We start from the raw sequence: 52,500 nt of genomic DNA on the forward strand, positions 1-52,500 counted from the left end.
AGTCGGGACCTAAGCCGAGGCTGAAAAGCGTAGGCGATGGACAACAGGTTGATATTCCTGTACCACCAAAATCCGTTTGAACGATGGGGGGACGCAGGAGGATAGGGTAAGCGCGCTGCTGGATTAGCGCGTCCAAGCAGTTAGGCTGTCAGCGAGGAAAATCCCGTTGACGTGAAGGCTGAGCTGTGATGGCGAGGGAAATATAGTACCGAAGTTCCTGATTCCACACTGCCAAGAAAAGCCTCTAGTGAGGATTAGGTGCCCGTACCGCAAACCGACACAGGTAGGCGAGGAGAGAATCCTAAGGTGAGCGAGAGAACTCTCGTTAAGGAACTCGGCAAAATGACCCCGTAACTTCGGGAGAAGGGGTGCTTTTTAGGGTGAATAGCCCTGAAAAGCCGCAGTGAATAGGCCCAGGCGACTGTTTAGCAAAAACACAGGTCTCTGCGAAGCCGCAAGGCGAAGTATAGGGGCTGACGCCTGCCCGGTGCTGGAAGGTTAAGAGGAGAGGTTAGCGTAAGCGAAGCTTTGAATTGAAGCCCCAGTAAACGGCGGCCGTAACTATAACGGTCCTAAGGTAGCGAAATTCCTTGTCGGGTAAGTTCCGACCCGCACGAAAGGCGTAACGATCTGGGCACTGTCTCAACGAGAGACTCGGTGAAATTATAGTACCTGTGAAGATGCAGGTTACCCGCGACAGGACGGAAAGACCCCGTGGAGCTTTACTGTAGCCTGATATTGAATTTTGGTACAGCTTGTACAGGATAGGTAGGAGCCTGAGAAGCCGGAGCGCCAGCTTCGGTGGAGGCGTCGGTGGGATACTACCCTGGCTGTATTGACATTCTAACCCGCACCCCTGATCGGGGTGGGAGACAGTGTCAGGTGGGCAGTTTGACTGGGGCGGTCGCCTCCTAAAAAGTAACGGAGGCGCCCAAAGGTTCCCTCAGAATGGTTGGAAATCATTCGTAGAGTGTAAAGGCACAAGGGAGCTTGACTGCGAGACCTACAAGTCGAGCAGGGACGAAAGTCGGGCTTAGTGATCCGGTGGTTCCGCATGGAAGGGCCATCGCTCAACGGATAAAAGCTACCCCGGGGATAACAGGCTTATCTCCCCCAAGAGTCCACATCGACGGGGAGGTTTGGCACCTCGATGTCGGCTCATCGCATCCTGGGGCTGTAGTCGGTCCCAAGGGTTGGGCTGTTCGCCCATTAAAGCGGTACGCGAGCTGGGTTCAGAACGTCGTGAGACAGTTCGGTCCCTATCCGTCGTGGGCGTAGGAAATTTGAGAGGAGCTGTCCTTAGTACGAGAGGACCGGGATGGACGCACCGCTGGTGTACCAGTTGTTCTGCCAAGAGCATCGCTGGGTAGCTATGTGCGGAAGGGATAAGTGCTGAAAGCATCTAAGCATGAAGCCCCCTCGAGATGAGATTTCCCATAGCGTTAAGCTAGTAAGACCCCTGAAAGATGATCAGGTTGATAGGTTTGGGGTGGAAGCGTGGTGACACGTGGAGCTGACAAATACTAATCGGTCGAGGACTTAACCTAATATTGATTACTTATTTTTTCTTCAGCATTATCTAGTTTTGAGGGAACAATTCCTCAAACCAAATAGTTTGGTGACGATAGCGAGAAGGTTACACCCGTTCCCATCCCGAACACGGAAGTTAAGCTTCTCAGCGCCGATGGTAGTTGGGGCCTTGCCCCTGTGAGAGTAGGACGTCGCCAAGCAAGGGAGTATCCAATCGGGTACTCTTTTTTTGTCTTTGTGTAATTACACATAATAAACGCTGAATAATGTTTTAGATTATGTAAAGTGATTAGAAGTATATATTAAAAGCACAAAGCTTCTTCATCCTATATAAAAAAGAGCATCTAAATCAGGTGCCCTTTTTTGTTAGGAAAAAATCTCTGGTGTAGTAATTTTTTTTAGTTTTTTTAAGTAATATTTATACTTTGGGTCGTTCGTATCAGTGGTAATAATATCCTTTTCGCAATCCATACAAATAAATGATGTGTATAAATGGATGCCCTTTCTCTTTTGTTCCTCACAAATCACACATTTTTCTCCCATTTGCTCTCTTGCTAATGAATCCAATACACTCACCTCCATATCAGTATCCTGCCCAGATTATCTTAGTTGTATACAAAATTAGGAAAATTCTTTCACGTAGATTAACTGATTAATATTGTATGTAAACTGTATCAATTGTTTGTATGTCTTATTGAATCTTTTCAAACCAAACTTGATAAAATGCTCAAACACTGAGAATTAACCTGATTGAACTTCCACTTTAGAAGCTCTGTATGGTTTGGTACAATAAATAGGAAATGCAGGATTTAAGTCTATAAAATGCATAATATACTAAGTATTAAATATTTATAGTTGAGAGTATGGTGAAAAATGGACCAATCAAAAACTCCTTTATATGATCAACTCATTCTACATAATGAAAACCATCCTATTTCCCTTCATGTTCCGGGACATAAATATGGTGCCGTTTTTTCTGAGTCTAAAAAGTCCTATTTTCGTGAACTACTAAAATTAGATGCTACTGAACTAGCAGGACTTGATGATCTCCATTCTCCAGAAGGAGTCATTTTGGAGGCAGAGAATCTGCTTTCCCATTTATATCGTGTAGAAAAAAGTTATTTTTTAGTGAATGGTTCAACAGTTGGAAATTTGGCCATGATTATGGCAGCGTTAAAAGAAAATGATACGGTCCTTGTCCAACGGAATTGTCATAAATCGATTTTGAATGGGATTGAATTATCCGGTGCAAGAGCAGTATTTCTCGGCCCTGATTTTCATCAGGGCTGGGGTGTTTCAGGTGGAGTATCAGTAGAAATCATGAAAAAGGGATTGGAGTCCTATCCTGATACCAAAGCCGTCATCCTAACCTATCCAAACTATTATGGTATGGTAAATGAATTGGGGGAAATTATCAGGCTTGCCCATAAAAGGGATATTCCCGTGCTGGTAGATGAAGCACACGGAGCCCATTTTATCAGCGGCGGCAGCTTTCCAAAGTCAGCGGTACAGCTGGGAGCTGATATTGTCGTGCAATCCGCCCATAAAACACTCCCTGCCATGACAATGGGGTCTTTCCTTCATGTTAATAGCAAAAGGATTGCAATCGATTTACTTGAAAAATATCTTCATATCCTCCAGTCAAGCAGCCCATCCTATCCCATTATGGCTTCTCTCGATCTTGCTAGGAGCTACTTAGGAACCTATTCAACTGAAGACCATTGTTATCTCATCGAGCAGGTCCGTACATTTAAAGAGAGCCTAAAGCAACTAGACGGGATCAAGGTTTTGGAATATGATGGCGAGGGTGACCTATTAAAAGTTACACTGCAAACGGCTAGTCAATTCAACGGTTTTGAATTACAGACGTCTTTCGAGCAGGAAGGAATTTATACGGAGCTGGCCGATCCATACAATGTATTGCTTGTATTACCACTATTAAAAGATGGCAATTATTTTCCCTTTCAACCAATCGTGGACGGTATAAAGCGTTCATTGAAGGATGTACGAGATACCAATAGAGAGGAAAACGTGGTAGACTATACTCCGGTTATCTCCACACCTGTAATATCGAATAAGGAAATGGAGCATTTTGAGGTTAGAAGGGTATCTATCGATGATGCGGTCGGAGAAATTTGCGCAGAAAAAATTATTCCGTATCCTCCAGGAATTCCGTTAATATTTCCTGGTGAGATCATTACCAAAAGAATGGTTGACCAAATAGAAACATTAGTTGGCTTGGGGGCGAGATTCCAGGGCACAAAACATATATACGATCGTTACATTACAATTTTTACAAAGAAGTAGTCAAAGGTTGGAGGATTATGGTGAAAAAAGGTGTATTTATTACAATAGAGGGTCCTGAGGGAGCCGGCAAAACGACAATCATAGAATTGCTAATGGAAAAGTTGAATTCAGAAGGATACCCAGCTATAAGTACAAGAGAGCCCGGGGGTATCGAAATTGCGGAAAAAATCAGGAGTGTCATTTTAGATAAAGAAAATAAAGCAATGGATGCGAGAACGGAGGCGCTCCTTTATGCCGCTGCTCGGAGACAGCATCTTGTCGAAAGGGTATTACCCGCTATCAACAATGGGTATATTGTGATATGTGATCGGTTTATTGACAGTTCTCTTGCCTATCAGGGCTATGCTAGAGGCTTAGGAATTGATGAAGTATATGCCATTAACCAATTTGCGATTGAAGAGATGATGCCGGACGTAACCCTTTATTTTGATATTGATCCAAAGATCGGTTTGGAGCGGATTAATCAGGATAAGGGAAGGGAGATTAACCGCCTTGACCTTGAGAGTTTTGAATTTCATCGTAAAGTTCGCGAGGGCTATCATTTATTATGCAAGAGATTTCCAAACCGAATTATTGAAATAGATGCCTCTCAGTCGATCGAGGCTGTATATGAACACGTAGCAAACGAGGTATTACGTGTTATATAATAGACTTTAGATTCTATTAATATTTATATGTTAGTGAGTGATCGCTTTGGCAAAAACGTGGCAAGAGCTTGAAGAAATTCAACCAGTTGTATTAAAAATGATTAAAAATAGTATAGAAAAAAAGCGGCTTGCCCATGCCTATTTATTTGAAGGCATGAAAGGGACAGGAAAACGGGAAACAGGAATTCTATTGGCAAAGAGTCTATTTTGTATGTCACCAATTGAGGGAGTCATCCCCTGTGAGGAATGCAATAATTGTAAAAGAATTAATCATGGCAACCATCCTGACATTCATATTGTGGAGCCTGACGGGCTGTCTATTAAAAAACAACAGATTCAGCAGCTGCAAGAGGAGTTCTCAAAAACGGGTGTCGAATCAAAGCAAAAATTATATATGATTATTCATGCTGATCGGATGACCGTAAATGCAGCTAATAGTTTATTGAAATTTTTAGAAGAGCCCTATCAACAGACCTACGCTATTTTAATGACTGAGCAGGTTCAAAGAATGCTGCCAACCATTCTATCCCGTTGTCAAACCTTATCTTTTAGACCGTTATCGAGTGAACATATGATCCACAAGTTGGTGGAGCTAGGTGTGAAAGAGCACCGGGCGCCCATACTATCCCAGCTAACGAATAATTTGGATGAAGCTTTAGAACTAAACAATGATGAATGGTTTGCACAAGCACAAAAGATAGTGGTAAAATTATATGAAGTGCTTAGGAAGAATTCCCTTGAAGCAATGGTGTATCTTCAAGAGGAATGGTTCTTGCATTTTAAGGATAAAGAACAAATTGATCGTGGATTAGATCTTTTACTTCTTATTTTTAAGGATTTACTATATATACAATTTGGGAAGCAGGGGCAGACTGTTTTTGTGAGTGAGGCGAACAAACTAGAGCAGTTTGCCTTACAAACTTCAGGACGGCGTCTGGCGGATCAAATGTCAATCATATTGGAGGCAAAGAAAAAGCTGCAGGCAAATATGAATCCACAGTTATTAATGGAGGAGCTTGTGCTTAGATTGCAGGAGGGATCGTCAGTTGTATGAGGTAGTTGGCGTACGCTTTAAAAAAGCGGGTAAAATATATTATTTTGATCCCGGCGATCTGCCAATTCTAAAGAATAATTTCGTTATCGTTGAGACTGTAAGGGGCGTTGAGTATGGACAGGTAGTCATTGGCCCTAAACAAGTGGATGAGAATGATGTTGTTCTTCCTTTAAAAAAGGTACTGAGAATTGCGGATCAAAAGGATCGTTTGATAGTTGAGGAAAATCGGGCGGCTGCAAAAGAAGCATATGACGTTTGCAATGAAAAAGTATCAATCCATCAACTGGATATGAAGCTGGTTGATGTTGAATATACCTTTGATCGTAATAAAATCATTTTTTATTTTACAGCCGATGGCAGGGTAGACTTCCGTGAACTTGTAAAGGATTTAGCAGCTATCTTCCGGACGAGAATTGAGCTTCGTCAAATCGGTGTCAGGGATGAAGCAAAGATGCTGGGTGGGATTGGCCCATGCGGCAGGATGCTTTGCTGCTCTACTTTTTTAGGTGATTTTGAACCTGTTTCTATTAAAATGGCAAAAGATCAAAATCTATCGCTAAATCCAACGAAAATCTCCGGATTATGTGGAAGACTGATGTGCTGTTTAAAATATGAAAATGATGAATACGAATCTGCAAAGGAATTACTGCCTGATCTTGGACAATGGATTGAAACACCGGCAGGATCAGGAAAAGTAGTGGGTCTTAACATCCTTGAAAAAGTGCTTCAAGTCGAAATTCCAAAGCTTGAGCGCGTGTTAGAATATACGTTGGATGAAGTTATTAAAGAAGGTGCTGTACCGGTACAATCCACAGACTGATGAGGTGGAACCAGTGGATAAAAAAGAAATATTTGATTCAGTAAGTAATATGGAAAAGCAAATTGGACATTTGTACCAACAGCTTGGTGAGTTAAAGCAGCACTTAGCGGAAGTCCTCGAAGAAAATAACTCTTTGAAGCTGGAAAACGAACATATTAGACGCCGCCTGGAAGAAATTTCAGAAAATGCGAAGTCAATTAAGAGCAATAAAAGGGACGAGAAAAAGACTGAGTCCACTGATCATGGAGTTGTGGATATTGGAGAAGGATACGATAACCTTGCCCGTCTTTATCAGGAGGGATTTCATATTTGTAATCTCCAATTTGGAAGTCCTCGGACAGAGGGAGATTGTATCTTCTGCTTATCCTTTTTAAATAAAAAATAATGGACAGCCTTCCTAGCTTTTTGGGAAGGCTATTTTTTAAGAGTATATAAGGGGGATTCACTTTTGGTTGAATTGATTGGGGATGAAAGACTTGATTATTTACTGGCTGAAAAAATGAAAATCATTCAAAGTCCTTCTGTATTTTCCTTTTCGCTTGATGCTGTTTTGCTGGCAAAATTCACATATGTTCCCATTCAAAAGGGAAAATTGCTTGATTTATGCAGCGGTAATGGAGTGATCCCTTTATTTTTAAGTTTGAGATCAAAGGGCACAATTACAGGGGTGGAAATCCAGGAGCGCCTCTACAATATGGCCGTTCGCAGTATTGAATATAATGGACTTAGTGATAGATTACATATGATTCATGGTGACATCAAGGAAATGCCAAAACAGCTGGGATATGGTAAGTTTGATGTTGTGACCTGTAATCCACCATATTTTATTACTCCCTCACAAGAGGAGATCAATGAAAATGAGCATTTAGCCATTGCCCGCCATGAAATCCTGTGCACATTGGAGGATGCTGTTTATGCTGCAAGCCAGCTTGTCAGACAAGGGGGAAAGGTTTCCTTTGTTCACCGGTCAGGGCGTCTGATTGATATTATTACGCTTATGAGAAAATATAAACTAGAACCAAAGCGGCTTCAATTTGTTTACCCAAAGGCTGGAAAGGAAGCTAATACGTTATTAATTGAAGCGATTAAGAATGGCAAACCGGATCTCAAGATCTTACCTCCGTTAATTGTTTATCAGGATGATAACGAATATACATCTGAGATGAGGAAGATTCTATATGGAGAATGAGGAACATTATTTTTATGTACTGTCCTGTAAGGACGGCAGCCTTTATGCTGGCTATACAAATGATTTAAAGCGAAGAGTAAAACTCCATAATGAGGGAAAGGGAGCAAAATATACAAGAGGCAGAGGACCATTAAAGCTGATTCATTTCAAACACTTTTTGACGAAAAGCGAAGCATTAAAGGCTGAATATGCTTTTAAACAATTGGATCGCAAGAAGAAACTACAATATATGATAAAAGAGGGTACTTATGTGGCAGCAAAAGAGCTTTGATCAAGAGGATACGAAGGGAATCTTATATCTTGTCCCAACGCCGATCGGTAATTTGGAGGACATGAGCTATCGGGCAATCAGGATATTAAAAGAAGCGGACTATATCGCTGCTGAGGATACACGTAATTCAAAAAAGCTATGTCATTACTTTGAGATTGATACTCCGCTTATGAGCTATCACGAGCATAACAAAGAGACTGGCGGACGGAAAATTATCAATTTACTTAAGGAAGGTTCAAAGGTTGCTCTTATCAGCGATGCTGGTTTACCTACTATATCTGACCCAGGCTATGAGTTAGTGGTTGAAGCAGTGCAAGAGCAGCTGACAGTTGTTCCGCTTCCGGGGGCAAATGCTGCTTTGACAGCATTAATTGCATCAGGACTTTCAACGAAATCGTTTTACTTTTTTGGCTTTCTAGACCGACAAAAAAAGGAAAAGCGTAAGCAGCTCGACCAATTGCTGCATATACCGGCAACGATCATCCTTTATGAAGCACCGCATCGTTTAAAGGAAACGCTTGGCTTAATTCAGGAAGTGCTGGGAAATCGAAAAATGGCCATCTGCCGTGAGCTGACAAAAAGATATGAGGAATTTATTCGCGGGACAGTCTCAGAAATAATGGAATGGGCAGCAAAGGAAGAGATTCGTGGGGAGTTTTGTTTAATTCTTGAAGCGGGGGAACCGGCAGCTGATCAAGAAACAACACTCTGGTGGGAGGAACTGTCTGTTGAGGAGCATGTACGCCATTATATGGAAGTAAAAGAATTAAGCTCAAAAGAAGCCATTAAGCAGACAGCAAAAGATCGAAATATGAATAAACGCGATGTATACCATATGTATCATATCGGGGAAGAATAAAAGGAAATCAACTACTCCGTTTAATATACAAAAAAAGGCTTCTCGTATTGAGAAGCTTTTTCAATGAAGAGTATTATTTATTAACCAGGTCAAAGTTTTCCTGGATTTCCTTAATTAGCTTTTCAGCGCCTTCACGGCTTAAGATCAGCTTACCTCCGGCTAATTGCAGATTGTCGTCTGATACTTCACCAGTAATTTGACAAGTCATATTTGGTTTATACTTTTTAAGGATGATGCGGTCATCATCAACATAAATTTCTAATGCATCCTTTTCTGCAATACCAAGTGTACGTCTTAATTCTATAGGAATGACTACGCGTCCAAGTTCATCAACTTTACGAACAATACCTGTAGATTTCATTATTCTCTCTCCACTCCAATCTAGTAATTTATTTATCTATTTTTTGTTTTTTCGTCAAAATTCGACAATTCTATTGCTTTTTCATCATAGCAACTATTCCAAAAAACGTCAATTACTTTATTTCCCTATAATATTGTAATTTTTTCCATTGGTAATTTGGCTTTTGTTAGGTTTGATTATAACAATTCTAATATTATTTTACAAAAAATAACTGCTATAATTCCACTACCAATTTATACCGTAAATAACTTTTAATTATTGTTATCTGTTTGTAAAAGAAGAAGGTTAGTTTAGCGGCTTGGTGTCAATACTTTTAAAATATATATGTATTCATTCTGAAAATATTTTGCGGGTGCCGATTAAAGAGATATAATGAAAGATGGTATATTTGACAGAGCAGATAGCAAAGGAGGCAAAAAGAATGGGAGAACAGAGAAAAACCTTTTATCTAACAACTCCTATCTATTATCCAAGTGGAAATCTACATATAGGGCATGCATATACAACAGTTGCCGGTGATGCGATGGCAAGGTATAAGCGCCTGCGTGGTTATGATGTTATGTATTTGACAGGAACCGATGAGCATGGCCAAAAAATACAGCAAAAGGCACAAGAAAAAGGAATCACTCCACAGCAGTATGTGGATGAGATTGTATCAGGGATAAAGGATCTTTGGAGAAAACTGGATATTTCTTATGATGATTTTATCCGGACGACAGAAGAGCGTCATACGAAAGTAGTTGCTGATATCTTTGAAAAACTTTTAGCACAAGGCGATATTTATTTAGGGGAATATGAAGGCTCCTATTGTACACCTTGTGAATCCTATTTTACAGAAAGGCAATTAACGGAAGAAGGAAATTGCCCTGACTGCGGCAGACCTGTCCAAAAGGTAAAGGAAGAGTCTTATTTCTTTAAAGTAAGTAAATATGCAGACCGTCTGCTAGCATACTATGAAGAAAACCCTGAGTTTATTCAGCCGGAGTCACGAAAAAATGAAATGATTAATAACTTTATTAAGCCTGGCCTAGAGGATTTGGCTGTATCGCGGACTACGTTTGATTGGGGAATTAAAATCCCAAGTAATCCAAAGCATGTTATTTATGTATGGATCGATGCGCTGACAAATTATATTACGGCACTTGGTTATGGTTCAAAGGATGAAACGAAATATAACAAATATTGGCCGGCAGATGTTCATTTAGTAGGGAAGGAAATTGTCCGTTTCCATACGATCTATTGGCCAATTATGTTAATGGCGTTAGATCTTCCACTACCGAAAAAGGTGTTTGCTCATGGATGGCTGTTAATGAAAGACGGCAAAATGTCGAAGTCAAAGGGAAATGTTGTTGATCCGGTTACTTTAATTGACCGGTACGGACTTGATGCATTACGCTACTATCTATTAAGAGAAGTACCTTTTGGAGCAGATGGTGTGTTTACTCCTGAAGGCTTTGTAGAGCGTTTGAATTTTGACCTTGCAAACGATTTAGGAAACCTTCTCAATCGTACAGTAGCGATGATCAATAAGTATTTTGATGGTGTCATTCCAGCGTACAATGGCTCCACAGGTAATTATGAGAATGCACTCTTTGAGTCAAATCAAGCAACTGTTGCGAAATATGAAGAAGCAATGGAAAAAATGGAATTCTCCGTGGCCTTGACTGCTATTTGGCAATTAGTCAGCCGTACGAATAAATATATTGATGAAACACAGCCTTGGCAGCTGGCAAAGGTTGAAGAGAATCAGTCCAAGCTTGCAGATGTTATGGTCCATCTAGCTGAGTCATTGAGAAGAATAGCTATTATGCTGCAGCCGTTCTTAACAGAAGCACCAAAACAAATTTTTGCCCAACTTGGCATGAATAATGAAGGATTTACAACGTGGGATAGTCTTGCTCAATTTGGCCAAATTGGAGAAGGCATCAAGGTTATGAAGGGTGATCCGATTTTCCCTCGTCTAGATATTGAAGAGGAAGTAAGCTACATCAAAATGAAAATGCAGGGAACAGAGACGAATGCAGAAGTAAAGAAAGAGGAAAAGGCAGAAGCTGTACCTGAAGTAGATGAGATCACGATTGATGACTTCATGAAGGTAGATCTGCGTGTTGCGGAAGTAATGGAAGCCGAACCTGTCAAAAAGGCTGATAAGCTATTGAAATTACAGCTGAACCTTGGCTATGAAACACGCCAGGTTGTTTCAGGGATTGCCCAATACTATAAACCGGAAGAACTCGTTGGTCAAAGAGTGATTTGTGTGACAAACCTAAAGCCGGTTAAGCTAAGAGGCGAATTATCGCAAGGAATGATTTTAGCCGGCAGCAAAGATGGAAAATTAGCGTTAGCTACCGTTCCACAAACCTTACCGCTCGGTTCAAAGGTGAAATAGAATATACGTACAAGCGGGGGCTGTTATCCCCCGCTGTTGTTTTTTTATCACGTATTAAGTAATGAAACTGTATCACTTGTAAACCTATGGTAATATTGTCGAAATTTGTTTCACGTGGAACATTATGTGTTGTACTTTTATATTGAAATTATCAATCAATTAATGAAGTTTTAATAAGGAATGATTATTGATTCTCCTTTATTTTTATATGAATAGAGATTGTCTATACAAGTTTCTTCTATTATATAGATACACATTTGATATAAATGTAATGAAAAATTAATAATACTCTTGGAAGGAGATTGTCATGCTTTTTGATACACATGTCCATTTAAATGCGGAGCAATTTGAAGAAGATCTGACGGAAGTAATTGAGAGGGCAAGGCAGGCTGGCGTGGAACGCATGCTAGTTGTCGGGTTTGACCGCCCAACGATTCAAAAGGCAATGGAACTGATTGAAGCTTATGATTTTTTATATGCAAGTGTCGGTTGGCACCCGGTTGATGCCATTGACATGACAGATGAAGATCTGTTATGGATTGAGGAATTATCAGCACATCCGAAAGTAGTCGCACTTGGTGAGATGGGTTTAGATTATCATTGGGATAAATCACCAAAGGATGTGCAACAGGAGGTCTTTAGAAGACAAATTCGTTTGGCGAAAAAGGTAAAGCTGCCAATTGTTATTCATAATCGTGAAGCAACTGCAGATATTATGACCATTTTGAAGGAAGAAGGTGCCGAAGAGGTCGGCGGCATTATGCACTGTTTCAGCGGAAGTGCTGAAACTGCAATGGAATGCATTAAATTGAATTTCCTTATTTCTCTTGGCGGACCGGTTACATTTAAAAATGCAAAAAAACCAAAAGAGGTTGCCAAGGAGGTTCCGCTTGATAAGCTTCTGATCGAAACAGACTGTCCGTATTTAGCACCACATCCATATAGGGGGAAACGAAATGAACCTGCTTATGTGCGGCTGGTAGCGGAACAAATAGCTGAATTGAAGGAAATTCCGGTAGATGAGGTTGAAAGAATCACAACTGAAAATGCAAAAAAAATATTCGACATAAACTGATGCGTTTTGCTGTCGATTCAGGTGAATATTTGTCCAATTTTTACTAATTTCTTTCTAGTTCTACACGTCTCCTTAGCTTCGTTGGATAACCGTGTCGATAACTCACGCTTTACTTTTTTAGCATGTACTCAGCATAATAGGAACTAACCTTGGGGAAAGTGGAGGGGTTGACAGCAGGTAGGATTGTTTATATAATCACTCGAAGAGAAAAGGAGGCGTTTTTCATCGGGAGTCAAAACGTGAAAAACCTGTTTTCCAAGCTAGTTAACACCAAAAAATGGTCTATTATAATTGCGAGTTTCATAGTTTTGCTGTTTTCAGCGGGCTTTGTTACATATGAAACCTCGAAGAAGTCAGTGACTCTATCCCTTGATGGGAAAGAAAGAGTCATAAAAACACATGCAGAAACCGTTCAAGAGGTACTTGAAGAAGCAGATATATCATTGCAATCTAAAGACTATTTGTTACCATCGAAGGATACAAGGGTAACGGACAATTTGAAAGTTGTTTGGAAATCGGCAAAACAGGTTCAACTATCAACCATAAACGAAGAGAAAGCGATTTGGACGACAGCTCTAACTGTTGAGGAATTTTTAAAGGAACAAAACATTGAAATAAATGAGTTTGATCAAGTAAAGCCCAGGCCCAGTACAGTATTGCAAAAAGGCATGAATGTAGTATTCAATAAAGCATTCCCTCTTACTCTTAATGATGGTGGAGTAGTGAAGGAAGTATGGTCCACTTCGACTACGGTCGCTGACTTTTTAAAACAACAGGGAATTACACTAACACAACTAGACCGGGTTGAGCCAGGTTTAGAGAACACTGTTTCAGAACATGGCATTGTCAATGTCATTAGAGTAGAAAAAGTCACCGATGTAGTGGAAGAACCATTAAGCTTTGCTGTAGTCACTCAGAAAGATGATAATTTAGATAAAGGGTCAGAAAAGATGCTGACACCCGGCCAGGAAGGCCTTGTTTCAAGAGAATATGAAGTAACAAAAGAAAATGGTCAAGAGGTTTCTCGTGTCGTAATGAATGAGAAGGTCCTTAAAGAAAAAGTAGACCAAGTTGTTGCTGTAGGTGCAAAGGAAATTACCGAAGTTGCATCCCGTGGAGCAGAAAGTGGAAGAGAAATATATGTTACTGCGACTGCCTATACGGCAAGCTGCAGTGGTTGTTCCGGGACTACTGCTACGGGAGTTAATTTACATGCAAATCCGAATGCCAAGGTAATTGCTGTTGATCCTAGCGTGATTCCGCTTGGCTCAAAAGTATACGTTGAAGGATATGGTTATGCAATTGCTGCTGATACCGGCGGTGCTATTAAAGGAAATAAAATTGACGTGTTCATTGCCTCAAAGCAGGATGCTTACCAATGGGGTAGAAAAACAGTTAAGATAAAAGTTTTAGACTAAACAACAATGCAGGGGTTTTATGCCTCTGCGTTTTTTCTTTTTTAATTACTTAAGCTATAATAAGGTTTGTATTTATATATATAGACGGATAAGTTACAAAAATGTTTCATTTTATTTGCATTTTTATTTTATTTTTTATTTTTGGCTCTGTTAAACATAGTAGTTGATTTCCGTTCCAGGCACTTCGCGTACCTTAGGGCGACCGCCGAGCCTCCTCGACACTGCGTGTCTGCGGGGTCTCTTCTTTCTCGCTTCTCCCGCAGGAGTCTGCGTGCCTTCCACTGCAATCAACTGGCTAATAAAAATCAAAACTATTCTTTAACATAGCCTATTTTTATGGAGGCAAAATGAAAATTAAAGAGATTATTGTGGTCGAGGGTAAGGATGATACGACTGCTGTTCAACAGGCGGTAAATGCCGATACGATTGAAACGAATGGATCAGCAATTAATGATGAGACCATTGAGAAAATAAAATTGGCTCAGCAGACAAGAGGCGTGATTGTCTTAACAGATCCAGACTATCCAGGCCAAAAAATTCGTAATACCATTGCCGAGCAGGTTCCTGGCTGTAAGCATGCCTTTATTCCAAAGGAAATGGCTATACATAAGCGTGGTAAAGGTGTCGGAGTGGAACATGCCTCAGTGGAAACGATTAGACAAGCATTAAAGGATGCCCAGCTAATGCACGAAGAGGCTAAGGAGGAAATCACCCACGAAGACTTAATCGCTGCAGGCTTTATTGGCGGCGGCGGGGCAAAGGTTAGAAGAGAGAAGCTGGGAAGATTACTTAAAATCGGTTATACGAACGGAAAACAACTTCATAAGCGGCTGATGGTATTTGAAATTAGCAAGAAGAAATTTATCGAAGCCGTTGAGGTAATCCGCAAGGAGGAACAAGATGCATAAGGATATTGCAACACCTCTCAGAACAAGGGAAATTTTAGAGAAATACGGATTTTCCTTTAAAAAGAGCTTAGGACAGAATTTTTTAATTGATACAAATATCTTAAGAAATATTGTTGATCATGCCGGTCTGACAGATGAATCAGCGGCAATAGAAGTCGGTCCCGGCATAGGTGCGTTAACAGAACAGCTGGCTAAAAGATGTAAAAAGGTAGTTGCCTTCGAAATTGATCAGCGCCTGCTTCCAATCCTGGAGGAAACACTAGCCCCATACGACAACACAACCATCATCCATCAAGATGTGCTTAAGGCAAATGTTCGGGAAGTGATGGAGCAGGAATTTTCCGGAATAGATGATGTCATGGTAGTGGCCAATTTACCGTACTATGTGACAACACCAATTATCATGAAATTACTAGAGGAAAGGCTCCCGATTCGGGGAATTGTTGTCATGCTGCAAAAAGAAGTAGCCGATCGTATTTCAGCGAAACCAGGGACAAAGGACTATGGATCGTTGTCCATTGCGATTCAATATTATACTGAGGCAGAGACGGTAATGATTGTCCCGAAGACGGTTTTTATTCCCCAGCCTAATGTAGACTCTGCTGTTATTCGGTTAACAAAGCGAAAAGAGCCGCTTTTCCCTGTAATTAGCGAAGACTTCTTTTTCATGGTTACACGAGGAAGCTTTGCCCAGCGAAGAAAAACAATTTTAAATAATTTAACCAGTCAGCTTCCGGATGGAAAAGCAAAAAAAGACATCATTCTATCCTCATTACAGGAGGCGGGAATTGAGCCCGGGAGAAGAGGCGAGTCCTTGTCAATTGAGGAGTTTGCCCGCTTAAGTGATTGCTTATATCCATATTTCAACTAAAACACCCAGTTAGGGTGTTTTTGTGTTTAAAGAAAAATTTAGATGGCGGGATGGCACGGTAAAACACCTTCGCTTTTTTAATTCACGGATGACTGGACTACTGCATATTTTATGTCAGAAGTATATTTTTGAAAATCGGGTGCTTTAAGCTTTTATCTGTATGCTGACAAATGGAGTGGTGCCAATGAGTATTAAAAAAAATGACATTGTTGGCAGGAAATCATATCATTGCGATATTTTATTTCGCGTCATTGATATTAAAGGACATGGTCATCAAAGGATTGCGGTTCTTTATGGTCAGGATTACCGATTAATAGCTGACGCTCCTTTTGAGGATTTGATTATCGTGAATCAATCCGAGCGAACAAAAAAGTCAATGCAGTTTCGCTCGCTTGAAGAGCAGTCCTTTGAGTTATTTCGACAGGATGTCGACCTATTGAAGGAAAAGCATGAATATGAGTCAACAGGAGGATACACCAAGACGTTAAATTACTTTCAGATTCCCGGAAAGGTGCTTCACTTGGATGGAGACCCGATTTATTTAAAAAAATGCTTAACGCTTTACGAGAAAATCGGCATTCCGGTAAATGGAGTTCATTGTAATGAAAAGGAAATGGCTGCTAAGATCGGTCCCTTAATCGATCATTACCGTCCGGATATTCTAGTCATTACTGGGCATGATGCATATTCAAAGGCCAAAGGTGATATAAGTGATATTAATTCGTATCGACACTCAAAGGATTTTGTTCAAACGGTCCGGGAGGCACGCAAGAAAATCCCTTCTTTAGACCAGCTTGTGATTTTTGCCGGTGCATGCCAGTCCCACTTTGAATCATTAATCTATGCTGGTGCGAACTTTGCTAGTTCCCCTTCCAGAGTAAATATCCATGCATTAGACCCGGTTTATATTGTGGCAAAAATCAGCTTTACACCATTTATGGAGAGAATCAATGTTTGGGATGTCCTTCGTAATACGTTAACAGGTGAAAAAGGGCTTGGTGGAATTGAAACAAGGGGAATTCTAAGGACCGGTATGCCGTTCAATGGGGATGTTAACCAAGTCGAATAAGCCGTTCCTACGAAAAACGGCTTATTCATTTTTACAATAACTTAAAAGTTAGAACCAAATAGGAACCTGCAGCATATATTATATGAGTTGCTTAGGTAAGATATTCCATGAATGTGAGGAAATTGCATTGGCAGGTCCATACATATTTTGCTGTAAATAGGGAAAGATATTATTGTAGAAAAAAAAAGTAATTTGTCTATCGATAGTTATTGACAATTATTTTTAAAGACTGTTATAATTTATATTTTTGGTTGACTTTTTTGCTTCGTTGTTGTATAATTTTACATAGTGAGGTGGACCGAAATGGCAAAAACTTTAACGGATATAAAAAAGGCTCTTGATTCAAATTTAGGAAAAAGACTTTTGCTCAAGGCAAACGGTGGTAGACGTAAGACAATTGAGCGTTCGGGAGTTTTAGCAGAAACTTATCCTTCTGTGTTTGTAATTGAACTAGATCAGGAAGAGAATGCTTTTGAACGTGTTTCATATAGCTATGCTGATGTTTTAACAGAAACGGTGCAAATTACGTTCTATGAAGATACATCAGGACAGGTTGCTTTAAGTTAATAAACGTAAAGTGATGGCAGCATCACATTTCGGTAAGTGTAAGATGAGCCGATGAGAAGGCTTTATTTTTTTCTTCTCCTCGGCTCATCTTATTTTTGTAGAAAAAGGGTTTAATCTTCAACATAGATAGTGGTCTAGCGCAAGCAGCCAGCCCCTCTTGGGTCTAGCCAATCGTCAAGAAGGTAAAGAACCACCTTCATGCCGGCTTGTCTTATTGCAGCCTTTAGGATGATCAGGCGCTTGCGCTTTTCGTGTTTTCAAAAAATAGCCACTCATAAATACGTGAGGGCGGCTTCATAATACATAATGCCGGGATGATGAAAGGAGCTGTTAAGGTTGGGCAGAAGAAGAGGAATTATGTCAGAGGGATTAAAAGAGGAGCTTGCAAAGGAGCTTGGCTTCTATGATGTCGTTCAAAAAGAAGGCTGGGGCGGCATTAAAGCTAGGGATGCAGGTAATATGGTCAAACGTGCTATTGAAATAGCTGAACAGAATCTTTTAAACAATCGACGTTAAACTCTTTTCATTGCCAGATGTTACGGATGTAAAGTAACAAACTTATTAACTAAAATGGATTCATCACGGCAGGCCGGAGTGCATTCTCCGGCTTTTTTGTGTAATATAAAAGAATTATATGGATGTATTGTCTTACCTTCCCTGTTTTGTGGTAAAATAGGACAAAAACTGGAGACGTCGAATTTTGTCTATACTGAAATTCGTCTTACCATCAGTTTGGTCGGATGATACCTCAATCGGCACTCTGTCTAGACCTAATTCAGCTGATGGTAGCTTTCTACATAAAGGTTGGTGGAGTTTTTGAAGCTTTTAGTAAAAGCGCCGGCAAAAATTAATTTGTCATTAGATGTTTTACATAAACGTCCCGATGGTTATCATGAGGTAGAAATGATAATGACAACGATTGATTTGGCCGATCGCCTGGAATTAGCATTATTAGAACGTGATGAAATTAAAATTATTTCACACAATCGATTTGTTCCGGATGATCAAAGAAATTTAGCCTATCAAGCTGCACGTTTGTTGAAGGATCGTTTTTCTGTCGAAAAGGGAGCAGCGATTACAATTGAAAAAACGATACCTGTTGCAGCAGGGTTAGCAGGCGGAAGCAGTGATGCAGCCGCAGCTCTAAGAGGCTTAAATAAGCTTTGGGACTTAGGGCTCACGATACATGAATTAGCTGAACTGGGAGCGGAAATCGGTTCGGATGTATCTTTTTGCGTATATGGAGGGACAGCATTGGCTAAAGGGAGGGGAGAAATGATCACACCCTTGCCAGCACCTCCTACCTGCTGGGTTGTGCTGGCAAAGCCCTTTATCGGGGTCTCAACAGCAGACGTATACCGACGCTTAGAACTGGCAAGGATTACTCATCCGAATACGAAGGCAATGATTCAGGCAATTGAGGCTAATGACTTTTCAAGCGTTTGTGCTAACCTTGGCAATGTTCTTGAGGATGTGACATTGAAACTTCACCCGGAGGTGGCTTTAATAAAAGACCAGATGAAGCGCTTTGGAGCAGATGCAGTATTAATGAGCGGAAGCGGGCCAACTGTTTTTGGTCTTGTTCAGCATGATTCGAGAATGCAGCGAGTGTATAACGGATTAAGGGGTTTCTGTGACCAGGTTTTTGCTGTTCGAATGCTCGGAGAACAACATCCCCTTGATTAAATCCGTATATTAGTGTTATATTAACATTAAATTATTCGGATTTTAAGGGAGGTATTCTTGGGTGAAATTTCGTCGCAGTGAACGATTAATTGATATGACGGATTATTTATTAGCTCATCCTCGACAATTAGTTCCTCTAACCGTTTTTGCAGAACGATACAGCTCGGCTAAATCTTCCATAAGCGAGGATTTAGCTATTATTAAAGAGGTGTTCGAAGAAAGAGGAATCGGTACGCTGCAAACGGTTGCAGGTGCAGCTGGAGGGGTCAAGTTTCAAGTTCAAGTGAACAAAGAGGAAGCCCTATTATTTATTAGAGAGCTTTGTGATCTCATGACAGACCCAGGCCGGATTCTGCCAGGTGGTTATTTATTCATGAACGATATTTTAGGAAATCCGGCTATTGTGCAAAAGGTGGGAAGAATGATTGCTTCCGCCTATGTCAATACGGCTATTGATGTAGTCATGACAGTTGCAACAAAGGGAATACCGCTTGCCTATGCGGTTGGCAGCTATCTAAATGTTCCGGTTGTGATCGTTAGAAGAGATAGTTTAGTAACAGAGGGCCCGACCGTCAGCATTAACTATGTATCCGGATCATCCAAAAGGATTCAGACAATGGTCCTATCGAAGCGAAGTCTTGCAGAGGGATCAAATGTTTTAATCATTGACGATTTTATGAAAGCCGGTGGCACCGTGAACGGCATGGTTTCAATGCTCGAAGAATTTCGGGCAAATGTGGCCGGAATTGCTGTGCTTGTTGAAGCAGAGCAGGCAGATGAACGTTTAGTGGATAATTACCTTTCTTTAATTAAGCTTTCAGAAGTTGATTTAAAACAAAAGCAGATTAAAGTGATAGAAGGTAATTATTTTCAAAATAATTAACAGAGATATAGGAGGAGAACAGATGAAAGTAGTTAGTACAACAGAAGCACCAGCAGCAATTGGACCATATTCACAAGGGATTATCGTTAATAATGTTTTTTACAGTTCTGGTCAAATTCCATTAACTGCCGCAGGCGAAATGGTTAATGGTGATGTAAAGGAACAAACACATCAAGTATTTAAAAACCTGCAGGCAGTTTTGAAGGAAGCTGGAGCCTCATTGGAAACTGTAGTTAAGACAACTGTATTTATTAAAGATATGAACGACTTTGGAGCAGTAAATGAAGTGTATGGTGAATACTTCTCTACGCATAAGCCGGCACGTTCATGTGTAGAAGTTGCACGTTTACCTAAAGATGCATTAGTAGAAATCGAAGTTATTGCGCTCGTCAAGTAAGACGAGCGTTTTTTATTAAAGATAAAAGGTATAACTTATTAATATTGATAGTGGTCCAGCGCAAGCAGCCAGCCCTCTTGGGTCTTGCCAAGTCGTCAAGAAGGTTAAAGAACAACCTTCTTGACGGCTCATCTTATTACAGCCTTAAAGCAGATCAGGCACTTACGCTTTTCTATGACTGTGGAATTTATCTTAGCAAGACGGATTATATTTTGATAAGTTGAAATTTTTTCCCAATTTTTTTTAAAAAAATATTTAATCTAGCAGGAATTAAGAAAATTCTGTTGAATCTATATCTTAGTGAATTTATCTTTGTGCAAAGGTGGTGAACAAAATGGAAGTAACTGACGTAAGATTACGCCGTGTTAATACGGATGGACGCATGAGAGCGATCGCATCTATTACGTTGGATAACGAGTTTGTTGTTCATGATATCCGCGTCATTGATGGAAATAATGGTTTATTTGTTGCAATGCCAAGTAAACGTACACCGGATGGTGAATTTCGCGATATCGCCCACCCAATCAACTCGGGAACACGCGGTAAGATTCAGGAAGCTGTATTAGCTGAATATCATCGCCTAGGCGAAGTAGAAGTGGAATTTGAAGAAGCAGGTGCTTCTTAGAAATTAAAAAACAATTGAACATCTAGAGCCTTCTTCAAAAGAAAGGCTCTTTTTTTTGTTAACCTCCGCACACGATCTACTATCCTAACCCACCAAAATGACTTCATTATTATTATTTTCTGCCGGGCAAACCAACTTAATGACTTCATAAAAAGAATGGTTATTAATTTCATGCCTTGAAATGAAGCGTTATTTAAGATATATTTTTAAATGGATAAAAAGGTAATTGGAGGCCTGTACATGCTTACTCGTTATGCAATCATATTAGCCGCAGGTCAAGGGACTAGAATGAAATCAAAGCTGTATAAAGTCCTGCATCCTGTTTGCGGCAAACCTATGGTTCAACATGTAGTTGATCAAATTTCAAAGCTTCATATAGATAAAACAGTTACGATTATTGGCCATGGAGCAGAGATGGTAAAGGCCCAGCTAGGTAATCAAAGTGAATATGTTCTACAGGAAGAACAGCTTGGAACCGGTCATGCAGTGTTGCAGGCCAAGGAATTACTCAGCGGGAAGCAAGGGACTACTCTCGTAGTATGCGGTGACACTCCTCTAATTAAAGCTGAAACAATAGAAGCTTTATTTAAGCATCATGAAGAAAAAGGGGCAAAAGTCACAGTCTTAACAGCTCAAGCAGATGATCCAACCGGCTATGGTCGCATCGTAAGGAATGAAGCAGGCCTAGTTGAAAAAATTGTTGAGCATAAAGATGCATCTGAAGAGGAACGGTTCATTGCAGAGATTAATACTGGAACGTACTGCTTCGATAATCAGGCTTTATTCGAAGCGTTAAATGAGGTCACAAATGATAATGTTCAAGGTGAATATTATTTACCAGATGTGATTGAGATCTTAAAAAACAAAGGTGAAGTAGTAACTGCCTTCAAAACAGCCGACTTTTCGGAAACGCTGGGAGTTAATGATCGTGTTGCACTTTCTGAAGCAGAAACAATCATGAAGCAGCGAATTAATCGTCAGCATATGAAAAATGGTGTGACGATTATCGACCCATGCAATACCTATATTGGAGCAGATGTAGAAATTGGTCCTGATACAGTCATTATGCCTGGAACGATGATAAGCGGGAAAACAATCATTGGTTCCGATAGTCAAATTGGTCCAAATAGTGAAATAAAGGACTGCCAAATTGGTGATGCTACAGTCATTAGACAATCTGTTGCACATGACAGTCAAATTGGCTCCCATGTCAATATTGGTCCTTTTGCCCATATTCGGCCGGATTCTGCGATATATGATGATGTGAAGATAGGAAATTTCGTTGAAATTAAAAAAGCTGTATTCGGTAAAGGCAGCAAAGCTTCACACTTAAGCTATATTGGCGATGCAGAGGTTGGAAGCGATGTGAACATCGGCTGTGGCTCTATAACAGTCAACTATGATGGTAAAAATAAGTATCTGACAAAAATAGAGGATGGAGTTTTCATTGGCTGCAATTCTAATCTTGTCGCTCCTGTGACGGTTGGGAAAGGTGCTTATGTAGCGGCAGGTTCAACGATTACAAAAAATGTACCTGGTGAAGCACTTGCAGTGGCCCGCTCCCGTCAAGTAAATAAAGAGAATTACGTGAAAAAGCTAAATGTAAATAAATAACCATTGGAGGTTACCATGTCAAATCAGTATTTGGATCCTAATTTAAAAGTATTTTCGTTAAACTCAAACAGGGAGCTTGCAAGCCAAATTGCGGAGGTAATTGGTGTAGAACTTGGAAAGTGTTCTGTTTCCCGTTTTAGTGATGGAGAGATCCAGATTAACATTGAAGAAAGTATTCGCGGTTGTGATGTATTCGTTATTCAATCAACGAATACCCCAATAAATGATTACTTAATGGAACTTTTAATCATGATTGATGCTTTAAAACGCGCTTCCGCAAAAACGATTAATGTTGTGATGCCATACTACGGTTATGCACGTCAGGACCGTAAAGCACGCGCACGTGAACCAATTACAGCTAAATTAGTTGCAAACCTAATCGAAACTGCTGGTGCAACACGTGTGATCACATTAGACCTGCATGCACCGCAAATTCAAGGATTTTTCGACATTCCGATCGATCATTTAATGGGTGTGCCGATCTTAGCAGAGTATTTCAAAAATCGTGAATATAACGGTGACGTTGTGGTTGTATCTCCTGACCATGGCGGTGTGGTACGCGCTAGAAAATTAGCAGACCGCTTAAAAGCACCAATTGCGATTATTGATAAACGCCGTCCAAGACCAAATGTGGCAGAAGTAATGAATATTGTTGGTAATGTTGAAGGAAAAGTTTGTATTCTAATTGATGATATTATTGATACAGCTGGAACAATCACGTTAGCTGCTAACGCATTAGTGGAAAGCGGCGCTACTGAAGTCTATGCTTGCTGTACGCATCCAGTTTTATCTGGACCTGCGATTGAAAGAATTGAGAATTCAAAGATCAAAGAGCTTGTTGTGACAAACTCTATCGCTCTTCCAGAAGAAAAGAAAATCGACAAAATCAAAAATCTTTCTGTTGCTTCATTATTGGCAGAGGCGATTATCCGTGTTCATGAAGAACAATCTGTAAGTATTCTGTTTGACTAAAAATTGTGTACATAAGGCTTGCTATTTGGCAAGCCTTATATGTAATTTTAGCACAAACAGCAGGTTTTACTTGAATGTTTTGTTTTGAAAATTTAAACTATTTAATAACTAAGTATAAATCAGTCTATTTCCTTTTTCAAATTGAATGTTTAGACCTTCCTGTTTTGGGGAATTTTTATAATGGACATTGAAATGCGGAGGCGCCTGCCTATCGGCGGAAAGCATAAGACGAGCCGGCATGGAGGTTGTTCTTTAACCTCCTTGACGGTTTGGCTTAGACTAAAGAGCTGATGGCGCCTGTAGCTAGACTCCAAACCATTGGAAGGGGACATTATTATGAACGCAGTATTACAAGCAAAGGAAAGAAAGGTTTTTCGTCATTCTGCCTTGAATAAAATCCGGAAGGAAGGAAATATTCCTGGCGTTATCTATGGAGCTAAAAAGGAAAGTAAGTCTATTTATTTAAGTGAAAAAGACCTCATTAAGACAATTAGAGATGTGGGAAGAAATGGAATCATCTCGTTAGATGTAGAGGGAAACAAACAGAATGTGATTCTGACTGATTATCAATCAGATCCGTTAAAAAACATTTTGGTTCATGTTGATTTTCGTGCTGTCGATATGTCAACAGAGTTGAATGCAAACGTGAAAGTAACATTAGTTGGAGATGCAGCTGGGGTGAAAGAGGGCGGTGTTATGCAGCAATCGTTGCATGAGATTTCCGTCACAGCTACACCGGCCAATATTCCACAGTCTATTGATGTGGATGTAACAAATATACAAGTGGAAGAAAAGGTGACCATTGCGGATATTAAAGGAAATTATTCTTCTATTTCCTTTAATCATGAGGATGATGAGGTAATCGCTTCTATTCTTGCTCCGCGCCAGGAAGAGGTCATTGATACAGGTGAAAAGCAAAGCGAAGCACCGCATGATAATCTGGAACAATCAGATGAAACTGCCGGTGAGGGATAAAAAAGGGGATCTCTTGGGTAGTATCTTTGTTTATTAAAACATTCAGAGGTTTTTTGGAAAAGGAGAGATATCCATCATGGATGATTCCATTTGACGGGTCTCTCCTTCTGACAGCCTCTCATACCCCTAATAAAAAGACCACGTTTTTTATCATCTGTTTTACTCTATTCAATTCCTATGATCATCACTTTTTTAATCAATCCTATATAATAAATTAGAATTGCTGCTATGAATTGAATGAAAGTCAACGTAAGGGTGGGAAATATGAAACTGATAGTTGGTTTAGGCAATCCGGGGAAAGAGTATGACAAAACAAGGCATAATATTGGCTTTGAAGTAATTGATGCCTTGGCAGAGAGGTTGCATATTTCTCTAGAACAGGCTAAATTTAAAGGGATATATGGGAGTAAGCTGGTCGACGGCGAGAAGGTTTATTTGTTAAAACCCTTAACCTACATGAATCTGTCCGGTGAATCAATCCGGGCAATTATGGATTATTTCCAAATTGAAACAGAGGATCTGCTTGTCATCTACGACGATATGGATCTGCCAGTCGGAAAAATACGGCTCCGTCAAAAAGGAAGTGCCGGCGGTCATAATGGAATTAAGTCGACAATTGCTCATATCGGGACACAGGAATTTAATCGGATCCGGATAGGAATTAACCGTCCATCTAATGGGATGTCCATTACCGATTATGTTCTGGGTCGTTTTACGAAAGAGGAGCAGGAATTAATTAAAGGGGCAGTAGAGCAAAGTGCCGATGCCTGTGAAGAATGGATTAAGAAGCCTTTTTTACAAGTGATGAATACGTATAATTAACCGAATGATTTCTACAAGATTTGGCAATAATAACAAGTAGGAAAATAGGAACAGGAACCGGTTCAAGTACTGGTAAAACTCGCAAGTATATGACTTTTAGCATGCGGGTCCTGTAACAGAACGTTATTAGGAGGTAAGGAATGGCTATTCATTACCATTGTCGTCATTGTGGAGTCAAACTAGGAACACTTGATCAATTTTCAATTGAATCAGAACGTCTCGGTTTAAATACATTATCCGATGAGGAAAGACAGGATATGGTTACCTACAATTCTCAAGGTGATATCCATATCAAATCCATTTGTGAAGACTGTCAGGAATCACTTGAGAAAAATCCTGAATATTATCAAAATGACTTCTTAATTCATTAAAAGCTTTGGATCTTACTCCAAAGCGTTTTTCTATTTGATGTAATCACAAAGCAAACAATCAAGAAAAAATATACTAACAAAAAATGATCTATATATGTCTGAGTAATCATATACGGCAGATGTGAAAATGATCAATATTGGAGGGAGGGGCTGCGATGTTAGGACTAAAGAGCCTTTTTAATCAACATGAAGATATAGGGAACGTTATAGAAGGCATAGATGCGGGTCTACGCGAGCAGCTTGTTGCGGGTCTGTCCGGCTCTGCAAGAACGTTGTTTATCGCATCTATCTATGAAAAAACGAAAAAGCAAATTCTTATTGCAACGCATAATTTATTACAGGCCCAGAAATTATTTGATGATCTTGTTTCAGTTGTCGGTGAGGAAGAAGTGTTCCTCTATCCTGCAAATGAGCTAATTGGAGCGGAAATCAGTGTTGCCAGTCCGGAGTTAAGGGCACAACGAATTGAAGTTTTAAATCATTTGTGCCAAAAGAGAAATAGTATTGTCATTGTCCCGATTGCTGGTTTACGTAAAATGGTTCCGCCTCCAGATGTATGGAAACGATATCAGATGCATATTAAGGTTGGCGACGAGATTAATATAGATGGACAGCTTACTCAATTTGTTGAAATGGGCTATGTGCGTACGGATATGATTTCGGCTCCCGGTGAATTCAGCGTAAGGGGCGGAATCATTGATGTTTTTCCATTAACAGAAGCAAATCCGATCAGAATGGAATTATTTGATACCGAAGTAGATTCGATTCGAACCTTTTCCCTGGAGGATCAGCGATCCATTGACAAACGAATGGAGATTACAATTGGACCTGCTACTGAAATGCCGCTCGAGGATATGCAATACACTCATTTGGTTGAGAAACTCGAGAATGGATTAAAGGATAGTGTCAAAAAGATTAAAGATGAAAAGGCAAAGGCACAGCTTGTTCAGAATCTTGGTTATGAGTTAGAGAAGTTAAGAAACAAGCAAAAGCCTGAACAGCTTTTTAAATATTCATCTCTTGCCTATGACCATGCTAGTAGTTTAGTAGACTATTGCGAAAGAAATGCTATTTTCTTTATCGATGAAATCAGCAGGGTTCAGGAAATGAATGAGTCACTCGAAAAAGAAGAAGCAGAATGGTATACAGGTTTATTGAGCGAAGGTAATATCATTCACGGGATTAAAATGTCCCATCAATTATCAGAATTAACGTCCCGCTCAAAATTACCAATTGTTTACTTATCGCTCTTTTTACGCCATGTGCCGAATACAAATCCACAAAATATTATTAATATGACCTGTAAGCAAATGCAAAACTTCCATGGTCAGATGAATGTGCTAAAAGGAGAAGTGGACCGATGGGTGAAAAACCATTACTCGGTTGTGTTCCTTGGCTCGGATGAAGAACGTGTTAATAGGCTTGAACGAATCCTCTCAGACTATGATATTGAGTCGGTTGTTTCCAGCCCGGATGACCGGCTTCAAAGCGGAAAGGTGCAAATTGTACGGGGAGACCTTCTTACAGGCTTTGAACTGCCGCTGCAAAAGGTAGCAGTTGTTACCGAAGAAGAGCTGTTTACCAAACGGGCAAAACGTACGCCCCGCCGTCAGAAGTTGTCAAATGCGGAAAGAATTAAGAGTTACTCCGAATTAAAGGTAGGAGATCATGTTGTCCATGTAAATCATGGGATAGGGAAATACTTAGGAATTGAGACCCTTGTGATCAATGGTGTCCATAAAGACTATTTGCATATCCGCTATCAAGGAAGCGATAAACTTTATGTACCAGTCGATCAAATTAACCTAGTGCAGAAATATGTCGGTTCAGAGGGGAAAGAACCGAAGATTTATAAATTAGGCGGCAGTGATTGGAAAAAAGTTAAGAAGAAGGTTCAATCATCTGTCGAAGATATTGCCGAAGACCTAATCAAGCTGTATGCAGAGCGGGAAGCTGCTGTTGGCTATGCCTTCAGCCCTGACGGGGATTTGCAGCGTGAATTTGAATCATCTTTTCCATATCAGGAGACAGAGGATCAGATCCGCTCCATTGTGGAGATTAAAAAGGATATGGAAAAGGAACGGCCGATGGACCGTCTGCTTTGCGGTGACGTTGGTTACGGAAAAACAGAAGTGGCCATTCGTGCTGCCTTTAAGGCCGTTGCAGATGGTAAGCAGGTAGCGATACTAGTGCCAACAACGATTTTAGCGCAGCAGCATTATCAGACCATGCTGGAGAGATTTCAAGACTATCCTGTTAAAATTGCCTTGCTGAGCCGCTTCCGCACAAGAAAGCAGCAAACAGAAACAATTAAAGGGTTAAAAAATGGAACGGTCGATGTAGTTGTCGGCACACACCGCCTGTTATCTAAAGAAGTACAATATCATGATTTAGGCTTATTAATTATTGATGAAGAGCAGCGCTTTGGTGTCAGCCATAAAGAAAAAATTAAAAGGCTCAAGACAAATGTTGATGTTTTAACTTTAACTGCGACACCAATTCCAAGGACACTTCATATGTCGATGCTCGGTGTCAGGGATTTGTCTGTCATTGAAACACCTCCGGAAAATCGTTTTCCTGTCCAAACCTATGTGATGGAATACAATGGTGCTTTAGTAAGGGAAGCGATTGAACGTGAGCTGGCAAGAGACGGACAGGTGTATTTTCTTTATAATAGAGTCGAAGATATTGAACGAAAGGCTGAGGAAATTTCCATGCTCGTGCCGGATGCAAAGGTAAGCTATGCTCATGGGCAAATGAGTGAGAACGAATTGGAATCTGTTATGCTTAGCTTTTTGGAAGGTGAAAGTGATGTCCTTGTTAGTACCACAATTATTGAAACAGGGGTTGATATTCCGAATGTCAATACGTTGATTGTCAATGATGCTGACAAAATGGGACTTTCACAGCTTTATCAGTTAAGGGGGCGGGTTGGACGTTCTAACCGGGTTGCCTATGCATACTTTACTTATCGGAAAGATAAGGTTCTGACAGAGGTAGCGGAAAGACGTCTGCAAGCCATTAAGGAATTTACAGAGCTTGGCTCAGGATTTAAGATTGCGATGCGAGATTTATCCATACGTGGAGCAGGTAATCTCTTGGGTGCACAGCAGCATGGATTTATTGATTCAGTCGGTTTTGATCTTTACTCTCAAATGCTGAAAGAAGCCATTGAAGAACGAAGAAGTAATCCAGAGGAAGTGAAGCCTCCATCAGTAGAAATTGATTTGGATATTGATGCCTACATTCCAGACTCCTATATCGCAGACGGTCAACAGAAAATTGAGATGTATAAACGTTTCCGCGGTATCAGCGATCTTGATGATGTGAAAGAGCTGCAGGAGGAAATGGTTGACCGCTTTGGAGAATATCCGGTTGAGGTGTCCTACTTATTTTTAATTGCGGAAATTAAGGTTTTTGCCCAATTAGTAGGTGTAGAATTGATCAAACAAGTCAAAGATGAAGTTACGATCCTTTTATCGGAAGAAAAGAGCAGCACCATTGATGGCCATAAAGTGTTTCAGCTAACGAATCAATATGGAAGAATGGTTGGCCTTGGCATGGAAGGCAGTAAATTCAAGATGGTCATTTATGTCAAAAAAGCAGCATTGGAATTATGGTTAAATGCCATCTATGAAATTCTTCAAGGAATGCATGAAATAAAAGAAGATAACGCACCATCTGTGTTGTAAAATTAATGTTTGACCTGAAATTTCATCTGATATCTTTTGTATGGAAGTAATTACCATGTCAAGAAAAAGTCATTGTAAGTGTATAGAACTTTCCATATGAAAGATACTAAGTTCAAATATGGCGAAGGTTACATATTGAGGAATATGAATCATTGCCACATGCAAAAAATCATCAGATGAAAGAGAGGCAACGTTGGATGAAAGCAACTGGTATTGTTCGTCGAATCGATGATTTAGGTCGTGTAGTTATCCCAAAGGAAATTCGCAGAACGTTACGTATTCGTGAAGGTGATCCATTGGAGATCTTTGTGGATCGTGATGGAGAAGTGATTTTGAAGAAATATTCCCCGATTAGTGAATTAGGTGATTTTGCAAAAGAATATGCCGAAGCTTTATTTGATAGTCTTGGAAATCCTGTTCTTATATGTGATAGAGATAGTTATATTGCTACAGCCGGTGGTTCAAAGAAGGACTATTTAAATAAAAATATAAGCAGCCTTATTGAGAAAACAATGGAAGAAAGAACTTCGGTATTAATGAACCAGCCTGGAGAAACAGCCTTGGTTGATGGCAACAGTGAGGAAATTTCTTCTTATACCATTGGACCGATTATCGCGAATGGCGATCCAATCGGCGCTGTAATTATCTTTTCAAAGGATGGATCATTAGGCGAGGTAGAACAAAAGGCAGTTGAAACAGCAGCAGGTTTTCTTGCCAGACAAATGGAATCATAACATGAACATGAGTATTTTCAAAGGGAAGCAGTCTAAGAGCTGCTTCCCTTTTATGATTTTAAGACGAGCGCTTCTTGAGGCAAATTATGCTATAATAACTCACGAACTTCAATTTTGGAAGGAGATGGCAATGCAGCCCAAAGATCAAGGAAAGTATTTATTTAGAGGAACGCTTATTTTAACTGTCGGTGCACTTTTTACGAAAATATTAAGTGCCTTTTATAGGGTTCCCTTTCAAAATATTGTCGGGGATGTTGGGTTTTATATTTACCAGCAGGTTTACCCCTTTTATGGAATAGCTGTTGTATTATCCACATACGGATTTCCAGTTGTCATTTCCAAATTATATGCTGAAGAAATCATGAAGAAAGAAAAGAGTAATCTCAGACAACTATTCTTCGTGTCAATGTTATTTTTATGTGGGTTTGGATTCCTCTGTTTTGTGTTTCTCTTTGCAGGGGCGGGTTGGTTAGCACGCTATATGAACGACCCTCAGCTTGCACGGTTGTTGCAATTAAATGCGGTTGTTTTTTTAATCATACCGGTTATCTCTTTATTCAGAGGTTTTTTTCAAGGTTCCGGCTATATGCTCCCTACGGCTGTTTCACAGGTGGGTGAACAATTTATCAGGGTCATTACGATTTTGGTGTCTGCTGTCTATCTTGTTCATTTTCAGTATTCTCTTTATACCGTCGGTAGTGGGGCGGTTATTGGTTCCATCACAGGCGGATTAACGGCCGCGCTTATCTTACTATTTTTTTGGCTTCGGACGAGAAAAAAAGATGCTTTACAAAAGCCAGCACTGTTCCAGCAAAGCGGGAGAATTATTAAAGCTTTTATTCTGTACGCTCTGCCTATTTGCATCAGCAGTATGCCGCTCATATTGCTTCAATTGGCTGATTCATTAAATTTGTATTCCCTTTTGGTTGATGCAGGAACAGCAAGTCATCGGGCAAAGGAATTGAAGGGTGTGTATGATCGTGGGCAGCCTCTTATCCAGCTTGGGACAGTCGTTGCAACATCGATGTCCTTATCGTTAGTTCCGCTTATTACAAAAGAAAAAATGCAGAACAATTCCGGGATACTAAAGGAGAAAATCGAGCTTGCACTTAAATCGAGTATATTGGTCGGGGTTGGGGCTACTATAGGATTGTACGGTATTATCAACCCGACAAATAGAATGTTATTTGAAAATACAGAGGGCTCAGATGTATTGGCTGTACTTGGAGCATTAATCCTGCTTGGTTCAATTATTATAACGATTACTGCCATTTTGCAGGGGTTAGGACATATTATATTCCCGGCTGTTACGATCCTCACAGGGTTTATGTGTAAGTATTTGTTAAATCATCTGCTTGTCCCGAAGCTTGGGACGATGGGAGCAGCTATTGCCTCCGTCGTTTCCTTAACGGTGATTTTAGTTGTATTTATGATTAAGCTACATACAATTATGGGAGAATTCATTATCAACAAACACTTCTATGCGGTGATTCTTACCGCAAGTATCCTTATGCTGATTGTACTGAACGTCTATTTATTTATCACAGATTTTATGTATGAGCTAAGGTTTTCAGATAGGATTACAGCCGGTGTTCAAGCGCTGAGTGCCGTCATTCTTGGGGGAGCAACATATATGGTAATGATCCTTCGGTCAAATGTATTTAAAGAGAGTGAACTTTCCTTATTGCCGTTCGGAAGTAAGCTGATTATGTTTTTACCAAAGAAAAAAAGGAGAGATTAGGGAAATGAAGAAAATATATATTGTCGGCCTCGGCGCCGGTGACCTTGACCAGCTCCCATTGGGTGTATATAAACTGCTTAAAAGTGATAAACCAGTCTATTTACGGACTAAGGAGCATCCGGTGGTAGCTGAATTGGAAAAAGAGGGATTTCAATATCATTCATTTGATTCGATTTATGAAAAAAATGAACAGTTTGAAGCAGTATATGAAGAAATTTGTGAAACATTACTATCAATGGACCATCATGAAGAGCTAATATATGGTGTTCCTGGTCACCCGCTTGTTGCAGAAAGGACGGTCCAGCTTTTATTGAAAAGAAGTAAGGCAGCTGGGATTGAACTTGAAGTGATCGGAGGCCAAAGCTTTTTAGATGATATTTTTACAGCCTTGCAAATTGATCCGATTGAAGGCTTTCAATTATTGGATGCAACCGACTTAAAGCTCGAGGAGTTCCAGTTGAGACAGCATATGCTGGTTGGTCAGGTATATGATTCCTTTATGGCATCGAACGTAAAGCTGACCTTTATGGAAAGACTTCCATATAATTATGATGTATACATAGTTACAGCAGCAGGAAGCAAGGAGGAAAGCATCCGAAAGGTCCCGCTGGTTGAGCTTGACCGGGAAACAAAGTTAAGTAATTTAACGTCCGTGTATATTCCACCTGTAACCGATGAAACCATGTTGTATAAGGACTTTAGTAAGTTGAGGGCCATCATTGCCGAGCTAAGAGGACCAAACGGCTGCCCTTGGGATTTGAAACAAACACATGAATCATTAACAAAGTATCTAATTGAAGAAGCCTATGAAGTCATTGAAGCGATTCAGGAAAAGGATATCGATCATCTCATTGAAGAGCTCGGAGATGTATTATTACAGGTTCTCCTTCATGCCCAAATCGGAGAGGATGATGGTTATTTTTCCATTGATGATGTGATCGAAGGCCTCTCTGCAAAGATGGTACGCCGCCATCCTCATGTTTTTGGAGATAAAACAGCTGAGACAGCGGAGGATGTTGTTAAGAATTGGCAGGAGATTAAGCAGAAGGAAAAAGGTGAACAGCCTGTATCTATACTAGGTGAAGTAGGAACATCACTGCCGACCATTCTTCGTTCATATGAGTTGCAGAAAAAGGCAGCTAAGGTTGGCTTTGATTGGCCGGATGTCAGCGGTGCATGGGCAAAGCTGAAGGAGGAAATCGGCGAGTTTGAACAGGAAATCAAGGATGATCGTAATGAACAAGCAGTAAAGGAGTTTGGAGATATTCTGTTTGCACTTGTGAATATCGCCCGTTTCTATGATATAAACCCTGATGAAGCATTATTTATGACGAATCAAAAATTTATTAGGCGTTTTCAATATATAGAGAAAAAAGTGGAAGAGAGCAGCAGGCCGTTTACAGATTACCAGTTGGAGGAGCTTGATCGTTACTGGGAAGAAGCGAAAAAGGCCGGACTATGAGAAAAGGAGTTTAGATATGCGTTTAGATAAATTTTTAAAGGTATCAAGATTAATCAAAAGACGGACATTGGCGAAGGAGGTCTCTGACCAAGGGCGGATATCGATTAACGGCATTCAGGCAAAGGCCAGCTCCAATGTCAAAGTCGGTGATGAGTTAACGGTCCGCTTTGGTCAAAGAGTCGTTACAGTTAAGATTGAAAAACTTCAGGAAACAACAAAAAAGGAAGAAGCGGCTAGTATGTACACTACTATCAAGGATGAAAGGATCCCTGAGGAGTTTTAATAATGGAACTAGATAAGGCGGCTTGTCGTTATGGCAAGCCGCATTTTATGTTCGTGTTCTAAATCCACTATTCCTTCATAAACATGTACAAAAAGGTTGTACAAAATGATTGTGAGGGATGGGAATGAGTCAATATTACGATAATAATTCTTCTAAAGGGACTGTCCAAGAGCATGATGTAATTATGAGAGGAAGAAGGCTGCTGGATATTACGGGTGTTAAACAGGTGGAAAGCTTTGATAACGAGGAGTTTTTATTAGAAACCGTTATGGGGTTTTTAGCTATCAAAGGGGAAAATCTGCAAATGAAAAATCTTGATGTCGATAAAGGTATCGTATCGATAAAAGGAAAAGTATTTGATCTGGTTTACATTGATGAACATCATGGAGAAAAGGCTAAAGGCTTCTTTAGCAAGTTATTTCGATGACATTAACCACACAATTCATGACTATGCTGGCAATGATCGGCATGGGGACTTTTTTTGGAGCAGCTCTTGATACATACAATCGATTTCTCCAAAGAAGTAAAAGAAAGAGCTGGCTTGTATTTATCAATGATATTTTATTTTGGACCTTTCAAGGTTTATTTATTTTTTATGTATTATTCAATGTAAACCAGGGAGAATTACGATTTTATATATTTCTTGCCTTATTATGCGGTTTTGCAGCCTATCAAAGCTTATGTAGACAATTATACCTAAGGTGTCTAGAATGGCTTATTTCGTTTGTTATTTCGGTATCCCGCTTTATTGTGAGGCTTTTTCTTATTTTTATTTATAAACCGATCCTGGCCCTCATCAGCATGCTTATTACAACGGTGATCATGATTGGTAAGGGTCTCTTAGTGTTATTAAAGACCGTATTAAAGTGCGTGGAATTCACAATAAAAATCCTATTTAAGCCAATAAAGTGGATATTGTTACTTTTTTGGAAACTATTCCCCAAACCTCTTAAAAAATCAGTCGAGAAGTTATATAATGAATTGGCAGGAAAATTTAGAACAATAAAGAATACTATTATTAAAATGACCGCAAAATGGAAAAAGGGTAATAAGTAAGGAGGGTTACTGAAGTGAGTGCCATCAAGCAACACAATATAGCTAAACTTCAGACAAACTATGCAATGCAACAAGAGGAGAGTCAAATCAGTGCAGCAAGACGAAAAAAGGTTCTATACAGACGGTTGGCTGTTTTTTTCGCTTTTGCTATTATCATATCTTATTTGATGATCTCGACACTCATTTCACAAAACTCGGTGCTGGCAGAAAAGGCAGAGGAGAAGGAACAGCTGCAGAAAGATCTTGCCTCCCTTCAACATGAAGAAGAGCTTTTAAAAGAAGAGGTAACGAAATTAAAGGATGATGAGTATATTGCTAAATTGGCAAGAAGTGAATATTTTCTTTCTGAAGACAATGAAATTATCTTCACACTCCCGGAAACAAATAAGCAGAAGGCGGAAAAATCATCCAACTGAGGCTGTATTGCACTCTTTCTTTCTATTTTGTATAATATAATATAAGTATGATTTTGCATATTTTTAAGGAGGAAGTTTCTTTTTATGTCAATCGAAGTAGGCAGCAAGTTACAGGGAAAGGTAACAGGAATTACTAATTTTGGAGCATTTGTGGAGCTGCCGGAAGGCTCAACCGGGCTTGTTCACATTAGTGAGGTTGCAGATAACTATGTCAAGGATATTAATGACCATCTTAAAGTTGGCGATGTAGTCGAAGTAAAGGTTATTAATGTGGAAAAGGATGGAAAAATTGGCCTTTCCATTAAAAAGGCTGTAGACAGACCTGAAAGACCAAGCAGACCGGATAGACCGATGAGAAATGACAGAGGTGACAGAGGCGATTCAAGAGGAGGACACTCTGGGCGTCCGCGTCATGGGCAGGGAAGATCAAATGATAACCACCGAGCTCCTAAAGAGAATTTTGAAATGAAAATGGCACGTTTTTTAAAGGATAGTGAAGATCGGTTATCTTCCCTAAAGCGTAATACTGAGTCCAAACGTGGAGGAAGAGGCGCTAGAAGAGGATAACTTGCTGCTGATTTCTATACAATAGCAGGGTATCGTCGTATTCCCTATATAACAGACAAATCCAATTGTTGGGTTTGTCTTTTTTTTTTGTATAAGATATCAAATGGAATATTAAAAAGCCTGTCACACAAAAAGACAGGATGTTTTATCATATAGTAAATATCTGCTATTCCAGCACCTATTGCACATGTTTCTCCTGTTATTTTTAGACTTTTGGTGGAAATGAGTCGAACGAAAAAAGAGGGCTTGTCCGCCATTTTGACAAACTTCTAAAGCTCCCGTCTATATAATAAATAAAAAATACTTAGGCAGGGAGTGAAGCTGCGTGGAAAAGGTGGAGCGGAATTTCATGGATCCTATCAGGGACGTTAACCTTGCAAAATCTAAATTAAAGTTTGCAAATCCCTTTACTAACTTTCAAGCAAACATGGAAACCCTTTTTCTCAAAAAGGGCTATATCCTCTTATTAATAGGATTTTTACTTGGACGTTCATTAATCTTAGCCAAATTAACTCCATTTAGCGTTCCTTTTTTTGCTGCTGTATATCTTGTAAGAAAGGATCGGGCGCCATTAGCATTAATCGGTCTTATTGGAGGTGCAGCTACGCTTTCTGTAGTTGATGCAGTTTCTACATTTGTGTTGACGCTGTTATTTTTAGTTTCCTATAAGGCTACAAAAAAATGGTTGAAAAATGAGGTCAAATTCATTCCTTTTTATGTATTTTTTGTACTGCTTATTGGCAGTCTTGTTGAGGGCTATATCGTTTCAGGTAAGTTTAGCTTGTATGAACTGATGATGGCCGGTGTGGAATCCAGTTTAGGCTTTATTTTAACCCTTATCTTTTTACAAGGTCTTCCTTTACTATCGATTTCAAAACGCAGACAGTCGTTAAAGACGGAGGAAATTGTCTGTTTAATTATATTACTGGCTTCCGTCATGACTGGAACGATTGGCTGGACGGTATACGACATTTCAATTGATCATGTATTATCGCGGTACCTTGTGCTGGTGTTTGCTTTTGTAGCAGGAGCAACAGTGGGGTCAACTGTTGGAGTTGTCACCGGTCTTATCTTTAGCTTAGCCAGTGTTTCCAGCTTCTCACATATGAGTTTATTAGCTTTTTCAGGCCTGCTCGGAGGTCTATTAAAAGAGGGGAAAAAGGTTGGCGTCTCGTTTGGGTTGCTGATTGCAACCCTATTGATCGGTATGTATGGAGACGGCAATGCGGCCTTACTTAAAACACTTCTGGAGTCAGCCGCCGCTATTGCTTTATTATTTCTAACCCCTAAAACATTCACTTCCAGACTAGCAAAATATATTCCTGGCACGTTAGAACATTCACAGGAGCAGCAGCAATATATGAGAAAGATGAGAGATGTGACTTCGCAAAGGGTGGCGCAATTTTCTCATGTATTCCAGGCCCTTTCTAATAGCTTTAATCATCAGAGTGAACCGACAGAATGGGACGATACTGACCGGGAGCTTGATTACTTTTTAAGCAATGTAACGGAAAAAACATGCCAGCTATGTCATCGTAAGGAACAATGCTGGACAAGGAACTTTAATGAAACATATGACTTTATGAAGGAAATTATGCTTGATATGGAGCAAAAAGGTGGAGAAGTTTCGCAAAAATTATATCGGGAGTGGGGAGTTCACTGCGTCAAGCCGAAAAAGGTTGTTGAAGCCATGCAGCAGGAATTAACTTATTATCAAGCCAATCAAAAGCTGAAAAGGCAGGTAAAGGAATCGAGGAAATTAGTGGCTGACCAGTTATTAGGTGTGTCTGAAATTATGGGCAATTTCGCAAAGGAAATCCAGCGTGAAAGGGAAAATCATCACAAGCAGGAAGAGCTTATCCTTGAGGCAATGCAGGACTTCGGCATTGAAATTGAGCAAGTTGAAATCTACAGTCTCGAACAAGGGAATGTGGATATCGATATGACCATCCCGGATTATCAAGGACATGGGGAATGTGAGAAGCTTATTGCACCGATTCTTTCCGATATTTTAGGTGAAACAATTATTGTTAATTCTGAAGAATATTCTCCATTTGGAAATGACTTCTACCATGTAACATTCCGCTCTGCCAAGGCATATTCGGTAGAGGTCGGCGTGGCACATGCTGCAAAGGATGGCGGCTTAATTTCAGGTGACAGCTATTCTACAACGGAGCTTGGCTGCGGAAAATATGCCATAGCGATCAGCGATGGGATGGGTAACGGAGAACGTGCCCATATTGAAAGTCAGGAAACGCTCCAGCTTCTGCAAAAAATACTTCAGTCCGGAATCGAAGAAAGGGTCGCCATTAAATCTGTTAATTCTGTTCTGTCATTGCGAACAACGGATGAGATCTTTTCTACCTTGGATCTAGCGATGGTGGATTTACAAAATGCTTCGGCAAAGTTTCTAAAAATCGGCTCTACACCAAGCTTTATTAAAAGAGGCAATAAGGTTTTGAAAATCCAGGCAAGCAATTTGCCGATGGGAATCATTGAAGATTTCGAGGTAGATGTTGTGAGTGAACAATTAAGAGCTGGTGACCTTTTAATCATGATGAGCGATGGTGTGTTTGAAGGTCCAAAGCATGTAGAGAACCATGATTTATGGATGAAACGAAAAATAAAAGAGTTAAAGACAGAAGAGCCGCAAGGTGTAGCTGATGTAATTATGGAAGAGGTTATCAGGTCGAGGTCAGGCTATATTGATGATGACATGACTGTTCTCGTAGCAAAAATTAAACACAATACACCGAAATGGGCCTCAATTCCTGTTCCGCAGTACAAACAGAAAGCTAACTAATGGACGAGCTCTCCTTAATTAACTCAATACAACCTAATTAATGGCCGGCAGTGATTCATGCAGAAGCTGAATCACTGCCGGCTATTTTACGCTTGGGGTATTTATCTGTTTTATGTATAATTTCCCTCCTTATCGTCGAAAATGGTAACATTTCAGATTTGGAGGGATTCCTGATGAAGACTGGTACGTTAAAGCAAATTCTACTGATAACGGATGGCTGCTCAAATCAAGGAGAAGATCCTATTGCCATGGCTGCTCTGGCTAAAGAGCATGGGATAACCGTCAATGTAATTGGGGTTATGGATCAGGATATCATAGATGAAAAGGGATTAAAGGAAATTGAAGACGTTTCATTGGCTGGAGGCGGGGTTAGTCAAGTAGTCTATGCGCAAAAGCTTTCGCAGACCGTTCAAATGGTTACGAGAAAGGCGATGACACAGACTCTTCAGGGAGTTGTAAATAAGGAGCTGCAGCAAATCCTAGGACAATCACATACACTAGAGGATCTCCCCCCGGAAAAAAGGGGAGAAGTGATGGAGGTAGTTGATGAACTTGGAGAAACAGTAGAGCTCGAAGTGCTTATCCTCGTTGACACAAGTGCAAGTATGAAGCAGAAGCTGCCGACTGTTAAAGAGGCCCTTCTTGACCTATCCTTGAGTTTAAATGCCCGGTCCGGTGAAAATCGTTTTTCTGTGTTCGTATTTCCCGGGAAAAAGAATGACGTCGATAAATTATTAGATTGGACGCCGCGGCTCGAGTCATTGACAAGTGTTTTTTCAAAACTATCAACAGGAGGAATTACACCGACAGGACCTGCCATAAGTGAAGCACTGCAATATTTCCAGAAAAAACGTTCATTAAGGAGCCTGCTTTCTCGCGATGATGAATCATTCTATGAAGAATCAGTGTAAAGTGAACCCCGGGGCAATCGTTCAAGGCAAATGGCATAAACACCGTTATACCATAGTGAAACAGTTGGGATTTGGGGCCAACGGTATCGTGTATCTTGCAAAGCGGCACCATGAATATGTTGCGCTTAAAATGAGCGAAAACGGAATGTCTATTACGTCAGAGGTGAATGTACTTAAATCCTTTGCAAAGGTCCAGGGATCTGCCCTTGGGCCTTCTTTGCTTGATGTAGATGATTGGGAACAAAATAACGGTCAAATTTCATTTTATGTCATGGAATATATACAAGGGCCGGACTTTATGTCCTTTATTAAACAGAAGGGACTTTCCTGGCTGCCTGTATTAATCTTACAGCTCTTATCCGACTTAGGGCAGCTTCACCACAATGGCTGGGTATTTGGTGATTTAAAGCCGGAGAACTTGATTGTAACAGGTCCGCCCCCAAGGATACGCTGCATCGATGTCGGCGGCACGACGATGCAAGGAAGAGCGATCAAGGAGTATACTGAGTTTTATGACAGAGGTTATTGGGGTCTTGGTTCGAGAAAGGCGGATCCAGGATATGATTTATTTGCTGTCGCCATGATTATGATTAATACGGCATACCCAAAACGGTTTACGAAAACAGCCGGGGGGATTATGCAGCTTCGTAATCAAGTACAGCAAAGTAAGGAGCTGCAAAAATTTGAAGCAGTTATTATCCACGCGCTTGAGGGGCATTATCAATCAGCTGAAGAGATGCGTAATGATTTATTAAAATATCTCAGTCATGTTAGCGGAAACCGTCACACAACAGGTCAACAAACAAGCACCCAAAGTCGCATTAATCGTCAAAAGGTGTCTGGACAAACAGGGGTAAAAACCAATGCTAGCAGGCAGGCAAAACAGAAAAAGCAGAAAAAGGGCAGCTTTGTTGAAACATTTTCTCTGATCATGGTGGTCCTGCTATTTTATATGTTCTATATTTTTGGCCAGTTGATATAGCTGAATGAAAAACAACGGTGAAATGTCCGTTCCTACTTAAAAAAAGAAAAAAATTTATAAGGTTTGTCCTTTGGTTACCAGTTAGAAAAATGGTATCCTAATAAATAAGAAATAAATGTATCTTAATACGATTTAGTGGCAGGGAAGAACTGTAATGATAGAAGAGAAAGTAGACCGTTTTTTGAAACATAAACATTTTACACTGACTGGTAAAAGAATTCTTGTAGGTGTATCAGGAGGACCTGATTCCTTATCTTTATTACACCTTTTATGGGAAAAGCAGAAGCAGCAGAACTTTTATATAGTGGCTGGCCACGTCGACCATATGTTCCGAGGGGTGGAATCATATAACGAAGCGAAGTTTGTTGAAAAGTTTTGCAATGACCGTCAAATACCATTTGCAATGAAGCGGATAAACGTTCCGGAGTATATGGAGAAAACGGGGAAAAGCTCACAGGTATCATCCAGAGAGTGCCGTTATGGGTTCTTTGCCGAAGTAATGCACGAGTACCAGCTTACATATGCAGCTTTAGCTCACCATGGGGATGACCAGATTGAAACAATTTTAATGAGATTAACACGTGGAAGTTCAGGGTCATCAAGGGCCGGTATTCCTTTTATGAGGTCTTTTCGGAACGGTTATATTTTCCGACCGTTTTTAACGTTATGCAGAGCTGAAATTGAACAGTATTGTTTAGAGCATGAGTTAAGTCCCCGTCGAGATCCCAGCAATGAAAAGGATGTTTATCTTAGGAATCGATTTCGACACCATGTCGTTCCTTTTTTAAAGCAAGAAAACCAACGTGTACATGAGCAATTTCAACGGTTTAGCGAGGAACTGCAGCAGGACGAGGAGCTTCTGCAGGAATTAACGATTAAAAAGATGAATACAGTATGGAAAGAGAAACAAGCTAATAAAATTTCCATTGACCTAGATGCCTTCCAAGCAATGCCAATTTCTTTACAAAGGAGAGGCATTCAACTAATATTAAACTATCTATACAAAAAAAGGCCGGCATCCTTATCTGCTGTACATATTGACCAGTTTTTTTCGCTGATTGAAGGAAGTAATCCTTCCGGTAGCTTGGATTTCCCATCCGGGTTGAAGGTGAAAAGATCCTACCGGTTATGCCATTTTGCCTTCAACTCTGACAGCCGGGAAGAATTCTTTTTCGAGTTAGAACAGCCTGGAGAATACATATTGCCAAACGGAGATAGGATAACACTGGAATTTACAAATCTTGAGCATAGTCCAATGGATTCTATTCTGTTAAATAAAAATAATGTTCCGCTTCCAATCATCATTAGAACAAGAGAACCGGGAGACCGGATGAGTCTGAAAGGAATGGAAGGGACAAAAAAAATTAAAAGCATTTTTATCGATCAGAAAATACCTTTTGATGAGCGAGACAGTTGGCCGGTGATAACAGACGGACAAAATCGAATCCTCTGGCTGCCGGGATTGAAAAAATGCAGAGAATCAGCGGTGGTAACTAAGGATATGAATTATATTCTTATTACATATAAAAAGAAAAACGAGTAATGTTTTATCAAAAGGGATTGGATAAACAATTAGCGAATGGAGAAAACTTTTGATAAAGGATACTAACTCTATAATAAAGATACTTCATTATGCAATGATCACCTAGGGGGCATACTAAACATGAAAAATGATATTGAAAGAGTATTACTATCTGAAGAAGAAATTCAAAATAAGATAAAAGAATTAGGAGCACAGCTAACAGAGGATTATCAAGATAAATTCCCACTAGCAATAGGTGTTCTTAAGGGAGCTATGTTATTCATGGGTGACCTTCTTAAAAGGGTTGATACTCATTTGGAAATGGACTTTATGGATGTTTCAAGCTATGGAAGTTCAACCGTTTCTTCCGGAGAGGTGAAAATTATAAAGGACTTAGACGCGTCTGTTGAGGGACGTGATGTTCTGATTATTGAGGACATAATCGATAGCGGTTTAACATTAAGTTATTTAGCTGAGTTATTCCATTATCGTAAAGCCAAGTCAGTGAAAATTGTTACCCTGCTTGATAAACCAACCGGACGTAAAGCAGATATTAAAGCAGATTATGTAGGATTTATTGTTCCAGATGCTTTTGTAGTCGGTTATGGTTTGGATTATGCTGAAAAATATCGCAACCTTCCATATATCGGTGTTTTGAAACCGCATATATACAGTAACTAATAGGTAATAAATTTTTTATATATACATTTGATACATCAACATCGTAAATGGTTTCAAAAGTGTAATTTCTTGTATTACCATGTTTTTCTATGGTACTATACACTATAGTTTGTTGACCGTGGGAGGAGGCAAGGGATGAATCGGATTTTCCGTAATACCATCTTTTATTTATTAATTTTTCTAGTCATTATAGGTGTAGTAAGTTTCTTTAATAGTGGTAATCAACCTACAGATAATATAACGTATGATACGTTTATGGAGCACCTTGAGAATGGAGATGTAACGTCTCTATCGATGCAGCCTGAACGCGGTGTTCTCGAAGTCCGCGGACAGCTAAAGGGATATGAAGAAGGCAAATACTTTATCACTTATGTATCCAATACAGATAGTGAGATTGAACGAATCAATTCCATGGCAGCTGAGGCTGATTTGAAGCTTGAAAAAATGCCAGCCAAGGAAACAAGCGGATGGGTAACGTTCTTTACTTCTATTATTCCGTTTGTCATTATCTTCATTTTATTCTTCTTCCTGCTCAATCAAGCTCAAGGCGGCGGAAGCCGGGTCATGAATTTTGGTAAGAGCAAAGCGAAGCTTTACAGTGAAGACAAGAAAAAGGTTCGCTTTAAGGATGTTGCAGGTGCAGATGAAGAAAAGCAAGAACTTGTTGAAGTTGTTGAATTTTTAAAGGATCCAAGAAAGTTTGTTGAGCTTGGTGCCAGAATTCCGAAAGGGGTACTTCTTGTAGGACCTCCTGGTACAGGTAAAACATTACTTGCCCGTGCAACAGCTGGTGAAGCTGGAGTTCCTTTCTTCTCGATAAGTGGTTCGGACTTTGTTGAAATGTTCGTCGGGGTAGGGGCTTCACGTGTTCGTGATTTATTCGAAACAGCGAAGAAAAATGCTCCATGTATTATTTTCATCGATGAAATTGATGCCGTTGGTCGTCAGCGTGGTGCCGGACTTGGCGGAGGACACGATGAACGTGAGCAGACACTAAACCAATTGCTTGTTGAAATGGACGGGTTTGGCGGAAATGAAGGAATCATTATTATCGCTGCTACAAACCGTGCTGATATCCTAGATCCAGCCCTTCTGCGTCCTGGACGTTTTGACCGTCAAATCACGGTTGACCGCCCTGATGTAAAAGGCCGTGAAGCCGTATTGAAGGTACATGCGCGCAATAAGCCTTTAGATGATGAAGTTAACTTAAAGGCAATTGCCCAGCGTACACCAGGATTCTCAGGAGCTGACTTGGAAAACCTTTTAAACGAAGCTGCGTTAGTGGCAGCCCGTCGTGATAAAAAGAAAATTGATATGACAGATATTGATGAAGCAACAGACCGGGTGATTGCAGGACCTGCGAAAAAGAGCCGGGTTATTTCCGAAAAGGAAAGAAGAATTGTTGCTTTCCATGAGGCTGGACATACAGTTATTGGATTAACACTTGATGATGCAGAAATTGTACAAAAAGTGACGATTGTTCCTCGTGGTCAAGCGGGAGGCTACGCTGTTATGCTTCCTAAGGAAGACCGTTACTTTATGACGAAGCCTGAACTGCTGGATAAGATTACAGGTCTTCTTGGTGGTCGTGTTTCAGAAGATATCGTGTTTGGTGAAGTAAGTACTGGTGCGCATAATGACTTCCAACGTGCGACTGGAATTGCGCGTAGAATGGTTACAGAGTTTGGAATGAGCGATAAGCTTGGGCCTCTACAATTTGGACAATCTCAAGGCGGCCAAGTTTTCTTAGGACGTGACTTCCATAATGAACAGAACTACTCAGATGCAATAGCATATGAAATTGATCTTGAAATTCAACGTATTATAAAAGAGTGCTATGAAAAGGCCAAAAAAATACTTACAGAAAACCGTGACAAACTGGACATCATTGCCACTACTTTACTTGAAGTAGAAACATTGGATGCTGAACAAATCAACCATTTAGCTGACCATGGAACACTTCCTAACAGACAAGTGAATGATGCTTCTACAGAAAATGTAAAAGTAACGATCAGCAAAAAAGATGATGAGACGAAAACAGAAGAAAAGAATCTGGATGCTGGGAAGCCTGCTGAGCAGGAAGAGAATCCAGATAAACGTTCTTAAGTACACGTAAAGGCGCTCCTAGACGAGCGCCTTTTTGTATATTGTAAATAAATCATTTTATGGACAAATGTGTTATGATGTTTGCAGAATAAAAAGATTTTAAAGAAAATGTGGTGAATAGTAATGATTTTTGTTTTTGACGTAGGGAATACAAATACCGTTTTAGGCGTATATAGTGGGAAAGAGTTAATCCATCATTGGAGAGTGGAAACCCATCGTAACCGAACAGAGGACGAGTATGGCATGGTTATAAAGAATTTATTTGATCATGTAGACCTTAAGTTCTCTGATATCGATGGAATTATTATTTCTTCGGTTGTGCCTCCAATCATGCTTGCGTTGGAAAGAATGTGCCAAAAGTACTTCCATATTAAACCGTTAGTTGTAGGTCCTGGTGTAAAAACCGGGTTAAACATAAAATATGAAAACCCAAGAGAAGTTGGTGCAGATCGGATTGTCAATGCGGTTGGTGCAATCTATGAATACGGCAGTCCGTTGATTATTGTTGATTTTGGAACGGCAACGACCTACTGCTACATTAACGAGGAAAAGGAATATTTAGGTGGAGCGATTGCTCCGGGAATAGGTATTTCGACAGAAGCATTGTATACTCGTGCAGCCAAACTTCCAAGAATTGAGCTCGTCGGTCCAGATGGGGTCATCGGCAAAAACACTGTTTCTGCTATGCAGTCAGGAATCCTTTATGGCTATGTAGGTCAAGTGGAGGGAATTGTTAATAGAATGAAGGCAGAAAGTAAGCAGCCTCCTACTGTTATCGCAACAGGCGGATTGGCAGGGCTTATTTCCAAAGAATCAACCGTCATTGATATTGTAGATCCATTTTTAACTTTAAAGGGATTAAGACTTATTTATAAGCGAAATATGGAGAATCTAAAGAATAGTTAACGTCAATTGAGATATATGTCTAGCTGCAGCGCCTACCCCCAGATGGTCTAGCCAATCCGTCTTGAAGGTTAAAGAACAACCTTCCAGCCGGCTCGTCTTATGCTATGCCTAAGGGTGGGCAAGGCGCTTTCGCTTTTTAAGAAAGGAGTAATAAGATGGAAGATTATTTAGTTAAAGCCTTGGCTTTTGAGGGGCAGGTACGTGCTTATGCTGCCCGCACTACCGAAACAGTAGGTGAGGGACAGCGCCGTCATTATACGTGGCCCACGGCTTCTGCTGCATTAGGGAGAGCGATGACAGCAACTGTCATGATGGGAGCTATGTTATCGGATGAACAAAAATTAACTGTTAAAATTGAAGGGGACGGCCCGATCGGTCATATTTTAGTAGATGCTAATGCTAAAGGGGAAGTAAGAGGGTATGTTGCGAATCCTCAGACCCATTTTGATTTAAATGAGCACGGGAAATTAGATGTAAGAAGGGCTGTTGGGACTTCCGGTATGCTGACTGTTGTCAAGGATATTGGCATGCGTGACTTTTTCACCGGCCAGGTGCCGCTTGTTTCCGGCGAATTAGGGGAAGACTTTACGTATTATTTCTCGGCCTCAGAGCAGGTACCATCTGCAGTTGGTGTCGGAGTACTGGTTAACCCTGATAACTCGATATTAGCTGCCGGCGGTTTTATTATTCAGCTAATGCCGGGCACGTCTGATGAAACCATCAGTCTAATAGAAAAACGCTTGACGGAGATTCCTCCAATTTCAAAGCAAATCGAAAAGGGTTTGACTCCTGAGGAAATATTGATTGAAATTTTAGGAAAAGAATATATTAAGTTCCTTGAAAAAATGCCGGTTTCTTTTACCTGTACTTGCTCAAAGAAGAGATTTGGCGATGCCATCGTTAGTCTCGGAAAGAAAGAAATTCAGGATATGATTGAAACAGACGGTCAAGCAGAAGCACATTGTCATTTCTGTAATCAAAAGTACCTATACACTGCTGAAGAGTTAGAGGCGTTAAAGCAAGAAGCTATTTAGGTCTATCTTAAGAATTTTCTTTAAAAAAATGTATAATTCCGGTAAAAGTAGTTGACATATAGTGCCAATAGGGTTAAATTAAAGATAATTAATCCAATAAAACTACTCGGGATATGAAAGGGTGCTAAAGAATGGTACGTATTGCAAATTCAATTACAGAATTAATCGGTCAAACACCAGTTGTTAAACTAAATCACATCGTTGATGAAAATAGTGCAGATGTTTATTTAAAATTGGAATATATGAATCCTGGAAGCAGCGTAAAGGATCGTATCGCATTAGCTATGATTGAGGCTGCTGAAGCAAGCGGTAAATTAAAAAAAGGTGATACAATTATCGAACCTACAAGTGGAAATACAGGAATCGGTTTAGCATGGGTTGCTGCAGCTAAAGGCTATAAAGCGATTCTAGTTATGCCTGAAACAATGAGCATGGAGCGCCGCAATCTTCTTCGTGCATATGGCGCAGAGCTTGTGTTAACACCAGGACCTGAAGGAATGAAAGGTGCGATTGGAAAAGCAAATGAACTTGCTGAAAAGCATGGTTACTTTTTACCGCAGCAGTTTGAAAACGAAGCAAACCCAGAAATTCACAGAAATACAACTGGTAAAGAGCTAGTAGAACAGTTTGGTGATCAATTAGATGCATTTGTTGCCGGAATCGGAACAGGCGGTACAATCACTGGTGCTGGTGAAGTATTAAAAGAAAAATATAAAGATATCAAAATTTATGCAGTTGAACCAGTTGATTCACCAGTTCTATCTGGAGGAAAACCAGGTCCGCATAAAATCCAAGGTATTGGTGCAGGATTTGTTCCTGAAGTATTAAATACCGATATTTATGAAGAGATCATTAAGGTTTCAACAGAGGAAGCATTCTCAGCTGCCCGCCGTGCAGGACAACAAGAGGGAATCCTTGGTGGAATCTCTGCTGGAGCTGCCATCCATGCTGCTTTAGAAGTTGCTAAGAAGCTAGGCAAAGGTAAAAAGGTTGTTGCAATCATCCCTGATAACGGTGAACGTTATTTAAGTACTGCATTATATCAATTTGATGCTGAATAATATAAAAAAGGGGCTGTCCTTTAACGGGATAGCCCTTTTTTATTTTTCTCTTATTGTTCGTGTGAGTAATAACCTATGGCAAATGGAGTTATAGGTCTTTTTACGCGAATTTTGTAAAATGTTATACACGAAATGTCGTATAACCACAAAATTAAGCGATTTATTAGCGATTCGTTTTTTAAAAAGGCTGATTTTTCTTTTTTTCACGGTTATAATATCATAAAATGAGAGAGAAGATTTATATAATAGCAAATCCCGCAATTAAATGATAAATTACGAATATTTATGATATAGAGGTGTTAATATGTCGAATAAGACGATCCAATGTGGTTCATACACGCTTGATTACGGAAAGAAATCATTGATTATGGGCGTATTGAATGTCACGCCGGATTCTTTTTCAGATGGTGGTAAATATAACGAGATAGAGCGGGCTGTTGAGCGTGCACAAGAAATGGTTGAAAATGGAGCCGATATTATTGATATTGGCGGAGAATCAACACGGCCAGGATATACGCCTATTTCTGTCCAGGAAGAACTTGAGCGTGTTATTCCTGTGATAGAAGCCATTTCAAAATCTGTTTCGGTGCCAATGTCAATTGATACGTTTAAAGCTGAAACGGCAAAGGAATCGATTAAAGCGGGTGCCCACATTATCAATGATATTTGGGGGGCAAAGGCCGACCCTAATATGGCTGGTGTTGCGGCAGAGTTAGAGGTGCCGATCATTCTTCAGCATAATCGCGATAATGTGAACTATCAATCATTTTTCCGTGATTGTTTGAATGATATCTTCGAGAGCATTTCAATTGCAAAAAAAGCTGGTGTAAAGGATGAGAATATCATTTTAGATCCAGGCATTGGTTTTGCCAAGGATTTGCAAAAGGATCTTGAGATGATGAGAAATCTGGATAAGCTAGTTGCTATAGGTTATCCTGTCCTCTTAGGGCCTTCCCGAAAACGAATGATTGGAGGAGTTTTGAATCTTCCTGTTCATGAACGTGTGGAGGGAACGGGTGCTGCTGTTTGCTTCGGTATTCAAAAGGGATGCCAGATTTTCCGTGTTCATGATGTAAAAGAAATCAGCAGAATGGCTAAAATGATGGATGCCATGATGGGAAAGGTAGATGTAGTTGGATAGAATTTATCTTAACAAAATGGAATTCTACGGGTATCATGGGGTCTTACCGGAAGAGACAAGACTCGGACAAAGATTTATGGTTGATTTAAGAGTTGAGACAGACTTAAAGCGTGCCGGTATAACGGACAATCTAGAGGAATCGATTAGTTACGTTGATTTGTTTGAGGTATGTAAATCGGTTGTTGAAGGGAAGCCATACAAGCTAATTGAAGCTGTAGCAGAAAAGATTGCTGATGAAATACTAAGACAATTTATAAAAGTATCGTCCATTACGGTAAAGGTAATCAAGCCTAATCCTCCAATTCCAGGTCATTATGAATCAGTTGCCATCGAAATTACAAGGAGCCGCCCATAAAATGAATCACACAGCATATCTTTCCCTAGGATCAAATATGGGAAATAGAATGAAAAACCTTGAAGAGGCACTGAAAAAACTAGAAAATGACTACCCGATTAAGGTGGTAAATGTTTCATCTATTTATGAAACAGATCCGGTCGGGTATGAAGAGCAGGATTTATTTTTAAATATGGCAGTACATGTAAGGACTGCGCTGTCGCCTTATCAATTGTTGGAAGCTTGTTTGCAAACGGAAAAAGAACTTGGGAGAAAAAGGGAAATCCACTGGGGTCCGAGGACAATAGACCTTGACATTCTATTGTATAATGACGAAAATATTATAACTGAGATGCTTGTTGTACCGCATCCGCGCATGCATGAAAGGTCATTTGTTATCATTCCTTTATTAGAAATCTCCCCTGACATTCTGCTTCCAACTTTGAAACAGCCTTTATGTGAAATAGCAGATCAGTTATCTGATAAAGAAGGGGTACGAGTATGGAAAGAGAAAAATGGGGAAGACGTATTCGCGCTTTTCGAAAACTAAAGGGGTTTACGCAGGAGAGTTTCGCTAAGGAATTAGGTGTATCTGTTTCAGTTTTAGGGGAAATTGAGCGAGGCAACAGAATGCCTTCGCAAGAAATTATCGAAAAAATAGCCAATGCGCTTAATATAAGCAGAAATGAATTAAGGCCGCTTGAGGAAAATCGTTCCGTATAGATAATGGAATGGGAGGTATTGCATGTTAAAAATAGGCGATATAGTTATGAAGAATCCAGTGGTATTAGCTCCAATGGCTGGGGTCTGCAATTCCGCTTTTCGCTTAACAGTAAAAGAATTTGGTGCAGGCTTAGTATGCGCTGAAATGGTTAGTGATAAAGCAATTTTATATAAAAATGAAAAAACAATGAATATGTTATATATAGATGAAGGCGAAAAACCGCTTAGCCTGCAAATTTTCGGCGGTGAGAAGGAATCTCTTGTCGCAGCGGCTAAATTTGTAGATGAGAATACAAATGCAGACATTATTGATATTAATATGGGCTGCCCAGTTCCGAAAATTACAAAGGTAGATGCCGGAGCGAAATGGCTGCTTGATCCGAATAAAATCTATGAAATGGTTGCGGCTGTTGTTGATGCGGTCGATAAACCGGTAACAGTAAAAATGCGTATGGGCTGGGATGAGGATCATATTTATGCAGTACAAAATGCACAGGCAATAGAACGTGCTGGCGGAAGTGCTGTTTCTCTTCACGGCCGTACCCGAGTGCAAATGTATGAAGGAACATCAAACTGGGATATTATCCGTGAAGTAAAACAGTCGGTTGGCATTCCAGTAATCGGGAATGGAGATGTAAAGACACCGCAGGATGCAAAGCGTATGCTTGAAGAAACAGGCTGCGATGGCGTCATGATCGGCAGAGCTGCCCTGGGTAATCCATGGATGATTTACCGTACCGTAAAGTACCTGGAAACGGGAGAGTTAATGAGCGAACCATCCGTTCGCGAGAAAATTGATGTATGTATTCTTCACCTTGATCGATTAATTGATTTGAAAAATGAGTATATCGCGGTAAGGGAAATGCGTAAACATGCAGCATGGTATCTAAAGGGAATTAGCGGAACCGGAAAAGCTAGAAATACGATTAATGAATGTAACACAAGAGAAGAGATGGTTACTTTGTTAAATAGTCTAGTTCTGGATAAAGAAGAATTGCAAAAACAAGTAGGGTAATATACTCTTTAGTAAACATTCATTGATAAAGTAGTAATACAGAAGAACTGCCAGGCTATGTAACCGGCAGTTTTTTGTATTGATCTTGTATGTTTCGCTTTTTAAAGCTTTTATTTAAGAAGTTTTCCATTAAAACTTTTACGAAGGCAATAGTTTGTGTAAAATGGTATAGTATGCAAAAATTAGCTGATACAGATTAACTACTCACATACACTGATTCAATATAGGAGATGAACAATAATGAGTCATGAAGAATTAAATGACCAATTGCAAGTTAGAAGGGAGAAGCTGGCTCAATTACGTAATAAAGGGCTAGACCCGTTCGGTAAACGATTTGAACGTACTCATCTTGCATTGGAGTTAAAAGAACAATATGAGGCACTTGAAAAAGAAGAGATAGATGAAAAGGATGTTTCAGTTACAATTGCAGGCCGAATTATGACAAAGCGCGGAAAAGGAAAAGCCGGTTTTGCACATATTCAAGATATCAGCGGACAAATTCAAATCTATGTTCGACAGGATGCAGTCGGAGACGAACAATATGAGATTTTTAATATTGCAGATTTAGGTGATATTGTTGGAATTACCGGTAAGCTTTTTAAAACAAAAGTTGGCGAACTGTCGATCAAAGCAAATAACTTCGAGCTTCTAACTAAATCACTGCGTCCTCTTCCTGATAAATTCCATGGTCTTAAAGACGTTGAACAACGTTACCGTCAGCGTTATCTAGATTTGATTATGAGCGAAGAGAGCAAGGGTACATTTGTAACGAGAAGCCGTATCATTCGCTCTATCCGTAACTATCTTGATCAGCACGGTTATTTAGAAGTGGAAACGCCGATGATGCATTCGATTGCCGGTGGTGCTGCAGCCCGTCCGTTCATTACTCATCATAATGCCTTAGATATGGAGTTATTTATGCGGATTGCTATTGAACTCCATCTGAAACGACTAATCGTAGGTGGACTTGAAAAGGTTTATGAAATTGGCCGTGTATTCCGTAATGAAGGAGTTTCTACACGACATAACCCTGAATTTACAATGATTGAACTTTATGAGGCATATGCTGATTATCGTGATATCATGGCTCTAACAGAGAACCTTGTTGCACATGTGGCACAAGAGGTTTTAGGATCAACGAAGATTCAATATGGTGATTATGAAGTGGATCTAACACCGCAATGGAAGAGACTTCATATGGTGGATGCGATTAAGGAATATACAGGGGTAGATTTCTGGAAGGAAATGAGCGTTGAGGAAGCTAGACAGCTTGCGAAAGAAAACGGAATTGAAATTAACGATAATATGGAATACGGCCACATCGTTAATGAATTCTTTGAGCAAAAGGTAGAAGAGAAGTTAATTCAGCCAACGTTTATTTATGGACATCCAGTTGAAATTTCACCGCTTGCCAAGAAAAATGAGGAGGATCCTCGATTCACAGATCGTTTTGAGCTATTTATTGTAGGTCGTGAGCATGCCAACGCTTTTACTGAATTAAATGACCCAATTGATCAACGCGAACGATTTGAGGCACAGTTAAAAGAACGTGAGCAAGGAAACGATGAAGCGCATCAAATGGATGATGATTTTATTGAAGCATTAGAATATGGAATGCCTCCAACAGGAGGGTTAGGTATTGGAATTGAC

General features: G+C 40.0%; 51 protein-coding genes and 2 rRNA genes (2 of these 53 only partly in view). 51 read left to right on the forward strand and 2 right to left on the reverse strand.

Annotation, left to right across the window (positions count from 1 at the left end; all coding sequences use genetic code 11):
- Positions 1-1,547, forward strand: a 23S ribosomal RNA gene (locus tag R4Z09_RS00150) (it extends 1,385 nt beyond the left edge of the window).
- 67 nt (positions 1,548-1,614) lie between these two features.
- Positions 1,615-1,730: ribosomal RNA gene (gene rrf / locus R4Z09_RS00155) — 5S ribosomal RNA — on the forward strand.
- A gap of 166 nt (positions 1,731-1,896) precedes the next feature.
- On the opposite strand, the gene R4Z09_RS00160 is transcribed toward rrf, so the two are convergent.
- Positions 1,897-2,112 (reverse strand): sigma factor G inhibitor Gin, encoded by a 216-nt coding sequence (locus R4Z09_RS00160; protein WP_338450446.1) that lies wholly within the window; start codon positions 2,110-2,112, stop codon positions 1,897-1,899.
- A gap of 291 nt (positions 2,113-2,403) precedes the next feature.
- Between R4Z09_RS00160 and R4Z09_RS00165 the strand changes: the two genes are divergently transcribed.
- The 8 genes from R4Z09_RS00165 (at position 2,404) to rsmI (ending at position 8,677) form a co-directional block, all read left to right on the forward strand.
- Positions 2,404-3,837, forward strand: coding sequence for an aminotransferase class I/II-fold pyridoxal phosphate-dependent enzyme (locus R4Z09_RS00165; RefSeq protein WP_338450447.1), 1,434 nt, complete (start codon positions 2,404-2,406; stop codon positions 3,835-3,837).
- Positions 3,838-3,857: 20 nt separating this feature from the next.
- The gene (gene tmk / locus R4Z09_RS00170; protein ID WP_338450448.1) at positions 3,858-4,484 is read left to right on the forward strand and encodes a dTMP kinase; all 627 of its coding nucleotides are present in this window, start codon (positions 3,858-3,860) and stop codon (positions 4,482-4,484) included.
- Between the two features lie 46 nt (positions 4,485-4,530).
- The gene (gene holB, locus R4Z09_RS00175; RefSeq protein ID WP_338450449.1) at positions 4,531-5,538 is read left to right on the forward strand and encodes a DNA polymerase III subunit delta'; all 1,008 of its coding nucleotides are present in this window, start codon (positions 4,531-4,533) and stop codon (positions 5,536-5,538) included.
- Positions 5,531-6,358: a stage 0 sporulation family protein gene (locus R4Z09_RS00180; RefSeq protein WP_338450450.1), complete on the forward strand. Its 828-nt coding sequence runs from the start codon at positions 5,531-5,533 to the stop codon at positions 6,356-6,358. The genes holB and R4Z09_RS00180 overlap by 8 nt, the downstream gene beginning before the upstream one ends.
- Positions 6,359-6,371: 13 nt before the next feature.
- On the forward strand, positions 6,372-6,743 hold the full coding sequence (yabA, locus tag R4Z09_RS00185) for a DNA replication initiation control protein YabA (protein WP_338450451.1): 372 nt from the start codon (positions 6,372-6,374) through the stop codon (positions 6,741-6,743).
- Positions 6,744-6,857: 114 nt separating this feature from the next.
- Positions 6,858-7,547, forward strand: coding sequence for a tRNA1(Val) (adenine(37)-N6)-methyltransferase (locus R4Z09_RS00190; RefSeq protein WP_338453168.1), 690 nt, complete (start codon positions 6,858-6,860; stop codon positions 7,545-7,547).
- On the forward strand, positions 7,537-7,818 hold the full coding sequence (locus R4Z09_RS00195) for a GIY-YIG nuclease family protein (protein ID WP_338450452.1): 282 nt from the start codon (positions 7,537-7,539) through the stop codon (positions 7,816-7,818). The genes R4Z09_RS00190 and R4Z09_RS00195 overlap by 11 nt, the downstream gene beginning before the upstream one ends.
- The gene (gene rsmI / locus R4Z09_RS00200; RefSeq protein ID WP_338450453.1) at positions 7,796-8,677 is read left to right on the forward strand and encodes a 16S rRNA (cytidine(1402)-2'-O)-methyltransferase; all 882 of its coding nucleotides are present in this window, start codon (positions 7,796-7,798) and stop codon (positions 8,675-8,677) included. The genes R4Z09_RS00195 and rsmI overlap by 23 nt, the downstream gene beginning before the upstream one ends.
- A gap of 73 nt (positions 8,678-8,750) precedes the next feature.
- On the opposite strand, the gene R4Z09_RS00205 is transcribed toward rsmI, so the two are convergent.
- A complete protein-coding gene (locus R4Z09_RS00205; protein WP_338450454.1) occupies positions 8,751-9,038 on the reverse strand; it encodes an AbrB/MazE/SpoVT family DNA-binding domain-containing protein in 288 nt (95 codons plus the stop codon).
- A 379-nt stretch (positions 9,039-9,417) separates the two neighbouring features.
- On the opposite strand from R4Z09_RS00205, the gene metG reads away from it, so the two are divergent.
- The 41 genes from metG to lysS form a co-directional block, all read left to right on the forward strand.
- A complete protein-coding gene (gene metG / locus R4Z09_RS00210) occupies positions 9,418-11,427 on the forward strand; it encodes a methionine--tRNA ligase (protein ID WP_338450455.1) in 2,010 nt (669 codons plus the stop codon).
- Positions 11,428-11,734: 307 nt separating this feature from the next.
- A complete protein-coding gene (locus R4Z09_RS00215) occupies positions 11,735-12,502 on the forward strand; it encodes a TatD family hydrolase (RefSeq protein WP_338450456.1) in 768 nt (255 codons plus the stop codon).
- A gap of 239 nt (positions 12,503-12,741) precedes the next feature.
- Positions 12,742-13,920: a ubiquitin-like domain-containing protein gene (locus tag R4Z09_RS00220; RefSeq protein ID WP_338450457.1), complete on the forward strand. Its 1,179-nt coding sequence runs from the start codon at positions 12,742-12,744 to the stop codon at positions 13,918-13,920.
- A gap of 347 nt (positions 13,921-14,267) precedes the next feature.
- Entirely contained in the window at positions 14,268-14,828 is a 561-nt protein-coding gene (rnmV, locus tag R4Z09_RS00225; RefSeq protein WP_338450458.1) for a ribonuclease M5, read from the forward strand.
- A complete protein-coding gene (rsmA, locus tag R4Z09_RS00230; protein WP_338450459.1) occupies positions 14,821-15,699 on the forward strand; it encodes a 16S rRNA (adenine(1518)-N(6)/adenine(1519)-N(6))-dimethyltransferase RsmA in 879 nt (292 codons plus the stop codon). The genes rnmV and rsmA overlap by 8 nt, the downstream gene beginning before the upstream one ends.
- A 184-nt stretch (positions 15,700-15,883) precedes the next feature.
- Positions 15,884-16,768: a sporulation peptidase YabG gene (gene yabG, locus R4Z09_RS00235; protein ID WP_338450460.1), complete on the forward strand. Its 885-nt coding sequence runs from the start codon at positions 15,884-15,886 to the stop codon at positions 16,766-16,768.
- 303 nt (positions 16,769-17,071) lie between these two features.
- Positions 17,072-17,335 carry a biofilm formation stimulator Veg gene (gene veg, locus R4Z09_RS00240; RefSeq protein WP_150442937.1) on the forward strand — a complete coding sequence of 88 codons (264 nt, stop codon included), beginning with the start codon at positions 17,072-17,074 and terminating at the stop codon, positions 17,333-17,335.
- A gap of 336 nt (positions 17,336-17,671) precedes the next feature.
- Positions 17,672-17,851 carry a small, acid-soluble spore protein, alpha/beta type gene (locus R4Z09_RS00245; RefSeq protein ID WP_071393076.1) on the forward strand — a complete coding sequence of 60 codons (180 nt, stop codon included), beginning with the start codon at positions 17,672-17,674 and terminating at the stop codon, positions 17,849-17,851.
- Between the two features lie 300 nt (positions 17,852-18,151).
- Entirely contained in the window at positions 18,152-19,021 is an 870-nt protein-coding gene (gene ispE, locus R4Z09_RS00250) for a 4-(cytidine 5'-diphospho)-2-C-methyl-D-erythritol kinase (RefSeq protein WP_338450461.1), read from the forward strand.
- Between the two features lie 61 nt (positions 19,022-19,082).
- On the forward strand, positions 19,083-19,904 hold the full coding sequence (gene purR, locus R4Z09_RS00255; protein ID WP_338450462.1) for a pur operon repressor: 822 nt from the start codon (positions 19,083-19,085) through the stop codon (positions 19,902-19,904).
- 22 nt (positions 19,905-19,926) lie between these two features.
- On the forward strand, positions 19,927-20,301 hold the full coding sequence (ridA, locus tag R4Z09_RS00260) for a 2-iminobutanoate/2-iminopropanoate deaminase (RefSeq protein WP_338450463.1): 375 nt from the start codon (positions 19,927-19,929) through the stop codon (positions 20,299-20,301).
- Between the two features lie 334 nt (positions 20,302-20,635).
- Entirely contained in the window at positions 20,636-20,926 is a 291-nt protein-coding gene (gene spoVG, locus R4Z09_RS00265; RefSeq protein WP_071393072.1) for a septation regulator SpoVG, read from the forward strand.
- A gap of 240 nt (positions 20,927-21,166) precedes the next feature.
- Complete coding sequence (glmU, locus tag R4Z09_RS00270) at positions 21,167-22,540, forward strand: bifunctional UDP-N-acetylglucosamine diphosphorylase/glucosamine-1-phosphate N-acetyltransferase GlmU (protein ID WP_338450464.1); 1,374 nt, start codon at positions 21,167-21,169, stop codon at positions 22,538-22,540.
- Positions 22,541-22,555: 15 nt separating this feature from the next.
- Positions 22,556-23,512 (forward strand): ribose-phosphate diphosphokinase, encoded by a 957-nt coding sequence (locus R4Z09_RS00275; protein ID WP_338450465.1) that lies wholly within the window; start codon positions 22,556-22,558, stop codon positions 23,510-23,512.
- 336 nt (positions 23,513-23,848) lie between these two features.
- Complete coding sequence (locus R4Z09_RS00280) at positions 23,849-24,487, forward strand: 50S ribosomal protein L25/general stress protein Ctc (RefSeq protein ID WP_338450466.1); 639 nt, start codon at positions 23,849-23,851, stop codon at positions 24,485-24,487.
- A gap of 264 nt (positions 24,488-24,751) precedes the next feature.
- The gene (gene pth / locus R4Z09_RS00285) at positions 24,752-25,309 is read left to right on the forward strand and encodes an aminoacyl-tRNA hydrolase (protein WP_338450467.1); all 558 of its coding nucleotides are present in this window, start codon (positions 24,752-24,754) and stop codon (positions 25,307-25,309) included.
- Positions 25,310-25,449: 140 nt separating this feature from the next.
- Positions 25,450-25,680 carry an anti-sigma-F factor Fin family protein gene (locus R4Z09_RS00290; protein ID WP_338450468.1) on the forward strand — a complete coding sequence of 77 codons (231 nt, stop codon included), beginning with the start codon at positions 25,450-25,452 and terminating at the stop codon, positions 25,678-25,680.
- 155 nt (positions 25,681-25,835) lie between these two features.
- On the forward strand, positions 25,836-29,372 hold the full coding sequence (gene mfd / locus R4Z09_RS00295; RefSeq protein ID WP_338450469.1) for a transcription-repair coupling factor: 3,537 nt from the start codon (positions 25,836-25,838) through the stop codon (positions 29,370-29,372).
- A gap of 197 nt (positions 29,373-29,569) precedes the next feature.
- The gene (gene spoVT / locus R4Z09_RS00300; protein WP_338450470.1) at positions 29,570-30,106 is read left to right on the forward strand and encodes a stage V sporulation protein T; all 537 of its coding nucleotides are present in this window, start codon (positions 29,570-29,572) and stop codon (positions 30,104-30,106) included.
- Positions 30,107-30,236: 130 nt separating this feature from the next.
- Positions 30,237-31,847: a polysaccharide biosynthesis protein gene (locus R4Z09_RS00305; protein ID WP_338450471.1), complete on the forward strand. Its 1,611-nt coding sequence runs from the start codon at positions 30,237-30,239 to the stop codon at positions 31,845-31,847.
- A gap of 4 nt (positions 31,848-31,851) precedes the next feature.
- The gene (gene mazG, locus R4Z09_RS00310; RefSeq protein ID WP_338450472.1) at positions 31,852-33,309 is read left to right on the forward strand and encodes a nucleoside triphosphate pyrophosphohydrolase; all 1,458 of its coding nucleotides are present in this window, start codon (positions 31,852-31,854) and stop codon (positions 33,307-33,309) included.
- A 16-nt stretch (positions 33,310-33,325) separates the two neighbouring features.
- Entirely contained in the window at positions 33,326-33,592 is a 267-nt protein-coding gene (locus R4Z09_RS00315; protein ID WP_338450473.1) for an RNA-binding S4 domain-containing protein, read from the forward strand.
- 124 nt (positions 33,593-33,716) lie between these two features.
- On the forward strand, positions 33,717-34,019 hold the full coding sequence (gene yabP, locus R4Z09_RS00320) for a sporulation protein YabP (protein ID WP_338450474.1): 303 nt from the start codon (positions 33,717-33,719) through the stop codon (positions 34,017-34,019).
- Positions 34,016-34,648: a spore cortex biosynthesis protein YabQ gene (gene yabQ, locus R4Z09_RS00325; protein ID WP_338450475.1), complete on the forward strand. Its 633-nt coding sequence runs from the start codon at positions 34,016-34,018 to the stop codon at positions 34,646-34,648. The genes yabP and yabQ overlap by 4 nt, the downstream gene beginning before the upstream one ends.
- Before the next feature lie 14 nt (positions 34,649-34,662).
- Positions 34,663-35,064 (forward strand): FtsB family cell division protein, encoded by a 402-nt coding sequence (locus R4Z09_RS00330; RefSeq protein ID WP_338450476.1) that lies wholly within the window; start codon positions 34,663-34,665, stop codon positions 35,062-35,064.
- Between the two features lie 84 nt (positions 35,065-35,148).
- On the forward strand, positions 35,149-35,631 hold the full coding sequence (locus R4Z09_RS00335) for a S1 domain-containing RNA-binding protein (RefSeq protein WP_338450477.1): 483 nt from the start codon (positions 35,149-35,151) through the stop codon (positions 35,629-35,631).
- 325 nt (positions 35,632-35,956) lie between these two features.
- Positions 35,957-38,434 (forward strand): stage II sporulation protein E, encoded by a 2,478-nt coding sequence (gene spoIIE / locus R4Z09_RS00340; RefSeq protein WP_338450478.1) that lies wholly within the window; start codon positions 35,957-35,959, stop codon positions 38,432-38,434.
- A 173-nt stretch (positions 38,435-38,607) separates the two neighbouring features.
- The gene (locus tag R4Z09_RS00345; RefSeq protein ID WP_338450479.1) at positions 38,608-39,345 is read left to right on the forward strand and encodes a VWA domain-containing protein; all 738 of its coding nucleotides are present in this window, start codon (positions 38,608-38,610) and stop codon (positions 39,343-39,345) included.
- On the forward strand, positions 39,314-40,327 hold the full coding sequence (locus R4Z09_RS00350; RefSeq protein WP_338450480.1) for a serine/threonine protein kinase: 1,014 nt from the start codon (positions 39,314-39,316) through the stop codon (positions 40,325-40,327). The genes R4Z09_RS00345 and R4Z09_RS00350 overlap by 32 nt, the downstream gene beginning before the upstream one ends.
- Positions 40,328-40,481: 154 nt before the next feature.
- Positions 40,482-41,870: a tRNA lysidine(34) synthetase TilS gene (tilS, locus tag R4Z09_RS00355; RefSeq protein WP_338450481.1), complete on the forward strand. Its 1,389-nt coding sequence runs from the start codon at positions 40,482-40,484 to the stop codon at positions 41,868-41,870.
- Between the two features lie 120 nt (positions 41,871-41,990).
- Positions 41,991-42,530 (forward strand): hypoxanthine phosphoribosyltransferase, encoded by a 540-nt coding sequence (gene hpt, locus R4Z09_RS00360; protein WP_338450482.1) that lies wholly within the window; start codon positions 41,991-41,993, stop codon positions 42,528-42,530.
- Positions 42,531-42,665: 135 nt separating this feature from the next.
- Entirely contained in the window at positions 42,666-44,636 is a 1,971-nt protein-coding gene (ftsH, locus tag R4Z09_RS00365) for an ATP-dependent zinc metalloprotease FtsH (protein ID WP_338450483.1), read from the forward strand.
- Positions 44,637-44,759: 123 nt separating this feature from the next.
- Positions 44,760-45,542 carry a type III pantothenate kinase gene (locus R4Z09_RS00370; protein ID WP_338450484.1) on the forward strand — a complete coding sequence of 261 codons (783 nt, stop codon included), beginning with the start codon at positions 44,760-44,762 and terminating at the stop codon, positions 45,540-45,542.
- Positions 45,543-45,697: 155 nt separating this feature from the next.
- Entirely contained in the window at positions 45,698-46,576 is an 879-nt protein-coding gene (gene hslO / locus R4Z09_RS00375) for an Hsp33 family molecular chaperone HslO (protein ID WP_338450485.1), read from the forward strand.
- A gap of 131 nt (positions 46,577-46,707) precedes the next feature.
- Positions 46,708-47,637, forward strand: a complete 930-nt coding sequence (gene cysK, locus R4Z09_RS00380; protein WP_338450486.1) for a cysteine synthase A — start codon at positions 46,708-46,710, stop codon at positions 47,635-47,637.
- Positions 47,638-47,941: 304 nt separating this feature from the next.
- Entirely contained in the window at positions 47,942-48,778 is an 837-nt protein-coding gene (gene folP / locus R4Z09_RS00385; protein ID WP_338450487.1) for a dihydropteroate synthase, read from the forward strand.
- Complete coding sequence (gene folB, locus R4Z09_RS00390; RefSeq protein WP_338450488.1) at positions 48,771-49,133, forward strand: dihydroneopterin aldolase; 363 nt, start codon at positions 48,771-48,773, stop codon at positions 49,131-49,133. The genes folP and folB overlap by 8 nt, the downstream gene beginning before the upstream one ends.
- A gap of 1 nt (position 49,134) precedes the next feature.
- The gene (folK, locus tag R4Z09_RS00395) at positions 49,135-49,662 is read left to right on the forward strand and encodes a 2-amino-4-hydroxy-6-hydroxymethyldihydropteridine diphosphokinase (protein WP_338450489.1); all 528 of its coding nucleotides are present in this window, start codon (positions 49,135-49,137) and stop codon (positions 49,660-49,662) included.
- Positions 49,614-49,835: a helix-turn-helix transcriptional regulator gene (locus tag R4Z09_RS00400; RefSeq protein ID WP_338450490.1), complete on the forward strand. Its 222-nt coding sequence runs from the start codon at positions 49,614-49,616 to the stop codon at positions 49,833-49,835. The genes folK and R4Z09_RS00400 overlap by 49 nt, the downstream gene beginning before the upstream one ends.
- A gap of 22 nt (positions 49,836-49,857) precedes the next feature.
- Entirely contained in the window at positions 49,858-50,850 is a 993-nt protein-coding gene (gene dusB, locus R4Z09_RS00405; protein WP_338450491.1) for a tRNA dihydrouridine synthase DusB, read from the forward strand.
- 240 nt (positions 50,851-51,090) lie between these two features.
- A protein-coding gene (gene lysS / locus R4Z09_RS00410; protein WP_338450492.1) for a lysine--tRNA ligase crosses the window boundary here: on the forward strand, positions 51,091-52,500 show its 5' portion. It continues 75 nt past the right edge of the window; the window shows 1,410 of its 1,485 coding nt (coding positions 1-1,410); its start codon is at positions 51,091-51,093; the stop codon falls past the right edge of the window.

The sequence above is a fragment of the Niallia oryzisoli genome (assembly GCF_036670025.1).
Lineage (GTDB): Bacteria > Bacillota > Bacilli > Bacillales > Cytobacillaceae > Bacillus_BD > Bacillus_BD oryzisoli.

What these genes read in the sequence shown, in the direction of transcription:
- yabQ (WP_338450475.1), top strand. Translation starts at nt 34,016, where the DNA reads ATGACATTAACCACACAATTCATGACTATGCTGGCAATGATCGGCATG.
- R4Z09_RS00335 (WP_338450477.1), top strand. Translation starts at nt 35,149, where the DNA reads ATGTCAATCGAAGTAGGCAGCAAGTTACAGGGAAAGGTAACAGGAATT.
- metG (WP_338450455.1), top strand. Translation starts at nt 9,418, where the DNA reads ATGGTATATTTGACAGAGCAGATAGCAAAGGAGGCAAAAAGAATGGGA.
- folP (WP_338450487.1), top strand. Translation starts at nt 47,942, where the DNA reads ATGTCGAATAAGACGATCCAATGTGGTTCATACACGCTTGATTACGGA.
- R4Z09_RS00345 (WP_338450479.1), top strand. Translation starts at nt 38,608, where the DNA reads ATGAAGACTGGTACGTTAAAGCAAATTCTACTGATAACGGATGGCTGC.
- R4Z09_RS00315 (WP_338450473.1), top strand. Translation starts at nt 33,326, where the DNA reads ATGCGTTTAGATAAATTTTTAAAGGTATCAAGATTAATCAAAAGACGG.
- ridA (WP_338450463.1), top strand. Translation starts at nt 19,927, where the DNA reads ATGAAAGTAGTTAGTACAACAGAAGCACCAGCAGCAATTGGACCATAT.
- R4Z09_RS00400 (WP_338450490.1), top strand. Translation starts at nt 49,614, where the DNA reads ATGGAAAGAGAAAAATGGGGAAGACGTATTCGCGCTTTTCGAAAACTA.
- R4Z09_RS00280 (WP_338450466.1), top strand. Translation starts at nt 23,849, where the DNA reads ATGAACGCAGTATTACAAGCAAAGGAAAGAAAGGTTTTTCGTCATTCT.
- pth (WP_338450467.1), top strand. Translation starts at nt 24,752, where the DNA reads ATGAAACTGATAGTTGGTTTAGGCAATCCGGGGAAAGAGTATGACAAA.
- veg (WP_150442937.1), top strand. Translation starts at nt 17,072, where the DNA reads ATGGCAAAAACTTTAACGGATATAAAAAAGGCTCTTGATTCAAATTTA.
- R4Z09_RS00195 (WP_338450452.1), top strand. Translation starts at nt 7,537, where the DNA reads ATGGAGAATGAGGAACATTATTTTTATGTACTGTCCTGTAAGGACGGC.
- yabG (WP_338450460.1), top strand. Translation starts at nt 15,884, where the DNA reads ATGAGTATTAAAAAAAATGACATTGTTGGCAGGAAATCATATCATTGC.
- R4Z09_RS00290 (WP_338450468.1), top strand. Translation starts at nt 25,450, where the DNA reads ATGGCTATTCATTACCATTGTCGTCATTGTGGAGTCAAACTAGGAACA.
- hslO (WP_338450485.1), top strand. Translation starts at nt 45,698, where the DNA reads ATGGAAGATTATTTAGTTAAAGCCTTGGCTTTTGAGGGGCAGGTACGT.
- R4Z09_RS00350 (WP_338450480.1), top strand. Translation starts at nt 39,314, where the DNA reads ATGATGAATCATTCTATGAAGAATCAGTGTAAAGTGAACCCCGGGGCA.
- R4Z09_RS00370 (WP_338450484.1), top strand. Translation starts at nt 44,760, where the DNA reads ATGATTTTTGTTTTTGACGTAGGGAATACAAATACCGTTTTAGGCGTA.
- R4Z09_RS00305 (WP_338450471.1), top strand. Translation starts at nt 30,237, where the DNA reads ATGCAGCCCAAAGATCAAGGAAAGTATTTATTTAGAGGAACGCTTATT.
- glmU (WP_338450464.1), top strand. Translation starts at nt 21,167, where the DNA reads ATGCTTACTCGTTATGCAATCATATTAGCCGCAGGTCAAGGGACTAGA.
- spoVG (WP_071393072.1), top strand. Translation starts at nt 20,636, where the DNA reads ATGGAAGTAACTGACGTAAGATTACGCCGTGTTAATACGGATGGACGC.
- R4Z09_RS00190 (WP_338453168.1), top strand. Translation starts at nt 6,858, where the DNA reads ATGAAAATCATTCAAAGTCCTTCTGTATTTTCCTTTTCGCTTGATGCT.
- spoVT (WP_338450470.1), top strand. Translation starts at nt 29,570, where the DNA reads ATGAAAGCAACTGGTATTGTTCGTCGAATCGATGATTTAGGTCGTGTA.
- mfd (WP_338450469.1), top strand. Translation starts at nt 25,836, where the DNA reads ATGTTAGGACTAAAGAGCCTTTTTAATCAACATGAAGATATAGGGAAC.
- ftsH (WP_338450483.1), top strand. Translation starts at nt 42,666, where the DNA reads ATGAATCGGATTTTCCGTAATACCATCTTTTATTTATTAATTTTTCTA.
- R4Z09_RS00275 (WP_338450465.1), top strand. Translation starts at nt 22,556, where the DNA reads ATGTCAAATCAGTATTTGGATCCTAATTTAAAAGTATTTTCGTTAAAC.
- mazG (WP_338450472.1), top strand. Translation starts at nt 31,852, where the DNA reads ATGAAGAAAATATATATTGTCGGCCTCGGCGCCGGTGACCTTGACCAG.
- yabP (WP_338450474.1), top strand. Translation starts at nt 33,717, where the DNA reads ATGAGTCAATATTACGATAATAATTCTTCTAAAGGGACTGTCCAAGAG.
- rsmI (WP_338450453.1), top strand. Translation starts at nt 7,796, where the DNA reads ATGTGGCAGCAAAAGAGCTTTGATCAAGAGGATACGAAGGGAATCTTA.
- tilS (WP_338450481.1), top strand. Translation starts at nt 40,482, where the DNA reads ATGATAGAAGAGAAAGTAGACCGTTTTTTGAAACATAAACATTTTACA.
- cysK (WP_338450486.1), top strand. Translation starts at nt 46,708, where the DNA reads ATGGTACGTATTGCAAATTCAATTACAGAATTAATCGGTCAAACACCA.
- R4Z09_RS00160 (WP_338450446.1), bottom strand. Translation starts at nt 2,112, where the DNA reads ATGGAGGTGAGTGTATTGGATTCATTAGCAAGAGAGCAAATGGGAGAA.
- rsmA (WP_338450459.1), top strand. Translation starts at nt 14,821, where the DNA reads ATGCATAAGGATATTGCAACACCTCTCAGAACAAGGGAAATTTTAGAG.
- folK (WP_338450489.1), top strand. Translation starts at nt 49,135, where the DNA reads ATGAATCACACAGCATATCTTTCCCTAGGATCAAATATGGGAAATAGA.
- R4Z09_RS00215 (WP_338450456.1), top strand. Translation starts at nt 11,735, where the DNA reads ATGCTTTTTGATACACATGTCCATTTAAATGCGGAGCAATTTGAAGAA.
- R4Z09_RS00205 (WP_338450454.1), bottom strand. Translation starts at nt 9,038, where the DNA reads ATGAAATCTACAGGTATTGTTCGTAAAGTTGATGAACTTGGACGCGTA.
- hpt (WP_338450482.1), top strand. Translation starts at nt 41,991, where the DNA reads ATGAAAAATGATATTGAAAGAGTATTACTATCTGAAGAAGAAATTCAA.
- R4Z09_RS00165 (WP_338450447.1), top strand. Translation starts at nt 2,404, where the DNA reads ATGGACCAATCAAAAACTCCTTTATATGATCAACTCATTCTACATAAT.
- rnmV (WP_338450458.1), top strand. Translation starts at nt 14,268, where the DNA reads ATGAAAATTAAAGAGATTATTGTGGTCGAGGGTAAGGATGATACGACT.
- dusB (WP_338450491.1), top strand. Translation starts at nt 49,858, where the DNA reads ATGTTAAAAATAGGCGATATAGTTATGAAGAATCCAGTGGTATTAGCT.